At 63.7% G+C, this 57,671-nt stretch carries 47 protein-coding genes and 2 tRNA genes (1 of these 49 running past the window's edge); 36 read left to right on the plus strand and 13 right to left on the minus strand.

Annotation, left to right across the window (positions count from 1 at the left end):
• Positions 1-690, plus strand: the 3' portion of a protein-coding gene (locus J8I29_RS04500; protein WP_209430782.1) for a LysR substrate-binding domain-containing protein. Its footprint begins 180 nt before the window's first position; only the last 690 of its 870 coding nucleotides appear in the window; its start codon lies beyond the left edge, outside the window; the stop codon is at positions 688-690.
• Positions 691-780: 90 nt separating this feature from the next.
• On the opposite strand, the gene J8I29_RS04505 is transcribed toward J8I29_RS04500, so the two are convergent.
• Positions 781-993: a hypothetical protein gene (locus J8I29_RS04505; protein ID WP_209430783.1), complete on the minus strand. Its 213-nt coding sequence runs from the start codon at positions 991-993 to the stop codon at positions 781-783.
• A gap of 364 nt (positions 994-1,357) precedes the next feature.
• Between J8I29_RS04505 and J8I29_RS04510 the strand changes: the two genes are divergently transcribed.
• The 4 genes from J8I29_RS04510 to J8I29_RS04525 all read left to right on the plus strand — a co-directional run bounded on the left by J8I29_RS04510 (position 1,358) and on the right by J8I29_RS04525 (position 6,305).
• Positions 1,358-1,576, plus strand: a complete 219-nt coding sequence (locus J8I29_RS04510; protein WP_209430784.1) for a hypothetical protein — start codon at positions 1,358-1,360, stop codon at positions 1,574-1,576.
• Positions 1,577-1,747: 171 nt separating this feature from the next.
• Positions 1,748-5,053 carry a carbamoyl-phosphate synthase large subunit gene (gene carB / locus J8I29_RS04515; protein ID WP_209430785.1) on the plus strand — a complete coding sequence of 1,102 codons (3,306 nt, stop codon included), beginning with the start codon at positions 1,748-1,750 and terminating at the stop codon, positions 5,051-5,053.
• A 123-nt stretch (positions 5,054-5,176) separates the two neighbouring features.
• Positions 5,177-5,650, plus strand: a complete 474-nt coding sequence (gene greA / locus J8I29_RS04520; RefSeq protein ID WP_105865284.1) for a transcription elongation factor GreA — start codon at positions 5,177-5,179, stop codon at positions 5,648-5,650.
• A gap of 172 nt (positions 5,651-5,822) precedes the next feature.
• Positions 5,823-6,305, plus strand: coding sequence for a hypothetical protein (locus J8I29_RS04525; RefSeq protein WP_209430786.1), 483 nt, complete (start codon positions 5,823-5,825; stop codon positions 6,303-6,305).
• Here J8I29_RS04525 and J8I29_RS04530 read toward each other — a convergent pair.
• Together J8I29_RS04530 and J8I29_RS04535 are read right to left on the minus strand one after the other, a co-directional pair.
• Positions 6,302-6,787, minus strand: coding sequence for an Lrp/AsnC family transcriptional regulator (locus J8I29_RS04530; protein WP_082979703.1), 486 nt, complete (start codon positions 6,785-6,787; stop codon positions 6,302-6,304). The genes J8I29_RS04525 and J8I29_RS04530 overlap by 4 nt on opposite strands.
• Before the next feature lie 193 nt (positions 6,788-6,980).
• Positions 6,981-7,694 carry an SIMPL domain-containing protein gene (locus J8I29_RS04535; protein ID WP_209430787.1) on the minus strand — a complete coding sequence of 238 codons (714 nt, stop codon included), beginning with the start codon at positions 7,692-7,694 and terminating at the stop codon, positions 6,981-6,983.
• 148 nt (positions 7,695-7,842) lie between these two features.
• Here J8I29_RS04535 and J8I29_RS04540 point away from each other — a divergent pair.
• From J8I29_RS04540 to J8I29_RS04550, 3 genes are all read left to right on the plus strand, one after another.
• Positions 7,843-7,918 (plus strand) — tRNA-Ile (locus J8I29_RS04540).
• A 237-nt stretch (positions 7,919-8,155) separates the two neighbouring features.
• A complete protein-coding gene (locus J8I29_RS04545; protein WP_209430788.1) occupies positions 8,156-8,803 on the plus strand; it encodes a cyclic nucleotide-binding domain-containing protein in 648 nt (215 codons plus the stop codon).
• A gap of 251 nt (positions 8,804-9,054) precedes the next feature.
• Positions 9,055-9,948 (plus strand): DMT family transporter, encoded by an 894-nt coding sequence (locus J8I29_RS04550; protein WP_209430789.1) that lies wholly within the window; start codon positions 9,055-9,057, stop codon positions 9,946-9,948.
• On the opposite strand, the gene J8I29_RS04555 is transcribed toward J8I29_RS04550, so the two are convergent.
• Positions 9,949-10,965 (minus strand): substrate-binding domain-containing protein, encoded by a 1,017-nt coding sequence (locus J8I29_RS04555; RefSeq protein WP_348535980.1) that lies wholly within the window; start codon positions 10,963-10,965, stop codon positions 9,949-9,951. It lies immediately after the preceding gene.
• 563 nt (positions 10,966-11,528) lie between these two features.
• Between J8I29_RS04555 and J8I29_RS04560 the strand changes: the two genes are divergently transcribed.
• The 6 genes from J8I29_RS04560 (at position 11,529) to J8I29_RS04585 (ending at position 18,086) form a co-directional block, all read left to right on the plus strand.
• Positions 11,529-12,788 carry an ABC transporter substrate-binding protein gene (locus J8I29_RS04560; RefSeq protein ID WP_209430791.1) on the plus strand — a complete coding sequence of 420 codons (1,260 nt, stop codon included), beginning with the start codon at positions 11,529-11,531 and terminating at the stop codon, positions 12,786-12,788.
• Positions 12,789-13,113: 325 nt separating this feature from the next.
• Positions 13,114-14,040 (plus strand): sugar ABC transporter permease, encoded by a 927-nt coding sequence (locus J8I29_RS04565; RefSeq protein WP_209430792.1) that lies wholly within the window; start codon positions 13,114-13,116, stop codon positions 14,038-14,040.
• Positions 14,037-14,858 (plus strand): carbohydrate ABC transporter permease, encoded by an 822-nt coding sequence (locus J8I29_RS04570; protein WP_105865291.1) that lies wholly within the window; start codon positions 14,037-14,039, stop codon positions 14,856-14,858. The genes J8I29_RS04565 and J8I29_RS04570 overlap by 4 nt, the downstream gene beginning before the upstream one ends.
• Before the next feature lie 4 nt (positions 14,859-14,862).
• Complete coding sequence (gene ugpC, locus J8I29_RS04575) at positions 14,863-15,954, plus strand: sn-glycerol-3-phosphate ABC transporter ATP-binding protein UgpC (RefSeq protein ID WP_105865292.1); 1,092 nt, start codon at positions 14,863-14,865, stop codon at positions 15,952-15,954.
• A gap of 199 nt (positions 15,955-16,153) precedes the next feature.
• Positions 16,154-16,939: a ThuA domain-containing protein gene (locus J8I29_RS04580; RefSeq protein ID WP_105865293.1), complete on the plus strand. Its 786-nt coding sequence runs from the start codon at positions 16,154-16,156 to the stop codon at positions 16,937-16,939.
• A gap of 97 nt (positions 16,940-17,036) precedes the next feature.
• On the plus strand, positions 17,037-18,086 hold the full coding sequence (locus J8I29_RS04585) for a Gfo/Idh/MocA family oxidoreductase (RefSeq protein ID WP_245196656.1): 1,050 nt from the start codon (positions 17,037-17,039) through the stop codon (positions 18,084-18,086).
• Positions 18,087-18,178: 92 nt separating this feature from the next.
• On the opposite strand, the gene J8I29_RS04590 is transcribed toward J8I29_RS04585, so the two are convergent.
• The 4 genes from J8I29_RS04590 to J8I29_RS04605 form a co-directional block, all read right to left on the minus strand.
• Positions 18,179-18,979, minus strand: coding sequence for a 3-methyl-2-oxobutanoate hydroxymethyltransferase (locus J8I29_RS04590; protein ID WP_209430793.1), 801 nt, complete (start codon positions 18,977-18,979; stop codon positions 18,179-18,181).
• A gap of 145 nt (positions 18,980-19,124) precedes the next feature.
• Positions 19,125-20,348 carry an FAD-dependent oxidoreductase gene (locus tag J8I29_RS04595; protein WP_209430794.1) on the minus strand — a complete coding sequence of 408 codons (1,224 nt, stop codon included), beginning with the start codon at positions 20,346-20,348 and terminating at the stop codon, positions 19,125-19,127.
• Positions 20,349-20,364: 16 nt separating this feature from the next.
• Positions 20,365-20,679 (minus strand): MocE family 2Fe-2S type ferredoxin, encoded by a 315-nt coding sequence (locus tag J8I29_RS04600; RefSeq protein WP_105865295.1) that lies wholly within the window; start codon positions 20,677-20,679, stop codon positions 20,365-20,367.
• Between the two features lie 36 nt (positions 20,680-20,715).
• Entirely contained in the window at positions 20,716-21,831 is a 1,116-nt protein-coding gene (locus tag J8I29_RS04605) for a fatty acid desaturase family protein (RefSeq protein WP_209430795.1), read from the minus strand.
• Positions 21,832-22,058: 227 nt separating this feature from the next.
• On the opposite strand from J8I29_RS04605, the gene J8I29_RS04610 reads away from it, so the two are divergent.
• The 6 genes from J8I29_RS04610 (at position 22,059) to J8I29_RS04635 (ending at position 29,193) form a co-directional block, all read left to right on the plus strand.
• Complete coding sequence (locus tag J8I29_RS04610) at positions 22,059-23,090, plus strand: LacI family DNA-binding transcriptional regulator (RefSeq protein ID WP_209430796.1); 1,032 nt, start codon at positions 22,059-22,061, stop codon at positions 23,088-23,090.
• Between the two features lie 290 nt (positions 23,091-23,380).
• Entirely contained in the window at positions 23,381-24,211 is an 831-nt protein-coding gene (locus J8I29_RS04615; protein WP_209430797.1) for a TIM barrel protein, read from the plus strand.
• 170 nt (positions 24,212-24,381) lie between these two features.
• Positions 24,382-25,308: a sugar ABC transporter substrate-binding protein gene (locus J8I29_RS04620; protein ID WP_105865299.1), complete on the plus strand. Its 927-nt coding sequence runs from the start codon at positions 24,382-24,384 to the stop codon at positions 25,306-25,308.
• A 138-nt stretch (positions 25,309-25,446) separates the two neighbouring features.
• The gene (locus J8I29_RS04625) at positions 25,447-26,976 is read left to right on the plus strand and encodes a sugar ABC transporter ATP-binding protein (RefSeq protein ID WP_245196657.1); all 1,530 of its coding nucleotides are present in this window, start codon (positions 25,447-25,449) and stop codon (positions 26,974-26,976) included.
• Positions 26,977-27,051: 75 nt separating this feature from the next.
• Positions 27,052-28,098, plus strand: a complete 1,047-nt coding sequence (locus J8I29_RS04630; RefSeq protein ID WP_105865301.1) for an ABC transporter permease — start codon at positions 27,052-27,054, stop codon at positions 28,096-28,098.
• 336 nt (positions 28,099-28,434) lie between these two features.
• Positions 28,435-29,193, plus strand: coding sequence for a hypothetical protein (locus tag J8I29_RS04635; RefSeq protein WP_209430799.1), 759 nt, complete (start codon positions 28,435-28,437; stop codon positions 29,191-29,193).
• Positions 29,194-29,533: 340 nt separating this feature from the next.
• Here the strand turns inward: J8I29_RS04635 and J8I29_RS04640 are convergent, their stop codons facing one another.
• Both J8I29_RS04640 and J8I29_RS04645 read right to left on the minus strand, forming a co-directional pair.
• The gene (locus J8I29_RS04640; RefSeq protein ID WP_209430800.1) at positions 29,534-30,355 is read right to left on the minus strand and encodes a GIY-YIG nuclease family protein; all 822 of its coding nucleotides are present in this window, start codon (positions 30,353-30,355) and stop codon (positions 29,534-29,536) included.
• A gap of 317 nt (positions 30,356-30,672) precedes the next feature.
• Positions 30,673-30,748 (minus strand) — tRNA-Phe (locus J8I29_RS04645).
• 358 nt (positions 30,749-31,106) lie between these two features.
• Here J8I29_RS04645 and J8I29_RS04650 point away from each other — a divergent pair.
• From J8I29_RS04650 to J8I29_RS04685, 9 genes are all read left to right on the plus strand, one after another.
• On the plus strand, positions 31,107-36,332 hold the full coding sequence (locus J8I29_RS04650; RefSeq protein WP_209430801.1) for an alpha-2-macroglobulin: 5,226 nt from the start codon (positions 31,107-31,109) through the stop codon (positions 36,330-36,332).
• Positions 36,333-36,393: 61 nt separating this feature from the next.
• Complete coding sequence (pbpC, locus tag J8I29_RS04655) at positions 36,394-38,514, plus strand: penicillin-binding protein 1C (protein ID WP_209430802.1); 2,121 nt, start codon at positions 36,394-36,396, stop codon at positions 38,512-38,514.
• Positions 38,515-38,654: 140 nt separating this feature from the next.
• Positions 38,655-39,812 carry a LysM domain-containing protein gene (locus J8I29_RS04660; protein WP_209430803.1) on the plus strand — a complete coding sequence of 386 codons (1,158 nt, stop codon included), beginning with the start codon at positions 38,655-38,657 and terminating at the stop codon, positions 39,810-39,812.
• A 155-nt stretch (positions 39,813-39,967) separates the two neighbouring features.
• Positions 39,968-40,960, plus strand: a complete 993-nt coding sequence (locus J8I29_RS04665; protein WP_245196658.1) for a GntR family transcriptional regulator — start codon at positions 39,968-39,970, stop codon at positions 40,958-40,960.
• 90 nt (positions 40,961-41,050) lie between these two features.
• Entirely contained in the window at positions 41,051-41,734 is a 684-nt protein-coding gene (locus J8I29_RS29920; RefSeq protein WP_245196659.1) for a putative N-acetylmannosamine-6-phosphate 2-epimerase, read from the plus strand.
• An 8-nt stretch (positions 41,735-41,742) separates the two neighbouring features.
• On the plus strand, positions 41,743-42,597 hold the full coding sequence (locus J8I29_RS29925; RefSeq protein ID WP_245196660.1) for an ROK family protein: 855 nt from the start codon (positions 41,743-41,745) through the stop codon (positions 42,595-42,597).
• Between the two features lie 35 nt (positions 42,598-42,632).
• The gene (locus J8I29_RS04675) at positions 42,633-43,967 is read left to right on the plus strand and encodes an extracellular solute-binding protein (protein WP_209430938.1); all 1,335 of its coding nucleotides are present in this window, start codon (positions 42,633-42,635) and stop codon (positions 43,965-43,967) included.
• Positions 43,968-44,183: 216 nt separating this feature from the next.
• Positions 44,184-45,047 carry a sugar ABC transporter permease gene (locus J8I29_RS04680; RefSeq protein WP_209430804.1) on the plus strand — a complete coding sequence of 288 codons (864 nt, stop codon included), beginning with the start codon at positions 44,184-44,186 and terminating at the stop codon, positions 45,045-45,047.
• A complete protein-coding gene (locus J8I29_RS04685) occupies positions 45,044-45,874 on the plus strand; it encodes a carbohydrate ABC transporter permease (RefSeq protein ID WP_209430805.1) in 831 nt (276 codons plus the stop codon). Before J8I29_RS04680 ends, J8I29_RS04685 begins: the two co-directional genes overlap by 4 nt.
• Positions 45,875-45,971: 97 nt before the next feature.
• Here J8I29_RS04685 and J8I29_RS04690 read toward each other — a convergent pair whose 3' ends face one another.
• The 3 genes from J8I29_RS04690 to J8I29_RS04700 form a co-directional block, all read right to left on the minus strand.
• On the minus strand, positions 45,972-46,301 hold the full coding sequence (locus tag J8I29_RS04690) for a hypothetical protein (RefSeq protein WP_105865312.1): 330 nt from the start codon (positions 46,299-46,301) through the stop codon (positions 45,972-45,974).
• A complete protein-coding gene (locus J8I29_RS04695) occupies positions 46,298-47,404 on the minus strand; it encodes an IS5 family transposase (RefSeq protein WP_209430939.1) in 1,107 nt (368 codons plus the stop codon). Before J8I29_RS04695 ends, J8I29_RS04690 begins: the two co-directional genes overlap by 4 nt.
• Positions 47,405-47,479: 75 nt before the next feature.
• Positions 47,480-48,358 (minus strand): MurR/RpiR family transcriptional regulator, encoded by an 879-nt coding sequence (locus tag J8I29_RS04700; protein ID WP_209430806.1) that lies wholly within the window; start codon positions 48,356-48,358, stop codon positions 47,480-47,482.
• 119 nt (positions 48,359-48,477) lie between these two features.
• Between J8I29_RS04700 and J8I29_RS04705 the strand changes: the two genes are divergently transcribed.
• The 7 genes from J8I29_RS04705 (at position 48,478) to J8I29_RS04735 (ending at position 57,387) form a co-directional block, all read left to right on the plus strand.
• A complete protein-coding gene (locus J8I29_RS04705) occupies positions 48,478-49,281 on the plus strand; it encodes an N-formylglutamate amidohydrolase (protein WP_209430807.1) in 804 nt (267 codons plus the stop codon).
• Between the two features lie 114 nt (positions 49,282-49,395).
• Positions 49,396-50,988 carry an amino acid permease gene (locus tag J8I29_RS04710; RefSeq protein WP_105865316.1) on the plus strand — a complete coding sequence of 531 codons (1,593 nt, stop codon included), beginning with the start codon at positions 49,396-49,398 and terminating at the stop codon, positions 50,986-50,988.
• Positions 50,989-51,087: 99 nt separating this feature from the next.
• Positions 51,088-52,461 (plus strand): glutamine synthetase family protein, encoded by a 1,374-nt coding sequence (locus tag J8I29_RS04715; RefSeq protein ID WP_209430808.1) that lies wholly within the window; start codon positions 51,088-51,090, stop codon positions 52,459-52,461.
• A 173-nt stretch (positions 52,462-52,634) separates the two neighbouring features.
• Positions 52,635-54,020, plus strand: coding sequence for an aldehyde dehydrogenase family protein (locus tag J8I29_RS04720; protein WP_209430809.1), 1,386 nt, complete (start codon positions 52,635-52,637; stop codon positions 54,018-54,020).
• 75 nt (positions 54,021-54,095) lie between these two features.
• Positions 54,096-55,262, plus strand: coding sequence for an iron-containing alcohol dehydrogenase (locus J8I29_RS04725; protein WP_105865319.1), 1,167 nt, complete (start codon positions 54,096-54,098; stop codon positions 55,260-55,262).
• Positions 55,263-55,458: 196 nt separating this feature from the next.
• On the plus strand, positions 55,459-56,292 hold the full coding sequence (locus J8I29_RS04730) for a choline/ethanolamine kinase family protein (protein WP_209430810.1): 834 nt from the start codon (positions 55,459-55,461) through the stop codon (positions 56,290-56,292).
• Positions 56,293-56,841: 549 nt separating this feature from the next.
• The gene (locus J8I29_RS04735; RefSeq protein ID WP_146127038.1) at positions 56,842-57,387 is read left to right on the plus strand and encodes a hypothetical protein; all 546 of its coding nucleotides are present in this window, start codon (positions 56,842-56,844) and stop codon (positions 57,385-57,387) included.
• The last annotated feature ends 284 nt before the right edge of the window (positions 57,388-57,671 follow it).

Genomic DNA, 57,671 nt, shown 5'->3' on the forward strand with positions numbered 1-57,671 from the left:
CTCACCGCCGCCGGGCAGCAATTGCTGCCGGCGGCCACCGCGGCCTTCGGGGAACTCGAGCGTGCGGTCGCCGGCATCAGGCGCTCGCAGAGCCTGCTTTCGATCACCACCACGCCCTCCTTCGGGGCCCGCTGGCTGGCGCCGCGCCTGCCGCGCTTTGCCGAGCTCCATCCCGACATCGAGATCTCGGTGCGCCATACCGAGGCACCGCTGGATATCGTGGCCGAAGGCATCGACCTGGCCATTCGCGGTGGGCTCGGCAAGTGGCCCGGCTTGACGGCCGAATTGATCGGGCGATCCGCTATGCTACCGGTGGCCGCGCCCGACTATGTCGAACGCCTGCGCCTCATCGAACCGGCGGACCTTGCCCGCGCGCGATTGCTGCATGACCAGGACCGCAGCGATTGGCGGGAATGGCTGGCCGTCGCCCATCTCGATCCGGCCTTGGCGCAGGCCGGGCCGGCCTTCGACGATGAGAACGTGCTGATCGAGCTGACGCTCGCGGGGCAGGGGGTGGGTCTGGTTGTCGGCAGCGTGGTCGAAGGCCTGATCCGCCAGGGACGCCTGGTGGCGCTGTTCGATCGGCAAGTCACCCTGGGCTATGGCTATTATCTGGCCTATCCGCCGGGCGCACTGGCCCTGCCCAAGGTCGCGGCCTTCCGGCGCTTCGTGCTGGCGCAGGCGCGATGAGGGCAGGACCGCGGGCATCCTGTCCGCTCTTCGCCTCCTGCACGGGCGATTGCACTCGAAGAGCGCCTATTTCCGGAATCGATTTCGGCCTTACCTGCAGTTCAGCGCCTTGACCGGCTGCCCCGGCTTCCACTCGATATCATTACCGCTCCAGAAGCGCTCCTGCCTGTTCGGCGCATAGGTGCCACTGGCGTCGATCTGGCAGGTGAGGGCGGCGGAACCGGCCGGGACCAGCCCGACAGCGTGGTAGTCCTCGCCGCTCGCTTCGATGCGCAACACGTCTGCGCCAGGGGTGGCAGACACGGCGTCGCCTGCGCTGAGTGAGAAGCGTCCCCGCTGGTCCGTGCTGGTAAGCGTCGAGCGGCTTGGTAGGCGCGAGTTGGTCACACGGATCTGTGCTCCGGCGACAGGGCGGCCTTCGTCGAGAAGCACGCCTGTGACGCTGGAGCGGTCCAACGCGGATAATCCGGAGGGGCGGCAGGCCGCCAAGGCAAGGCAGGTGGCGAGCAAGGCAAATCGCGGCCCGATCATGCAAAGTCTCCGCAGCTGAAACACAGCAATAACAGGTGTGAGGGGCGATGATGGCGAAACGTGGCCGTTTCCAGGGTGACGCGGCATCATCATCTCCTATGGTTCCGAGCCAAAACCCTCCTCGAAAGGAAAGCCGATGGCCTGGGTCTTGATTCGCACCCTCGTCGCCGTGGGGCTGGTTGCCACATCTCTGTCGGCGCAGGCGGCCGAATCCTGCCGTGCGCTCCTGCAGCGCGAGGGCGAGGCGATCGACAGCTATGTCATGAACTTCGGCCCTGATGACACGCTCTACATCTACATCCTGCGTATGCCGGGCGGCCTAACGGCGGAATGCACGTCGCAAGAACCGCTCTGAAGGCCGGTCGACCCCTGGATTCCCTCTCGCGATCGTCACTTTCCGCAGCAGTCCGCAAACGGCCCCTTTCGCAAGACGCCAAAATGGTTTAGTCGAACCGCTCGATCCGCCCGGTGCCGTGGAGTCCCCTCCGCGGCTTTTTCATGCCGGCCCTCCCAAATCGGACGAGCGATGCCAAAACGTAGCGACATTTCCTCCATCCTGATCATCGGCGCCGGCCCGATTGTCATCGGCCAAGCCTGCGAATTCGACTATTCGGGAACACAGGCCGTCAAGGCCCTGCGCGAGGAGGGCTATCGCGTCATCCTGGTCAATTCCAATCCGGCCACGATCATGACCGATCCTGACCTGGCGGATGCGACCTATGTCGAGCCGATCACGCCCGAGATCGTCGCCAAGATCATCGAGAAGGAGCGCCCCGACGCGCTCTTGCCGACCATGGGCGGCCAGACCGCGCTCAACACCGCGCTCAAGCTCGCCGAGATGGGCGTCCTGGAGAAGTTCGGCGTCGAGATGATCGGTGCCGATGCCGACGCCATCGACAAGGCCGAGGACCGCGAGCGCTTCCGTGAGGCGATGGCCAAGATCGGCCTGGAGACGCCGCGCTCGCGCTTGGCCCACAGCCTCTCCGAGGCGCTGGAGGCGCTCGATTATATCGGGCTTCCCGCCATCATCCGTCCCTCCTTCACGCTGGGCGGTACCGGCGGCGGCATCGCCTACAACAAGGCCGAGTTCATCGACATCATCGAGCGCGGCCTCGACGCCTCGCCGACCACCCAGGTCCTGGTCGAGGAGAGCGTGCTCGGCTGGAAGGAGTTCGAGATGGAGGTCGTCCGCGACAAGGCGGACAATGCCATCATCGTCTGCTCGATCGAGAATATCGATCCGATGGGCGTGCATACCGGCGATTCCATTACAGTTGCGCCGGCGCTGACGCTGACGGACAAGGAATACCAGATCATGCGCAACGCCTCGATCGCGGTGCTGCGCGAGATCGGGGTTGAGACGGGCGGCTCGAACGTGCAGTTCGCCGTCGATCCGGCTACCGGGCGCCTCGTCGTCATCGAGATGAACCCGCGCGTGTCGCGCTCCTCGGCGCTGGCTTCCAAGGCCACGGGTTTCCCGATCGCGAAGGTCGCCGCCAAGCTTGCGGTCGGCTATACGCTGGACGAGATCGAGAACGACATCACCGGCGGCGCGACGCCGGCCTCCTTCGAGCCGACGATCGACTATGTCGTCACCAAGATCCCGCGCTTCGCTTTCGAGAAGTTCCCGGGCGCCGAGCCGATCCTGTCCACCGCGATGAAGTCGGTCGGCGAGGCGATGGCCATCGGCCGGACCTTCCAGGAGAGCCTGCAGAAGGCGCTGCGCTCGCTCGAGACGGGCCTCAACGGCCTGGACGAGATCGAGATCGAGGGCCTTGGCCAGGGCGACGACAAGAACGCCATCCGGGCCGCGCTCGGCAAGCCGACGCCGGACCGCCTGCTCAACATCGCCCAAGCCATGCGCCTGGGCCTGTCGGACGCCGAGATCCATGGCGTCTGCAAGGTCGATCCCTGGTTCCTCGCCCAGATCCGCGGCATCGTCGAGACCGAGCAGAAGGTGCGCGAGATCGGCCTGCCCAGGACACCGGGTGCCTTGCGTTCCCTCAAGGCGATGGGCTTTGCCGATCGTCGCCTGGATGCTCTGGCCGGCGTTCCGGAAGGAACGGTCAAAAACCTGCGTGCCGAACTCGGGGTGCATCCCGTCTTCAAGCGCATCGACACCTGCGCCGCCGAATTCGCTTCGCCCACCGCCTATATGTATTCGACCTATGCGCCGCCCTTCGCCGGTGCGCCGGCCGACGAGGCCAACCCGTCCGACCGCAAGAAGGTGGTCATCCTCGGCGGCGGTCCCAACCGCATCGGCCAGGGCATCGAGTTCGACTATTGCTGCTGTCATGCCTGCTTCGCGCTCTCGGATGCGGGCTATGAGACCATCATGGTCAACTGCAATCCCGAGACGGTATCGACCGACTACGACACCTCGGACCGCCTCTATTTCGAACCGCTCACGGCCGAGGACGTGCTGGAGATCCTCGAGATCGAGAAATCAAAGGGAAGCCTGCACGGCGTCATCGTGCAGTTCGGCGGGCAGACGCCGCTGAAGCTGGCGGCTGCGCTGGAAGAAGCGGGCATTCCCATCCTCGGCACCACGCCGGACGCGATCGACCTCGCCGAGGACCGCGACCGCTTCAAGCGCCTGCTCGACAAGCTCGGCCTGCGCCAGCCCAAGAACGGCATCGCCTATTCGGTCGAACAGGCGCGCCTGGTCGTCGCCGATCTCGGCCTGCCGCTGGTGGTCCGCCCGTCCTACGTGCTGGGCGGGCGCGCCATGGCGATCATCCGCGACGAGGTCGCCTTCGACGACTATCTGCTCGGCACCCTTCCGCAAATGGTGCCGCCGGAGATCAAGACGCGTTATCCCAACGACAAGACGGGCCAGATCAACACGCTGCTGGGCAAGAACCCGCTGCTGTTCGATCGCTATCTCTCCGACGCGGTCGAGGTCGATGTCGACGTCCTGGCCGATGGCAAGGATGTCTTCGTCGCCGGCATCATGGAGCATATCGAGGAAGCAGGCATCCATTCCGGGGATTCGGCCTGTTCGCTGCCGCCGCGCTCGCTGAGCCCCGAAATCCTGGCCGAATTGGAGCGCCAGTCCAAGGCGATGGCGCTCGCCCTCGACGTCGGCGGCTTGATGAACGTGCAATATGCCATCAAGGACGGCCTGATCTACGTGCTCGAAGTCAACCCGCGCGCCTCGCGCACGGTGCCCTTCGTGGCCAAGGTGATCGGCGAGCCGATCGCCAAGATCGCCGCGCGCGTCATGGCCGGCGAGAACCTGGCCTCCTTCGACCTGAAGGCCAAGAGGCTCGATCACATCGCGGTCAAGGAAGTGGTGCATCCCTTCGCGCGCTTCCCAGGCGTCGACACGGTGCTGGGCCCGGAGATGCGCTCGACGGGCGAGGTCATCGGCCTCGACCGCGACTATGCCGTCGCCTTCGCCAAGAGCCAGCTCGGCGCCGGCGTGACCGTGCCCTCCGGCGGCACGGTGTTCGTGTCGGTGAAGGAGAGCGACAAGCCGCGCATCCTCGATTCGATGCGCCTGCTCGCCGATCTGGGTTTCGCGATCGTCGCCACCGACGGTACGCAGCAGTTCCTTGCCGGCCACGGCGTCGAGGCCACGCGTATCAACAAGGTCCTGGAAGGTCGTCCGCATATCGTGGATGCCATCAAGAACGGCAGTATCCAGCTGGTGTTCAACACCACGGAGGGAGCCCAGGCCCTGGCGGATTCGCGTTCGTTGCGACGTGCCGCCCTCTTGCATAAAGTCCCATATTACACCACTCTCTTCGGAGCGGTGGCGGCTGCACAGGGGATCAAGGCCAATAAGGGCGGTGATCTGGAAGTGCGGGCGCTGCAGTCCTATTTCTGAAGGAGGGCGCCTTCTCCCGCTGGGGCGAGGGTACCGTAGTATTGCAAATCCGATATGTCAGCCGCGCCGGGGAAGTCCGTCCGGCGCGTATCTTTTTTGCGTTTGGAAAGAGAAGACGAAGCAATGGACAAGATCCCGATGACGCCGGCAGGTCATGCCGCGCTCGAGGCAGAATTGAGGGAACGGCAGCAGATCGAGCGGCCGCGCATCATCGCGGCGATTTCCGAGGCACGTTCCCATGGCGACCTTTCCGAGAACGCCGAATACCATGCGGCCAAGGAAGCACAGGGCCACAATGAAGGCCGTGTCGCCGAACTCGAAGACATCTTATCGCGCGCCGAAGTGATCGACGTTTCCAAACTGTCCGGCGATACCGTCAAATTCGGGGCTCACGTCACGCTGATCGACGAGGACACGGAAGAAGAGAAGACCTATCAGATCGTCGGCGAGAGCGAGGCCGATGTACGCTCCGGCAAGATCTCGATCGGCTCGCCGCTCGCCCGCGCGCTGGTTGGCAAGAAGATCGGGGTTTCCGTCGAGGTCAACACGCCCAAGGGCCCCAAGGCCTATGAGATCGCCAACGTCGCCTGGCGTTGAGCCGACGGCGGGTTTCAGACCCTTTCTGACAAGGCGCCGCATCCCACCGGGTGCGGCGTTTTGCTGTCGGATGCACTATCGTCGAAGACATGCGACATGGTCGCGCGAATTTGCTTCGATCGGCGGCGCGGCGCGTTCTATAGAAAGCAAATATCGCGAGCAGGAGGCTATCATGACTTCGGGACGTGTCGGGCGCAGAGGCTTCCTGGCCATTGGCGCAGGTTTGTTGCTCACCGGTTGCGCCACTTCCTACGCCGATAATCCGGCCATTCCGGTCATCCGCAGGGTGCAGGTCAGCGGCAGCGGCAATCTCTGGCTCCAGCGCATGCCGCCTTATCTCCAGCGCAATCTCGTCCGGCAGCTCGGCTCGCGCTACCAGCCCGGCGCGAAGGGCGGCGCGACATTGTCGGTGGCACTCACCGACATCAGTTTTCCCGTGGATTCGGATGGCGGCCTGATCAGCATCGACAGCGTCGACACGCTCGATGGCCGCGTCACGCTCTTGTCGTCATCGGGCGGCGTGATCAAGAGCTTCCCGCTCTTTGCCACCACGAGCTCGGTGGATGCCGCTCCCGAAGTGCCCGACCCGACGCCGCGCCGCTATGACTGGCTGGCATCCAGCTATGCGCATTGGCTGCTGAGCAAGCTCGTTTAGGCCCCTTCGCTCACATCGAGTTCGAGGGGAACGATCGGGTCGTCCTTGATGGAACGCAGGGTGAGCGCGGTCTTGACGTTGCGTACCGCCGGCCCGGCCGTGAGCTCCGCCACGAAGGCCTGGAAGGAGCGCAGGTCCTTCGCCACGCATTTGAGCACGAAGTCCACGTCGCCGGACAGCATCCAGCATTCGCGTACCAGGGGCTGATTCTTCACATAAGTTTCGAAGGATTGCAGATCCGCGCCCGCCTGCGAGGTCAGGTTGACCATGGCGAAGATGGTAATCTCGTAGCCGAGCGAAGCCTCGTCGAGCAGGGTGCGGTAGCCCTTGATCACACCGGCATCTTCGAGGGCGCGCACGCGCCGCAGGCAGGGGGGCGCGGAGATGCCGACGCGCTTGGCCAGTTCCACATTGGTCATGCGGCCATCGGCCTGTAGTTCCTGCAGGATTTTCCAGTCAACAGCATCAAGGCGTGCGCGCACGATAAGCTTTCCGATTAATAGCGGTTACGCCGTCCTAAACCGGCGAGAACAGTCAAGCAAGCATCTTTGTTACCCAATCGGCCTTGCTGCGTGAAACAAACTTGCGTGTGCGGAAAGCCGGCGGGGCCAGCATTGCAGGAATTGCCCTGCTGGCCCCTGGAACCTTGCCCGATACTGGGAGAGGCGCGGAGGATCAGTCTTCCAGCTCGAAACGCGCGGATACGGTGACGTTCAGCGTGCTCTCTCCGGACTCGATCGGCACCGAATCCTGCACGGCCTTGGCGCGATAGAGGCCGCCGCCGATCGGGCCGGTATTCTCGCTCAGATCCACCAGCTTGCCCAGGCGCAGGCCGGAGGCCCTGGCATAGATCTCCGCCTTGCGTCTGGCATCGTCCAGGGCCGTCTTGCGGGCGCCATCCAGCAGGACCGACTGGTTGGAGACGATGAACTGGATGCCTTCGATACTGTTGGCGCCGGCGCTGACCGCCTTGTCGAGGATGTCGCCGAGCTTGGGCAGGTCGCGCAGCGTCACGTTCACGGTGTTGGAAACGGTATAACCCGCGATGGCGGGGCCGTCCTCCGAACTCGATGAGAACTTGCCGTCCTGCTGGCTCGCCGGCTGCACGCTGAAGCCCGAGGTCTGCAGGTCCTTGGCATCGATGCCGGCTGCCTTGAGCGCGGCGAGAACCTCGCCGGTCGTCTTGGAATTGGCGGTCAGCACCTCGCGCGCCACCTTGCCGGCGCTCTGCACGCCGATGCTGACATAGGCCAGGTCCGGCTTGGCACCGACCGTCGCTTCGCCGTTGATGGCGACCACGCGCTTGAAATCCTCGGCTTGGGCGGCACCGAGCGCGCCAGCCAGCAGCAGGGCGGCGAGGGCGGGTCGGGCGAGGAAGGACGGTAGCATCGATGAACTCCAATGAAGAAAATTGCGAGCGGAACCTTGCAATCGAAGGCGGCGGGATGATGACGGGATCTAAGGCAGGCGTCGCAATTGCGGAAGCCGATTGAACCTTGACGAGACTCTGCCTATAGATGCGGCGTCTGGCACAGCCGGGCCTGTAGCTCAATGGTTAGAGCCGGCCGCTCATAACGGTCTGGTTGGGGGTTCAAGTCCCTCCGGGCCCACCAGACAAAACCCCACTGGCTACGACGTTTTTGAAGCATTTGCCCCCGAATCGTTGAGGCGTGGGCAGCCAGATCACGTCGCAGAGCGGAGCATGCCTACCCAAATGCCGTTGGCGCCGGGCTTTGATCTTCTTGGCCGACTCGTGCGAGGGCGCACAGCATTTGGGCGGCGAACACACCATGTCGATGCCGTGGCTGGCGGCGTGATGCCCCAGCCGGCCTTCCCGTCCTGGTGCTGAAATGTTCTTCGAAATCGTCCGGTTCGGCTTGATCCATGCCGCCGCCCTCATTGCTGTCGCGGCGCTGACCTGTCGCGATCAGCTCGTCCTGCGCGCCCTCCTGGTCGTCTCGACCCTGCTCTACATTCTCTATTATCTGGTCGTGCCCGAGATCATGCTGTGGGACGCGCTGTTCTGGACGGTGGTCAATCTGGGCGTGAATCTCCTGATGATGGCCAGGCTGGTCCTGGCCCGCACCCAGTTTCGACTGAGCGCCGAAGAGCGCCGGCTGTTCGCTGCCCTCGGCGGGCTATCGCCGGGCGAGTTTCGCTCCTTGATGAAGATCGGTCATTGGCGGCGCAGCGAAGGCAACGACACCCTGCTGAGGGAGGGAGAGGCAGTCGAGAAGATCTATTACGTGCTCGAGGGGCGATCCCATGTGGAAAAGGCCGGGCGCAGCCTGGTTCTCGGGCCGCAGTCCTTCGTCGGCGAGGCCGGCTTCCTGCGCCGCCAGCCCGCGTCGGCCACCGTGACGGTGGAGCCGGGCACCTGCTATGTCGAATGGCCGGTGACTGCCCTCAACGCCCTGCGGGTGCGCCGCCCGCTGATCAAAGTCGCGCTCGACGGCCTGCTCGCTTCGGACATGGCGGCGAAGATGGCTGCCGCCTGAATCCCTTGCGGGCAGCGAGAGATTGCCTCTTTCCGCTGCCTCTGGATATTGGTATGACAAATGGAAATCCGGCGGGGCGGGGTGATGCCCGGCGGACGGCTGGACCGCTCGGACATCATGCCACGCGCCTGGAAACGCTTTGCGAGTTGACGGACTCGGCCTGACTCGCAAAGACGCTTGGAACCAAGGAGCCGGAACAAGGCGCATCCATTGCTGAATGGTGCCTTGCCCCGGCAGGAAACGAGACCGAAATGACTTCCCTCCGCCAGGCCGGCATCGGGGCCGCAAGCGTCGGCATGGGCATTGCGCTCTATCTCATCGGCGTGTTCCTCTTCGCCCTGAACGATGCGCTCGGCAAATGGCTGGTTGCGGACTATTCGGTCGGCCAGTTGCTGCTGTTGCGCTCCGTCGGTGCAGCCATCGTCCTCGCGCCGATGGTCTGGCACCTGAAGGTCGATCTCTTCGATTTCGGTCAGTGGCGGCTCCAGGTCCTGCGCATCCTGTGCATGGCCGGCGACACCTTCTGCTTCTATTTCTCGACGCGCAGCATGCCCCTCGCGGATGTGATGACGTTCTACATGGCGGCACCGCTGATCATTACCGCCCTGTCGGTTCCCCTGCTCGGCGAAAGGGTGGAGCCGTTCCGCTGGGGCGCGGTGATCGCCGGCTTCATCGGCGTTCTCGTGGCGCTGCAGCCCTCGGCGGAACTGTTTTCCTCCGCCTCGCCCATCGCCCTCATCGGCGCCATCATGTTCGGCTTGGCGGTTACCGTGACGCGGCGCCTGCGGCGTACGCATTGGCTTCCCCTCGTGGTCTGGCAGTTCGCCGGCGCGGGCGTGATCGGCGCGGCAACGATACCGTTTGCCTGGGTCACGCCGGGCTGGTTCGATCTTGCCCTGATGTTCCTCGTCGGCATCGTTGCGATGGTGTGCTTCATATGCATCACGCGCGCCTTGGCCATGGCGCCAGCGGCGATGCTTGCCCCGTTCCAATATTCGGCCATGGTATGGGCGACGCTGATGGGCTGGATCGTCTGGCGCGACGTGCCGACGCTGCCGATCGTCGTCGGCAATTGCATCATCATCGGCAGCGGATTGTTCGTCTTCTATCGCGACCGCACGACCGTGTCGGCGCCGGCCGAGTAATCAGGGCGCGGGCGGTACGGTCGAGCCGCGGAAGACGAGGTCGACCGGCCAGATTTCCGCGGCGGCGGCGGGATCGGCGCCGTTCGACAGGGCCATGGCGATCTCGGCCACGCGGACACCGGCGGCATGGATGGACGAGAAGGTCGTGGTGAGGGCCGGCGTCAGCGTTTCCGGCCGGATGGCGTCGAGGCCGTCGTCATGGGCGATCAGCGACAGGTTCTTGCCGACGATCCGGCCCGTTTCCCGGGCAGCCCGCATGGCCCCGAGCGCCAGGAAGATCGACGAGCAGAGCAGGGCGGTCGGCGGGTCCGGAAGGTCGAACAGGCCTCGCGCCATGCGATAGCCGTTTTCTTCCGTCATGCGGGCGCCGCCCTCGAGTTCGGGAGGGGCGGGGAGGCCCCTGGCGGTCAGCGCCCGGCGCCAGCCTCGCGAGCGATGCGTGGCGAAGGTGAAGTGCAGGTTTTCGTTGAGCAGCCCGATCCGGCGATGGCCCAGATCGATCAGCAATGTGGTGGCCTTGTCGAAGGCTCCCTCATTGTCGATGTCGAGATAGGGATAATCGAGGCCGGTCTGCGTGCGCCCATGCACCACCAGAGGCATGCCCAACCGCTGCAGCATGCCGATGCGCGGATCGTCGACCGTCGGCGAGGACAGCAACATGGCATCCACCGAGCGGACGCGGGCAAGGCGCCGATAAGTGCCGGCCTCGTCGCCATGGGCCGAGGAGACCAGCACGTCATTGTCGGATCGCGAACATTGGCTGGCGACGCCCGCGAGAAAATCGGTGAAGATCGGATCGAGCAGCATGTTGCGATCGGACGAGAATACGATGCCGATCGCTCCCGCGCGGCCGGTGGCGAGTTTGCGCGCGCTGGCGTTGGGGCGGTATTGGAAGGTCTCGGCCGCTTCCAGCACACGCTTGCGGGTCGCTTCGCCAACTTCCGGGAAGCCGTTGAGCGCGCGGCTGACAGTCGTCTGGGACAGGCCCAGATGCTGTGACAGTTCTTTCAAGTTCACCGCAACGTTCCTTCCGGGGCCTTGTCGTTTCTCTCGATGAACAGAAGCAAGCCCGTCATGCCACGGATCGGAGCGAGACGCTTGTCGGGTACGGCGAATAGCTCGCGATACTGCGTACCCGTCCTGGTAGTCTCCCGATCGCAAGCAGCGATCAGACCGCATCTGTTCATTAAAGCGCTTTGGACTGGCGCTTTCTATTATTTTTTCTGAGTCACCTTAATTCTTTCCCGGCAAATAGGTAGCGCAACCGGCATATTTGTTCGGAAATTCACAAGTTTCTCACGCAATCGCTCAAAGCCATCAACGGTTCCGAATTTCAATCAAATTATTTGAATGGAGCATGCTACTTTTGGAGGATCTGCTCAGGCGCCTTAGTTGTTACGCAGTTTTGCCACGGGGTCGCCTTGACAAAGGCAAACTTTTGTCGGAATGAGAATTCAAAGCGCTTTGAAGTAGATTATAGAAGCTCTGCCAAAAGGGACTTCGAACGAGGAAATGTCGGTTGCCTATGCTGACCTGCCATAGAGGAGGCAGCTACGGCACATAAAAGGGAGGACGACCGCATGTTCATGCGTTGGGCTTTGGCCGCGACTGCCTCTATCGCTCTTACGAGTTTCGCCAGCGCTGCCGAGGTCGCGATTTCCTGCGGCGCGGTCGGCCAGGAATTGGCGCTGTGCAAGAGTGGTGCGGAAGCCTGGGCCAAGAAGACCGGCAACACCGTCAAGATCGTCTCGACACCCAACGATACCAATGAAAGGCTGGCGCTCTATCAGCAGCTGCTGTCGGCCGGCGCGAGCGACATCGACGTCTTCCAGATCGACGTGATTTGGCCCGGCATCCTCGCCAATCACTTCATCGATCTGGCGCCCTACACCAAGGGCGCGGAGAAGGAGCATTTTCCCGCGATCATCGACAACAACACCGTAGGCGGCAAGCTCGTGGCGATGCCCTGGTTCACCGATGCCGGCGTGCTCTACTACCGCAAGGATCTCCTGGAGAAGAACGGGCTGAAGCCGCCGACCACCTGGCAGGAAATGACCGAAGCCGCGGCCAAGGTCCAGGAGGGCGAGCGCAAGGGCGGCAACGACAAGTTCTGGGGTTTCGTGTTCCAGGGCAAGGCCTATGAGGGCCTGACCTGCGATGCGCTGGAGTGGATCGACTCCTTCGGCGGCGGCACTATCGTCGACGCTGAAGGCAAGATCACCATCAACAATCCCAAGGCGGCCGAGGCGGTGACCCTGGCTTCCTCCTGGATCGGCAAGATCTCGCCGGACGGCGTGCTCAACTATGGCGAGGAGGAAGCGCGCGGCGTCTTCCAGTCCGGCAACGCGGCCTTCATGCGCAATTGGCCCTATGCCTGGTCGCTGGGCAACGGCGCCGACAGTCCGGTCAAGGGCAAGATCGGTGTCGTGGCCCTGCCCAAGGGTGGCGCTGACGGCAAGAACACCGGCACGCTTGGTGGCTGGCAGCTCGCCGTCTCCAAATATTCCAAGAAGGCCGATCTTGCTGCAGACCTCGTCGTCTACCTGACCTCGAAGGATGAACAGAAGCGCCGTGCCATCGAGGGGAGCTACAACCCGACCATTGCCGGCCTCTACGAGGATGCCGATGTCCTCAAGGCCGTGCCGTTCTTCGGCGATTTGAAGGCGACCTTCACCAGTGCGGTCGCCCGTCCCTCCAAGATCACCGGCGCCAACTACAACGAAGTTTCGAACGCCTTCTGGAACGCGATTGCCAGCGTGTTGTCCGGCAAGGCCAAGGCAGAGACGGCTCTCGAGGACCTTGACGGCGAACTCGCCAACATCAAGGGCTCGGGCTGGTAGGATCCTCCCCGACTGCGCCGCGAACCCTCAGGTTCGCGGCGCTCTTTCCTCCCTTCTATCATCCCTCGCGATCTGGCCGACCCGGCCTGGTTCCTGATGTCAGGAGCAGCGTGCGCCATGAGGGAGCACCTGTCTGCTCCGGCTCGGTGTTTCCAAGCCGATCCGGCGGATTGGCCAGGGCGTCCTTGCGGTTCGAGCTGACTGCTCAGAGCGCAAAACGCCCCGGGCCTTCGCCGGCCGCCGGGCACGTATGGATTTCCCGCGTTTCGACTGGAGTGGCGGCTGACATGCCGGCCAACTCTTCCTGCCCTTCTGGGAGTCCCCGATGGCAAGTCAATCAGAACTGACACGGACAAGGGTTCGGTCGGCATGGCTGTTCCTGCTGCCCATGCTGGTCGTGCTGGCGATCGTCGCCGGATGGCCGCTTCTTCGCACCATCTGGTTCGGCTTCACCGATGCCAAGCTCAGCAATCCCGGCAATTACAAGCTCGTCGGCTTCTCGAACTATCTCGCCAACGTCGACGGACGCTGGATCGGCCTGCTCGCCAACAAGGTGTGGTGGCTTTCGGTCTGGAATACGGTGTGGTTCTCGCTGGTTTCCGTGGCGCTGGAGACGGTGCTCGGAACCATCGTCGCGCTGGTGCTGAATGCCAATTTCAAGGGGCGCGCCATCGTGCGCGCCGCCGTGCTGATCCCCTGGGCCATTCCCACCATCGTCTCGGCCAAGATGTGGCTGTGGATGCTCAACGATCAGTTCGGCATCCTCAATCACATCCTGCTCAGCCTGCACATCATCTCGGCTCCGATCGCCTGGACCGCCAATTCGGAGACGGCGATGTGGGCCGTTATCATGGTGGACGTCTGGAAGACGACGCCTTTCATGGCCCTGCTCATTCTGGCGGCGCTGCAGATGATGCCCTCCGATTGCTACGAGGCGGCCAAGGTCGACGGCATTCACCCCGTGAAGGTGTTCTTCAAGGTGACGTTGCCGCTGATCCGCCCGGCCTTGATGGTCGCCGTGGTGTTCCGCGCCCTCGACGCGCTACGCATCTTCGACCTGATCTATGTGCTGACCTCGGGTAGCCGGGACACCATTTCGATGTCGGGCTTTGCCCGGCTGCAACTGGTGGACTTCGCCAAGACGGGCCTCGGCTCGGCGGCGGCGACGCTGCTGTTCCTGGTGATCGGCCTCATCACCGTGTTCGCCATGACGGTGGGCAAGGTGCGTGTTTCGGAGGATGGAACGAGATGAGCAAGGTCCTCAAGCCGATCGGATTCTGGGCGCTGGTCGCCGTCATCGTCCTCTATGCCGTCTTCCCGTTCTACTATGCCATCCTCACCTCGATGCGGACCGGTCAGGCGCTGTTCTCGACCTCGCTGCTGCCCGATAGCCTGGATTTCTCCAATTATGTCGGTGTGTTCGAGCAGCAGCCCTTCGCCTGGAACATCTGGAACTCGATCGTCGTCGCCGTCACGGTGGTGCTGATCTCGCTTTTCCTCGGGGTAACGGCTGCCTATGCGCTCGGGCGAGTTCATTTCAAGGGCAGGGGCCTCCTGCTCATGACCATCCTCGCCGTATCGATGTTCCCGCAGGTCGCGGTGCTCTCGGGCATGTATGAGGTGGTGCGTGCCTTCGGCCTCTACAACACCATGCCGGCCCTGATGCTTTCCAACCTGATCCTGACCTTGCCCTTCACGGTGTGGGTGCTCACCACCTTCATGAAGGAACTGCCGCGGGAGCTGGAGGAGGCCGCTTTCGTCGACGGCGCCAGCCCCTGGACGGTGGTACGCCGCGTCTTCATGCCGCTGATGTGGCCGGCCATGGTCACGACCGGCCTGCTCGCCTTCATCGCGGCGTGGAACGAGTTCCTGTTCGCGCTGACTTTCTCGCCGGACAACCGCACCGTGCCGGTGGCGATCGCCTCGATGAGCGGCGCCAGCCAGCAGGAGCTGCCCTGGGGCAACATCATGGCCGGCTCGGTCATCGTGACGCTGCCCCTCATCGTCCTCGTCCTCATCTTCCAACGCAAGATCGTCGCGGGTCTGACCGCTGGCGCCGTCAAGGGTTAAGCAAATGGCGAGTGTGACACTCAAGAATATCCGCAAGGCCTTCGGCCGGATCGAAACCGTACACGGCGTCAACCTGGACATCGAGGACAGGGATTTCGTGGTTTTCGTCGGCCCGTCCGGCTGCGGCAAGTCCACCCTGCTGCGCCTGATCGCGGGCCTGGAAGACATCACCTCGGGCGATCTCATGATCGACGGCCAGCGCGTGAACGAGAAGACGCCGAAGGATCGCGGCATCTCGATGGTGTTCCAGTCCTATGCGCTCTACCCGCACATGAATGTCTATCAGAACATGGCGTTCGGCCTGGAACTGGCGAAGACCGACACCCAGACCATCGACCAGAAGGTGCGCGAGGCCGCCAAGATCCTGGAATTGACCCCGCTGCTCGAGCGCCTGCCCAAGCAGCTGTCCGGCGGCCAGCGCCAGCGCGTCGCCATCGGCCGCGCCATCGTGCGCAATCCCAAGGTCTTCCTGTTCGACGAACCGCTCTCCAACCTCGACGCGGCGTTGCGCGTTCAGATGCGAATTTCCATCGCCAAGCTGCACAAGCAGATGGGCGCCACCATGATCTACGTCACCCACGACCAGGTGGAGGCGATGACCCTGGCCGACAAGATCGTGGTGCTCAACGCCGGCAATGTCGAACAGGTCGGAGCGCCGCTGGAGCTCTATCACAATCCGCGCAATCTGTTCGTGGCCGGCTTCATCGGCTCACCCCAGATGAATTTCATCGATACCGAAGTGCAGGGCGCCGACGCGTCCGGCGTCAAGGTCGCGTTGCCGGGCGGCGGCAGCGTGATCGCCAAGGTCGACGGCACCGGCGTGAGCGCCGGCGACAAGGTGAAGCTCGGCATCCGGCCCGAGCATCTGCAGGAGACCGGTGGAGAGGCCTCCTTCGCCGGCGATGTCGAGGTCGTCGAGGAACTGGGCGAAAGCCACTTCCTTTATGTGCGTACGGCGGATGGCCGGCTGGTGACGCTGCGCCACGCCGGGGACGCGCCCGTGGTCGCCGCGACCAAGGTGAATATCGGAGTGCCTGGAGATCTTTCCCACGTCTTCAAGGCAGACGGCACGGCCCTGCGGCGGCTGCCGGCCTGAACAGGGCGTTGCCGAGCCGTTCTGAAGGACCGGTTGGAGCCTTGTCAGAGAGCGCCAAGGGCGCCGCGAGGATTGGTCCCGGCGGTTCTCGCCGGGCCAAAAAATAGATCCACAACCCGCTTCAATCACCAAGCCGGATGTGGCAGAGCTTTTTGTTAAAGCGCTTTGAATCGCCGTCGTCGGCAAAGGAAATTTCGATATGACCATCCGCGCACTCGTCTGGAACGAGAACCGGCATGAGCAGACCAACGCCCTGGTGCGCCAGCTCTATCCCAAGGGCATCCATGGCGAGGTCGCGGCGGCGCTCGAAGAGGCTGGCGGCATCAGCGTCGGCACCGCGACGCTGGATGAACCCGAGCACGGCCTGACCGCCGAGAAGCTTGCCAATACCGATGTGTTGCTGTGGTGGGGCCACACCGCGCATGGCGAGGTCAAGGACGAGATCGTCCAGCGCGTGCAGGAGCGCGTCTGGGAGGGGATGGGCCTTATCGTTCTGCATTCGGGCCATTTTTCAAAGATCTTCAAGCGGCTCATGGGCACGCCCTGCGCCCTGTCCTGGCGCGAGGCCGGAGAAGTCGAGCGGCTGTGGGTGCTCAACAGGAACCATCCGATCGCCGAGGGCCTGCCCGAATATTTCGAAATCGAGCACGAGGAGATGTATGGCGAGCCCTTCACCGTGCCGGAGCCGATGGAGACGCTGTTCATTTCTTGGTTCGAAGGCGGCGAAGTCTTCCGTTCGGGACTGACCTATCAGCGTGGCGCCGGCAAGATCTTCTATTTCCGCCCGGGCCATGAAGCCTATCCGACCTACCACAATGCGACCGTGCGCAAGGTGCTCGGCAACGCGGTGAAGTGGGCCTACAATCCGGCGACGGCCTGGAAGCGGGTCAACGAGGCCCCCAACACGCCGCATGACAAGGCCCCGGTGCCCCTGGAGGTCAAGGGTCCGCGGCTTCACCAGGATGGGGAAGAAGGCTTCCGGTAACCCTGGGATCGCGGACGTCCTCGTCCGCTCTTCCTTCCAAACAAGCATCGCGTTTCCGAGAGCGGACGAGGACGTCCGCGCTCCCAGGATCTCTTCCATGTCCAAGATCCGCATTCTCGTGCTCGGCACCGGCAATATGGCGGCCAACCACGCGCGGCATTTCCAGGCTTCTCCCGACGCCGAAGTGGTGGCGGGCGTCGACATCGACGAGGCGAGAGCCCGTCAGTTCAGCGACGAGCATGGCATCCCTCATTCCTTCGGCGACCTCGACGAGGCGATCGCCTGGGGCGGCTTCGACGCCGTGGCCAACGTCACGCCCGACAGGTTTCACCATCCCACCACGATGAAGCTGATCCTCGCCGGCAAGCATGTTCTATGCGAGAAGCCGCTGGCCGAAACCTTCCCGCAGGCCGACGAGATGGCCACCGCCGCCGAGGCCGCCGGCCTGATCGCCATGGTCAACCTGTCCTACCGCGACGTGCCCGCCCTTCAGGCCGCCCATGGCATCATTGCGCGCGGCGAGATCGGCGAGGTCCGCCATGTCGAGGCCTCCTATCGCCAGAGCTGGCTGGTGGGCAATCACTGGGGCGACTGGTCGACGGAACCGCGCTGGCTCTGGCGCCTGTCCGAGGAACATGGCTCGAAGGGCGTGCTGGGCGATGTCGGCATCCACATCCTTGATTTCGCCAGCTATGCCGTGAGCATGACGCCGGTCGCCCTGCAGGCTCAGCTGGCGACCTTCCACAAGGCGCCCGGCGACCGCATCGGCGACTATCCGCTCGACGCCAACGACAGCGCGGTAATGTCGGTGCGCTTCGAGAATGGGGCGCTGGGCGTGATCCACACCAGCCGTTTCATGACCGGCTATGCCAACACCCTGAAACTCAGCGTCTTCGGCACCAAGGGCGCGATCGAGATCAACCACGGCCCTTATACGAGCCTGCGCATCTGCACCGGCGACGGGATCCACAGCCAGGCCTGGCGCGACCTCCACGCCGATCCGGTGAAGACCAACTACCAGCGCTTCATCGCGGCCGTACAGAGCGGCGAGAATGCCGAACCCAGCTTCCGCCACGCCGCCAATCTCCAGCGCGTGATCGATCGCTGCTTCGACAAGGATATCGCTTCGGCCCCGCCGATCGCCTGATCATCGCGGGTGCGCGGGCGTCTCACCCGCTTTTGGAAACATAGCTCGAGTGGTAAGAGGCGGGCGAGACGCCCGCGCACCCGGGATGACGATCAGATGGCATCGAGCGCTTTCAGGAAGCGCCCGAGTTCGTCGCCGGCGATGGTGACCAGCTGATTCGGTGCCGGGAAGGCGCCGTTGACGACGTCGGCATTGTATTCGGAGAAGGCGGCGACGCGTTCCTTCTGCAGGCGCTCATGCTCGCCCCGGAAATTGCGATAGACCTTGGCATGGCGGGGATAGTGTCCGTCATGGGCGCCGAGAACGTCATCGGCGAACAGATATTGCGCATCGCATCCCCCGCCCGCGCCCATGGAGATCATGAACAGGCTGGTCCGCCGGCTGATTGCGGTGGCGACCTCTTCGGGAACCACTTCGATCTCTGCGGCGAAGGCTCCAGCTTCTTCGAGAGCCTTCACCTGCTGCCAGACCTGCCAGGCTGTCTCGAAGGTCTTGCCGACCGCCTTGAAGCCGCCGGTCCACGTTCGGTGCGAGGGGATGAGGCCGACATGGCTCACCACGGGAATACCCTCGTCGCGAAGCCGCCGGATGGTGGCCAGGCTGGCGGCGCAATAAACGGCGTCCGAACTTTGCTGCCGGACGAGAAAGGCGGCCCGCAGATAATCCTCGGCCGTGACGTAATGGCCATACTCCAAGCCGGTGACCACGAAGGCCGTCGGCGCGGCGTCACGGAAAGCAGGCTCGGCGATCAGTGCGGGCGGAACCGAAAGCATGCCGATGCCGGCGCGTTCGGCCGCCTCGGCTTCCTCGAGCGTGGTGACTCTCAATTTGGCGACCTGCCTCTTGCCGCGAAGGGCAAGCAGGTCGGCAACGGTCGGGCGAAGGCGGGCCATGACGATCTCCATGCTGTCCCGGGGCTCATCGCATCGTCAGACCACCGGGCGCGTTAAGGCGTTTTGCGATTTGACGGCATTGCCGGAAAGCGCAAAGCAGCGTTGAAACAAAAGGCAGAGCAAAGACGCTGATAGGCGCTTGGATTCAGGCAGCGAGAAGGGATTTGAGGCGGGTATTGGGATCGCCAAGCCTGTCCCTGTTAGGATGGGCGCGCTTGGCGATCAGCATTTCACAAAGCCGGATATCCTTGGCGATCGCATTGCCGGGGCCGATGCCGCTGGCGGCGACCAGGCGTCCGTCATCGGCGAGATGGCAGAGGATGAAGGAGCCGTCGGCACCGTCCCGGCGAATGGTGTGGCGTCCTTCGTCGACCAGTCCGGCGACCTGCAGGGACAGGTCATACTGATCCGACCAGAACCAGGGAATGGCGTCGAAGGCCATGTTCTCGCCCAGCATGGCACGGGCGGCATGGGCACCCTGTTCCTGGGCGTTGCGCCAGGATTCCAGACGCACCCGCCGTCCTCCATAGACAGGCAGGGGGAAGGAGCAGCAGTCGCCGGCGGCGAAGACGGCTTCGTCGCTGGTGCGCAGCCTGGAATCGACGGCGATGCCGTTGTCGATCGCAAGGCCTGCAGCCTCCGCCAGCGCCGTGCTGGGCGAGGCGCCGACGCCGAGAACGACGAGATCGGCGAGGACCAGTTTGCCGCTGGTAAGGCGGACGGCGAGGCCGTCGGGCTCCTCCTCGATGGCGGCGATGCCTTCACCGCACAGCAAGGTGCAGCCCGCGGCGCGATGACGCTCCTGCACGACCTCGGCGATATCGGCCGGCACCCCCCGGCTGAGCAGGCGCGGAAGAGCCTCGATGATGGTGACCGCCGCGCCGCGCTGGCGAGCGCTTGCCGCGAGTTCCAGGCCGATGAACCCGCCGCCGATGATGGCGATCTCCGCGCCAGGACGAAAGCGTTCCCTCAGATGCAGGGCGTCCTCGAAGCGCCGCAGCGTCACGCATCCGGGCCGGTTTGCGCCGGCCAGCGGCAGCCGGCGCGGCGCGGCGCCGGTGGCAAGAAGCAGCTTCTCATAGGCGAGGGTATTGCCGTCATCGAGCCGGACCAGCCGACGGTCCGGCTCGATCGCCACCACGCTGCGCTTGGCCAGATGGAGGATGGCTTCGGCCTCGAAACGCGCCTCGGCGACGATATAGCGCGGGGAGGGGCCGGCCTCGTCCAGCAGCGCCGCCTTCGACAGGGGCGGGCGCTCATAGGGGGCGTGGGCTTCGTCCCCGATCAGGGTGATGGAGCCGGCCCAGCCATTCTCGCGAAGGGCGAAGGCTGCCCTGGCGCCCGCCTCGCCGGCGCCGACGATGACCATGCCCGGCTGCATCGCATCACCCCAGCTGGATCTGGACCTTGCCGCCGGCGAGCCGGACGGCATAGGTCTTCAAGTTGATGCAGACCGGCGCGCCCTTGGCTTCGCCGGTCTTGTAATTGAACCGGCCATTATGCTTGGGGCATTCGATGATGTCGTCCATCACCAGGCCATCGGCCAGATGGATCTGCTCGTGGGTGCACAGCCCGTCGGTCGCGAAATATTCGTCGTCCGGACTGCGATAGAGCGCATAGGTGCGGCCGGCGTGGTCGAAGCGCAGGACGTCTTCCTGCTCGATATCGTCGGCATCGCAGGCATCGATCCAGTTGCTCATAATCTCCTCCCGATGTGGTTTTCAGTCTTGTGTCCGTCAGTGGTGCTGGCCGGCAAAGCGGGCACGCGGATCGTCGGGCATGACCACCTCGCCATGAAGGTCGGGGCGATAGGGGCGGGCGCTCGAGGGCAGCACCCGGCGCACGAAATATTCCGGATCCTTCATCTGGCGCCGCAGGGCCGGGATGATCTCGCGATAGGCCTCGATCGTGCTGCGATAGGGCGTCGGCGTGTCGGCGAGCATGGCCTTATGCAGTTCCGGGAGCGCGTGATAGGGCACCATCGGGAACATATGGTGCTCGACGTGATAGTTCATGTTCCAATAAACGAAACGGAAGAACGGATTCATGTAGACGGTGCGGGAGTTCAGCCGATGGTCGAGCACGTTCTCGGCCAGGCCCGCATGCTGCGTCAGCCCGAAATAGAGGGTCAGCCAGCCGCCATACATGGTGGGCAGGACCCCCACGAACATCATCGGCAGCCAGGATTGCAGCGCCAGCGAAAGTGCAAGGGTAGCGACATGGATGGCGAGCCAGATGCGCGCGACCAGATAGACCTTGCCGCGTTCCATCTCCGGCACGAAGGTCTCTTCCTCTTCGCTGAGCCGCCCGGTGGCGTGCAGCATGAGGCCCTTGAGGGCAGCCCAGGTCGAGGCGATCGCGAAGATATTCGATATTAGGCGCAGGATTGCCGGGGGGCGCATCGCCGCGATCTCGGGGTCGCGGCCGACGATGATGGTATCGGTGTGATGGCGCGTATGGCTCCAGCGCCAGATCGTCGGCTCGCGCATGATCATGAAGCAGGCGATGTGATAAACGATGTCGTTCATCCATCGGGTGCGGAAAGCCGTGCCGTGCCCACATTCGTGCCAGCGCGAATCCGAGGCCGAGCCGTAGAGAATGCCGTAGAGCGCGAAGAACGGCACGCACCACCAAGTCCCCCACAGCAGCCCGGCGGCGACGCCGCTTGCCAGCAGGCCGGCCAGCCACAGCGCGGTGTCGCGGATCGCCGGAGCGTCCTTGCGCTGCATCAGTTCCTTCATGCGCTTGCGGGGAATGTCGCAGCGATACCATTCGGCTGCGGCAAGGCCGCTCTCGACGGCGGCCTGGGCATCGCGCCCGATCAGACTGTAGTCGCGCCGGGTCGGCCTCATTGCAAGCTCCCCTAGGCAAAACGCGTTCAAGCGAGAACGCTTATTTGCTCACATTCTTTATTTCCGAACCGATCCGACGGATTGGCTCGAGCGTCCAGCCTGGTTGCGGCCGGGCTTCATCCTTGGCGCCGATGCTATGTCGCACCGGTTCCGGGCTCAATGGGGCGTTGACAATTTCTATCAAAATGCATCAGAACGACTATCATCATGATGTAATTCCATCAGGAATGACCATGGGCAGGCCGACGATCCAGGATGTCGCCAGGGAGGCGGGTGTCAGCCCCGCAACGGTCGACCGCGTGCTGAACGGCCGGCTCCCGGTCCGGCCGGAAACGGCCCGGCGGGTGGCCGAGGCAGCCAAGGCGCTCGGCTACTATGCCGCTGGCCTGATCCAGCAGCGCCTCGATCGCGATGTGCCGCATTTGCGCCTGGGTTTCCTGCTGCTCAAATCCGCCTCGCCCTTCTACAGCCTGCTGGCGCAATCCATTGCGGAGGCGGCTGCCTCGGCGCACGGCTTTCGCATCTCCGCCCTCATCGAGCACCACGGGGATACCTCGCCGGCGGCCGTGGCCGAGCGGATGCACAGCCTCGGCGAGCGTTGCCAGGCCCTGGCGGTCGTATCGGTGGACCACCCCCTGATTACTGGGGCGGTCGCCGAGTTGAAGGCCCGCAACGTGCCCGTCTTCGCGCTGCTGTCCGATTTCGCAGCCGAACATCGCGCCGGTTATGTCGGCCTCGACAACCGCAAGGCCGGGCGCACGGCGGGCTGGCTCATTGCGCGCACCGCACGCCAAGCCGGCAAGATCGGCATCATTCTCGGCAGTCACCGTTTCCACGGCCATGAACTGCGCGAGATCGGGCTGCGCAGCTACTTCCGCGAACATGCCCCGGAGTTCGAAGTGCTGGACAGCCGCGTCAACCTGGAGGAGTCGAGCATAGCCTATGAGGCGACGTTCGGGCTCATCAGGCGCTATCCGGACTTGGCCGGCCTCTATGTGGCCGGAGGCGGCATGGAAGGGGTTATTGCCGCCCTGCGGGAAGAGAAGGCGAAGGGACTGGTGGCCGTTTGCCCGGAACTGACGCCAGACTCGCGGCTTGCCTTGAGCGAAGAGGTGATCTCCTTCGTCATCGCGACGCCGCTGCCGCAACTGCCGGTGGAACTCATCCGCGTCATGGCTCAGGCATGCCTCGCCGGTACCGTGGAAGGAACCGGACAGATCTTCCTGCCTTTCAACCTCTATCTTCCGGAAAATATCTGAACCGTTCGACGGTCGCTCCTGACCCGTGTCCTTGTTCACGAGTTTTCCTGCCTCCCACGCTTTCCCAGATCGAGGGGAGGATGTCTCGGCGCCGGCAGCGACTTCGCGCGAGCCAGCAGGACCGAAATGCGTACTTGACAGGGCAGTGCAAAAATAGAATATTAATTCCAATTAAGGTAAAAAACGGTCCAATCATTCCATTTTGATGACTGGTACCGGAGAGCATATGGCGTCGGAAAAAGCGCCTCCGAGGTTGGAAATAGGGCGCTCACGCCTGCAAGGAGTGTTTCATGACAAGCGGAGCCGAACCCTTCGCTCTCAACCATATGACCGCGCCGAAGCTGCGGCCTGCCGAGTTCTTTGCGCTCGCCCGCAATCTGGGGCTCGCCAGGGTCGAGATCCGCAACGACCTCGCCGGCAACGCCATCCTCGACGGGACGCCTGCGGCCTCGGTGAAAGAAGAGGCGCAGCGCGCCGGCATCGACATCCTTTCAATCAACGCCCTCCAGCGCTTCAATGACTGGACCGCGGCACGCGCGTCGGAAGCTGAAGAACTGGCCGACTATGCGGCCGCTGCCGGCGCCAAGGCTCTGGTGCTCGTGCCCCGCAATGACGGTGAGGGGCGTGGCGACCATGAGCGCCTTCCCCGTCTGATCGAAGCCTTGCAGGCGCTCGAACCGATCCTGTCGGCACGCGGGCTGATCGGCCTCGTCGAACCTCTCGGTTTCGAGATCTGCTCCCTGCGCCTGAAGTCGGAGGCCGTCGCCGCCATCGATGCCGTCGATGGTGCGCGGACCTTCAAACTGGTGCATGATACGTTCCATCATCATCTTGCGGGCGAGGCTGCGTTGTTCCCGGACCGCACAGGGCTGGTTCATATCTCCGGCGTGGACGATGCGTCCGTCGCGGTGGGGGAGATGCGGGACAGCCATCGCGGCCTTGTCGGGGCGGATGATCGTCTTGGCAATATCGATCAGATCAGAGCGCTGCGCGCCGGCGGCTATGGCGGTGCGCTCTCCTTCGAACCCTTCGCCGAAAGCATACAGCAAATGGACGCCAGCCAGATCCGGGACCGCCTTGCCGCGAGTATGGCGCTGGTAGCGGCAGGCCTGGCGTCCTAGGGCAAAGCGCGTTCGGGCGTGAACGCTTTTTGCTCCAACTCTTTGTTTCCAGGCCAATCCAGCGGATTGGCTGAAGCGTCAAACGCTCCAACGATCCACCAATTCCCCGCAAGGGGATTATCCGGAAAATGACGGGTGCTGCCGGACATCCGACCCAGGGAGGAGACACGATGAAACGGACCCTTTTCGCGCTCGCCGCAACGGCTTTGCTGTGTGGCACGGCCTATGCCGAGAATATCGGCGTCAGCATGGCCAAGTTCGATGACAACTTCCTCACCGTGTTGCGCAACGGCATGACCGACTATGCCAAGACCAAGTCCGGTGTGAATCTCCAGATCGAGGATGGCCAGAACGACGTCAACAAGCAGCTCAGCCAGATTCAGAACTTCATCGCCCAGAAGGTCGATGCCATCATCGTCAACCCGGTCGACACCGACGCAACCCCGCAGATGACCAAGCTCGCCACCGATGCCGGCATCCCCCTCGTCTATGTCAACCGCATGCCCTCCGAAGAGAAGCTGCCGGAGAAGGTCGCCTTCGTCGGCTCGAACGAGGTCGATTCCGGTACGCTCGAAACCAAGGAGATCTGCAAGCTCCTCGGCGGCAAGGGCGATATCGTGGTGATCATGGGCGAATTGTCGAACCAGGCCGCCCGCCAGCGCACGCAGGATGTCGAGGACGTAATCGCCAAGGAGCCCTGCACGGGCATGAAGATCCTGCAGAAGCAGACGGCCAACTGGGACCGCACCCAGGCGATCGACCTGATGACCAATTGGCTGACCTCCGGCATCAAGCCGGCTGCCGTGATCTCCAACAATGACGAAATGGCCATCGGCGCCATCCAGGCCCTCAAGCAGGCCGGCCTTGCCGGCGGCAAGGTCCTCGTCGGCGGCGTGGACGCCACGCAGGATGGCCTGGGCGCCATGAAGGATGGCGATCTGCAGGTCACCGTGTTCCAGAACGCCGCCGGCCAGGGCCAGGGTGCCGTCGATACGGCGCTGAAGCTTGCCAAGGGCGAGAAGGTCGACCCCATGGTTTGGGTGCCCTTCGAGCTGGTGACCCCGGCCAATATCGACAACTACCTCAAGAAGAACTGATCGAACGGCGCGGAGCCCCTCCGGCTCAGGAAGCCGGAGGGGCGCGATTTTCTCGTCAGACGCGGCAATGTCCGGACCCCTGTTCCGGGCCGATGAAACACGTCGGCAGCTCCGGCGCAAGCATGAGGGAGAATGACGATGGCTGTAGTGCAATCGGCGGCGCCGAGCCGCGGTACCACGGATTCTGCTTATCTCATCGAGGTGGAAGGCGTGCGCAAGGGCTTTCCCGGCGTGCTGGCGCTCGACAATGTCTCCTTCAAGCTGCGCCCCGGCACGGTGCATGCCCTGATGGGCGAGAACGGCGCCGGCAAGTCGACGCTGATGAAGATCATCGCCGGCGTCTATCAGCGCGACAGCGGCGTGATGAAGCTGCGCGGGCAGGAGGTGCAGTTCTCCGGCCCCCTCGATGCGCTCCAGCAGGGCGTCGCCATGATCCATCAGGAACTCAACCTGATGCAATATATGACGGTGGCGGAGAATGTCTGGATCCGACGCGAGCCATTGACTCGGCTCGGCTTCGTCGATCATGGCGAGCTCAACCGGCGCACCGCCAAATTGTTCGAGCAGCTCAAGATCAAGATCGACCCCGCCGTGCCCGTCGGATCGCTATCGGTGGCTAACCGCCAGATGGTCGAGATCGCCAAGGCGATTTCCTACAATTCCGACGTACTGATCATGGACGAGCCGACCTCGGCCCTGACCGAGACTGAAGTCGCGCATCTGTTCGAGATCATCCACGACCTCAAGGCGCAGGGTAAGGGCATCGTCTACATCACGCACAAGATGAACGAGCTGTTCGAGATCGCCGACGAGGTCTCGATTTTCCGCGACGGCAAATATATCGGCACGGACCTGGCCGCCAACCTCACGCGCGACGAGATCATCCGCCGCATGGTCGGCCGCGAGATCACCCAGATGTTCCCCAAGGAGACGGTGCCTATCGGCGACGTCGTCCTGTCGGTGAGGAACCTGACGCTCGACGGCGTCTTCCGCGATGTCTCCTTCGACTTGCGTGCCGGCGAGATCCTCGGTTTCGCCGGGCTGGTCGGGGCAGGTCGCTCCAATGTGGCGGAAACCCTGTTCGGTGTCACGCCGGCCTCCTCCGGCACGATCGAGGTCTTCGGCAAGCCCGTCTCCATCTCCTCTCCTGCCGTCGCCATGCGCCAGGGCATGGCGTTCCTCACCGAGGACCGCAAGGACACCGGCTGCTTCCTCATTCTCGACATCCTCGAGAACATGCAGATGGCGGTGCTGACGCAGCGCTACGTCAGGGCCGGCTTCGTCGCCTCGGGCGAGGCAACGCCGGCCTGCGCCGAGATGAGCGCGGCGCTGCGCGTCAAGACACCCAACCTGCATGAGCGCATCGAGAACCTGTCCGGCGGTAACCAGCAGAAGGTCCTGATCGGCCGCTGGCTCCTGACCAAGCCGAAGATACTCATCCTCGACGAGCCGACGCGCGGCATCGATGTCGGCGCCAAGGCTGAAATCCATCGCCTGATCAGCAAGCTGGCGGGCGAGGGCGTGGCGGTGATCATGATTTCCTCGGAACTGCCGGAGGTGCTGGGCATGAGCGACCGCATCCTCGTCATGCATGCCGGCCACGCTACCGGCATCCTCGACCGGGCGGAAGCGGACCAGGTCAAGATCATGGAACTGGCCGCGCGCTGAGGCGCGGTCCCTGGAATTGGAAGAACCCCGATACGGCGCGCCGTGAGGCGCTTAGCGATAGAATTGGAGGATCCCATGTCCGCGAACGAGGCTGCCGGCAAATCGCCGCAGATATCCAGCGTCAAACCGCATCGCAGGCTGCCGCAGGAACTGAGCATCCTGGCGGTTCTCGCCGTCATCGTGGCGATATTCGAGCTCATCGGCTGGCCGCTGAAGAGCCAGAGCTTCTTCTTCAATGCGGGTCGCCTGAGCATCATCTTCCTGCAGGTGGCGGTGATCGGCATCATCGCGGTGGGCGTGGCGCAGACCATCATCACCAGCGGCGTCGACCTGTCCTCCGGCTCCGTGGTGGGCGCCACCGCCATGATCGCCGCCTCGCTCGCGCAGGTGAGCACGGCCCGCTCCGTGGTCTATCCGCATCTCACCGATCTGCCTTTCATCATTCCCGTGCTGGCCGGGCTGGCGACGGGACTGCTGGCCGGCGTCATCAACGGCGCGCTCATCGCTTACGCCAATGTGCCGCCCTTCATCGCCACGCTCGGCATGATGGTCTCGGCGCGCGGCTTCGCCACCTGGTACACCAATGGCCAGCCCGTCAGCACCTTCACGCCCTCCTTCCGCGTCATCGGTTCGCCCGTGGAACTCTTCGGCTTTTCCATCGACGTGCCGACGGTGATCTTCCTGGTGGTGGCGCTGATCTTCCACATCGCCATGTGCTACACGCGCTATGGCAAGTTCACCTATGCCATCGGCTCGAACATGCAGGCCGCGCGCGTTTCGGGCATCGACGTGAAGTGGCACCTGGTCAAGGTCTACGGCTTCGCCGGCCTGCTTTCGGGCCTGGCCGGGGTGGTGCAGATCGCCCGTGCGGGCTCGGGCCAGGCCGGCGCAGGCCTCGGCTATGAGCTGCAGGCCATCGCGGCGGTGGTGATCGGCGGCACCTCGCTCTCCGGCGGCGTGGGACGCATCACTTCCACGGTGATCGGCCTCCTCATCCTCTCGGTGGTGACCTCAGGTTTCACCTTCCTCGGCGTTCCCGCCTCCCTGCAGCAGATCGTGCTCGGCGCCATCATCGTGGGTGCCGTGGTGATCGACCAGTATCGCCGGCGCCGGAAGGTCTGAGGCGAGCAGCACTACGATCGAACGGCCCGTCCGCCAGGGCGGGCCGTTGTCATTTGTCCGCATCTGTCGCTGCCCTGGAAGGCCTACACGATTGGTTGCAATCATGTGTGCCCTCGCGAACAGGCCCGTTGCCTCGCTGCCGGCTTGCTATATGTAGTCTATCCCAGTGCCTGTTGACGGCCCGTCGGCCTGGTGCTTGTCGGGTTGGGGCGGCACGGAAGATCGAATGACACCATGGTCCATGCGGCACGAATGTTCCCCTGGCCAGGAAATGAGGGGTGAGAGGCTCAACGCGTCCGGCCGGTGCCGGCAGGGCGTTGAACCTGGCGAGACTTGATGAGCAGCAACACCACGGTCTATCTTTTTCCGCATATCCTGAAATGCGCCGGCCTGAGCGTCAGGGATTATCTCCTGCACGACGTCCCGCCGCGCGGCTCCGCCGTGATTTATTCCAAGCCCGAGCAACGGCCCTGGCTCGATCCGAAGGTCCGCGTGCCCCAGGCCGATCGCGACGAGATCCGCATCCTGTTCGGCCACAGATTGCCGCGCACCGCCGCCAAGGGCTTCGAAGGACGCGTCATCCGGGAGGTCGGGCTGCTCCGGGAGCCGGTGTCCTTCTACGTCTCGCTCTACAATTTCCTGCAGAAGACGCCGGAGAGACATCGGGTCGTGGGCATGTCCTTCGAGCAGTGGTATCCGACCAACAAACACAACCGCATCAGCCGCTTCTATTTCCGCCACTATTTCGGCCTGTCCTCCCTGGGCATCCGCAAGATGAGCCAGCGCCAGAGATTCGAATTTCTCTCCAGGCAGTTCGAGACATTCTGGTTCGTCGGCGACTATCGCAACTGCGATGCGGTGATGGAGCGGATTACCCAGGATATCGGCTGGAAATTCGAGAAACTGCCGCATGAGAATGCCGCGCCTACCAATGCGCTGCGCAGCCAGGATATCGGCGAGGACCTGCGCCGGAAAATCCGGGAGGACAACGCCCTCGACCTGGCGCTCTACGAAACCTGGAGTGAGCGCAAATGGGGGGACAATCCGACCCTCGAGCGCGGCCAGGGCCTGAACAATCGCTGGACCTGGCAGTAGCGGCGGCAGGGCGGGCCAGCGCCCGGTCGGGGCATCATCCCGAGAGGATGACTGACAATCGGTGCGGCGTTTCAAACTCTTGCCCCGATCCCATGCTATGCAGGCGTCAGGTCGGCGTTCGCGAGGCTTGCGAAGAGCAATCCTCGGCTTCGATCGGACTGCCGGCCGGGCTCGAGCGCATGGATCTGCCCATGGCCCACGCGCCCGGGCCGATGACCCCAACCAAACTTCGCTCCCCGATCAGAAGGGCAAGGTTCTTTCTGACCGGGGATTTGTCGAGCGCTCCGCGACGGAAATGCGTAAGGGGGTGGCGTGTCGGTCCGCTGGCGGACGTTGTCCGTCAGTTCAGGTTCAGCCCAAATTGGCGGCTCATCAGCTTGTCCTTCCATCGGTTTTCGAGCGCGATGATCTCGTCTACCGTCGTCGACAAAGACGCCAGTTCCAAGATGGTGACCTGAAAATCGCTGCTCCTATGGGCTTTCATGCCGACGTTGCCGCCGTGACCAGTCGCAAGATATTGTTCCCATCGAGCCCAAAAGCCACCCGCACCGTAGGCTGATCCGACGTAACGCTGTCCAGTCGAACGGCAGACCATCAGGTAGACACCTGATACCGCCGACAGTGCCTGGCGCCACGCCACCGGCACAGCCGCCAGATCGCGGATCCGCCAAGTGAAAACGCCGAAGCCTGGAAAGGGTGGGTCGACGACAGTACGGCGGATCTCGATGATGGGCTTGTCCTGGCTGCTGGCGTTCTGAACCCATGCCAAGAAGCCCCGTCCCCAATCGATTATGACTCGCCCGCGAAAGTCGGCCAGCAACGGCGAAAGCTGCAGCTCGTACAGGTGCTCATTTTCATCGACCAGCTTGCCGTCGAGCGGATAATGCGTCCCTGGGGGCACTGCCGCGGCGGCGCCGACCTCATAGATGCCGGCGAATAATGTCTCGCCGAGCGGTGTAGCCACGAAGGATGCGATCCATTTGGCACCATCGAATCGCCGCCGGCTTTGAATGCGCTGGAAAAGCTCAAACCGTCCATCTGCTGCCCGCCAAAGATCGTATGGAGATCGGCCCTTCTCGGCACGATTGTCTTGGTGCCGGACAATCTTCGTACTTGCAAGGTCGATGCCGGTGGCGGTGAGGAGAGAATTGAAGGTGAGCATCTCGGGGCACCATTTTAGAGAAAATGGACAATATTTGGCGGCGCCTCAACGCAAAATGCACGCCAAAGGGCGCGTGCTGCGGGTAATCGCGGGTCTCATCAGATGGAGTACCGTCGCAGCTTAGTCGTTTCGATGCGGTTGCTGGTAGGTAGCCATAATGGATGTGAAGGCATTCCAAGAAGGCCAAGCATTACTATGACAGTGGATATTACTGCGAGCACTTCATTTTGCTCATCCCACGCGCAATAACGCGCAATACGATCCAGCCGCATGGACCCGCGGTGTCGTCAGTCAAAATGTACGAAGGGAAGAGGAGATGGTGCCTAGGGGCGGAATCGAACCACCGACACTGCGATTTTCAGTCGCATGCTCTACCAACTGAGCTACCTAGGCATCCGGCGAGTCAGCCGAGGCCGCCGCGAGACCGCGGGTGTATAGCCAGCGCCTCCCTGGTTGTCCAGCCCTCTTGCGCGGAAAAAATAAGCCGGCTGCAAAAACACCGGTACGCACGCTGTTCCCACTGGTACAGATGGTGAAATCTCTCTGAATCATGATTGCCGCCGAACCGGGGCGCCCTTAGTCTTGCAGGCTCGGTGGTCCGTTCCCTGTGCATATCGCGTGACCTGGGCGTGCCGTCAGTTATCGACTGGGTTCTCCCGCATAACTGACGACACGCCCAGGTCACGCCGGCGCGCTAGCGTGGAAGGGGACCGCCGCATAGGCCCAGGGGCGGGTAAGAGGGACAGGGAACATGGTCAGGCAGGCAGCGCGCCAAGGCGTCTTCGTGCGGTTCTTCTCGGCATTCGTGCTCATGCTCGCCGTGCTGAGCTGGGTGGCTGCCAGCCCCGCGCAGGCGGCCCCGCGGTTTCAGGTGGATAGCTATTCCTACGCAGCCGACAGCTACAAGGACAGCATCGCCAAGCTGGCCAAGACCATGAAGAAGAGCGCGCCGCAGCTCCAGGAGGAGCTGAAAGCGGCCATCGGCTCCGACAACGCGCGCAACACCGCCGTGGTGGTGGAGCAATTCATCGCCCTGTCCCCCAATGACGGTGCGATGTGGAAGCGCCTCGCCGATTTGCTGCTGGTGGCGGAGCCCTTCAACAGCCAGGACGGCTATGAACTGCCCTACAAGGCGCTCGGCGCCTCCATCAGGGCCTATCAGCTGGCCAAGACGCCGCAGGAGCAGGCCGACGCGCTCAACGACGTCGCCCAAGCCTTGGTCAAGCGCGAGGACTGGCGCCCGGCCCTCAACGCCTATCGCGCCAGCCTCGATCTGGTCGACAATGCCGAGATCCGTGAAGCCTATGAGGAAGTACGCAAGGATCACGGCTTCCGCATCACCGACTATACGGTGGAGAGCGACGCGCCGCAGCCGCGCCTGTGCTTCCAGTTCTCCGATCCCCTGAGCAACGCGGTCGCCGACTACGCGCCCTATTTCAGCCAGGAGCCGGGTCCCGTCTCGGCCGTTACCGTCGACGGCACCAAGCTGTGCGTCGAGGGACTGAAGCATGGCGGGCGCTACAAGGTCACCGTGCGCCAGGGCCTGCCTTCGGCTGTGGATGAGAGCCTCCTCAAGAACGCCGACTATGAGATCTATGTGCGCGACCGCCTGCCGTCCGTGCAGTTCGTCGGCAAGAGCTATGTCCTGCCGCGCACCGGCCAGAACGGCATCCCTCTGGTCTCGGTCAACACCACCCAGGCCAAGCTCGCGCTCTACCGGGTCGGCGACCGCAGCCTGATCTCGGCGGTGATCGATTCCAATTTCCTCGACCAGATCTACGGTTCCCAGGCCAGCGAGATTGCCCGCACCAAGGGCAAAAAGGTCTGGGAAGGCACGATGGACCTCACCAGCACGCCGAATCAGGACGTCACCACCGCCTTTCCGGTCGACGAAGCGCTCGGCAAGATCGAGCCTGGCCTCTATGTGATGACGGCCCAGGCCGGCGAAGTGGCGGAGGACGAGGACAGCCAGCTCGCCACGCAGTGGTTCGTGGTCTCCGATCTCGGCCTGTCGACGCTGAAGGGCAAGGACGGCCTGCACGTCTTCCTGCGTTCGATCGCTTCCGCCGAGCCGCTCGCCGATGTCACGGTGCGCCTGCTCGCCCGCAACAATGAGATTCTGGGTTCGGTGAAGACCGGGGTCGATGGCGCCGCCTTCTTCGATGCCGGCCTCACCAAGGGCAATGAGGGCCAGGAGCCAGCCCTCGTGGTGGCCTCAGACGAGAAGAACGATTACGCCTTCATCGACCTCACCCAGCAGGCCTTCGACCTCACCGATCGCGGCGTCACCGGGCGCGACCCGCCGGGACCGGCCGATGCCTTCGTCTATGTCGAACGCGGCGTCTATAGGCGCGGCGAAACGGTGCATGCCGCCATCCTGCTGCGCGACGGCAATGCCAATGCCCTGGCCGACGTGCCCGTCACCATGGTGGTGCAGCGCCCCGACGGCGTCGAATATTCCCGTACCGTGCTGAAGGACCAGGGCGCGGGCGGCCGTACCGCCGATATCGCCATCATTCCCTCTGCCGCCAGCGGCACCTGGCGCGTCGTCGCCTATACCGATCCCAAGGCGGCGCCGGTCGGCGAGACCACCTTTCTGGTCGAGGACTATGTGCCCGATCGCATCGAGTTCGACCTCGCCACCTCCGGCACGCGTATCGACCGCACCAGCGGCGCCAATCTGAAGGTGGACGGCCGCTATCTCTTCGGCGCCCCCGCCGCCGGCCTCGATATCGAGGGCGACGTCTCGGTCTCCATCGACAGCCAGCCCTTCCCGCAATGGAAGAACTATGCGTTCGGCCTGTCGGACGAAAGCGTCGACACGGTGCAGAACACCGTCGATGATCTCGCCCAGACCGACGACAAGGGGCACGCCGAATTCACCGTGCCGCTGCCGCAGCTGCCGACGACCACCCGTCCGCTCAAGGCCAATTTCGTCATCCGCATGAAGGAAGGCGGCGGCCGCGGCGTGGTGCGCAGCGCCTCCCTGCCTATCGCCGCCACCGGCCCGATGCTCGCCTTGAAGCCCGGCTTCGCCGAAGGCACGGTGCCCGAGGGCCAGCAGGCCCTGTTCGACGCCGTTGCCGTCGATCCCCAGGGCAACCAGGTGGCGGCCAAGGGCGCGACCTGGACCCTCAAGCGCCTGACCACGACCTATCAGTGGTACAAGAGCAATAATCGCTGGAACTATGAGGCCGTCACCACCGCCCGCAAGGTCGGCGGCGGCACGGTCGACCTCGCGGCCGACAAGCCCGCCCAGATCTCCGCGCAGGTGCAGTGGGGCCAGTACCGTCTCGAAATCTCAGCGGATGGATTGGCTTCCTCCTCCAGCTCCTTCTATGCGGGCTATTACACCAGCGAGAAGGCGGACACGCCCGACATGCTGCCGGTCGCCCTCGACCAGACCAGCGTCAAGACCGGCGATACGCTGCAGGTGAAGATCGATGCCCGTTTTGCCGGCAAGGCCTCGGTGCAGGTGGTCGGCGAGAAGCTCTTGTCTTCCACCCTGGTCGACGTGCCGGAGAAGGGGACGACCGTTCCCGTGACCGTGGGCAAGGACTGGGGCACGGGCGCCTATGTCGTGGTCACCCACTTCCGGCCGATGGACGTTGCGGCCAAGCGCATGCCGACCCGCGCGATCGGCCTCGCCTGGTTCGGCATCGACCGCAACGAACGCACGCTCAAGGTCACGCTCACGCCGACCGAGCTGATGAAGCCGCGCCAGCCTCTCAAGGTGCCGGTGAAGATCGAGGGCCTCGCCGGCGAGAAAGCCTATGTCACCCTGGCGGCCGTCGATGTCGGCATCCTCAACCTGACGGGCTACAAGCCGCCGGAACCGGAGACGTTCTATTACAGCCAGAAGCGCCTTTCGGCCGAGCTGCATGATCTCTACGGCCAGTTGATCGACGGCATGGAAGGAGCGAAGGGGCGGATCCGCACCGGCGGCGACGGCGGAGCCAATTTCAACAGCCCCCCGCCGACCCAGGCGCCCCTGGCGCTGTTCTCCGGCATGGTCGAGGTCGGTGCCGACGGCACGGCCGAGATCAGCTTCGACATTCCCGCCTTCAATGGTTTGGTGCGGGTGATGGCGGTGGCCTGGACCCCGACCAAGGTCGGCCATGGGTCGGCGGACGTCAAAGTGCGCGATCCGGTGGTGATTGCCGGCACCTTGCCGCGCTTCCTTGCGGTGGGTGACCAGTCGCGCTTCCGCCTCGACCTCGTCAACGCCGAGGCCGCGCCCGGCGACTATACGCTCGCCGTCGACGTGGCGGGGCCGATCGGCGCCCAGCCCTCGGCCCTCTACCAGACCGTGAAGATCGGGCCCGTAGGCTCGCGCACGCCGGTGAACATTCCCATTACCGCGAACGGCATCGGCACCGGCAAGCTGGTCGCCACCCTGGCGGGGCCGGGTAATGTCGCCATCGACCAGAGCTTCACCCTCGGCGTTCTGCCGGCCAATCCGCCGGTGACGCGCCGCACGATCCAGACCATCGCCGCCAATGGCGGCGGCATCACCGTCAATGCCGACCTCGTCTCCGACATGGTTCCCGGCACCGGCGCGGTCTCGCTTTCGGTGGGGCCGTTCAGCGCCCTCGACGTGCCCGGCCTGCTGCGCGATCTCGATCGCTATCCCTATGGCTGCTCGGAACAGCTCGTCAGCCGCGCGCTGCCCTTGCTCTATCTCAGCGAGCTCGGCGGCAATGCCATCGATCTCGACGGCACGGTGAAGGAGCGCCTGGGCGATACGGTGCAGCGCCTGCTCGCACGCCAGGATTCGAACGGCGCCTTCGGTCTGTGGAATGCCGATAGCGGCGAGTTGTGGCTGTCGGCCTATGTCACCGACTTCCTGCTGCGCGCCCGCGAGAAGGGCTTCGCGGTGCCGGAGCTGGCGCTCAACCAGGCGGTCGACTATCTGCGCAACCGTGTCGGCAACGCGCCCGACGTGGAAGAGGGCAAGGGCGAGGACGTCGCCTATGCCCTCTACACGCTGGCCCGGGCGGGCAGGGCGCCGGCGGGCGATCTGAAATATCTCGCCGACACCAAGATCGGCCAGTTCGGCAGCGCCATGGCGCGGGCCCAGATCGCTGCTGCCCTCGGCATGCTCGGCGACAAGCCGCGGGCCGGCGAGGCGTTCGGCTCGGCTGCCGAGGCGCTCCAGAAGGAGACCAGCGATACCAGCCTGGCCTATCGCAATTACGGCTCGCCGCTGCGCGATGCCGCGGCGGTGGTGGCGCTTGCCGGTGACGGCAATGCCGGCCTGCCGGTGATCAAGGCGGCGCTCAAAGTCATCACCGATGCGCGATCGAAATCCCGCTATGCCTCGACCCAGGAGATGACCTGGATGGTGCTCGCGGCTCGCAGCATCGCTGACCAGGCCCGTTCCCTCAAGCTGACCGTCGATGGCTCGGAACAGCAGGGCGCGTTCTACAAGGTCTATCGCGGAGAGGCCCTCAAGACCCCGCATTCCGTCTCCAACCCCGGCGCTTCGGCCCTGCAGGCCGTGGTTGCGGTTTCCGGCTCGCCCGTCGTGCCCGAGCCCGCCGCCAATAACGGCATGAACCTGACGAGGAGCTATTTCTCGCTCGACGGCAAGGCCGTGGATCCCACGCAGGTGAAGCAGAACACCAGGCTGGTTGTGGTGTTGAGCGCCAGCCGCAGCGGCGACAACCAGACCGGCAACTTCCTGCTCGTCGACCGGCTGCCCGCCGGCTTCGAGATCGAGAATCCGAATCTGGTCGTCACCGGCGAGACCGGCAGCATGTCCTGGCTCAAGGATCTCACCGAGGTGACCCATTCGGAGTTCCGCGACGACCGCTTCGTCGCCGCGTTCACCGACCAGGCCGCCAAGGTTGCCTATGTCGTCCGCGCGGTAGCGCCCGGCCGCTACATCCTGCCCGGCACGACGGTGGAGGATATGTATCAGCCTGAGCGCAATGCCACGCTGGCCACCGGCATGCTGACGGTGACGGAGAAATGAGGAGAGGGCCGTGCTATACCCTTCCCCTCGAGGGGAGGGTGAAGTCGGAGACTACCCCGCCATGACCGCCCGGCGCGTCCATATTCTCTGCGCGTTTCTGTTCACGGCTGTCATTGCCGTGAACGCCGGCGGCTTTGCGCTGTCGGAGGCGCTCCGGCGCCTTGGCCCGGTGCCGCTGGGCGAAAGCGTGACCTATTCGCCCCTGGTGGTGGACCGCGACGGCAAGCTGCTGCGCCCCTTCACCACGGCGGACGGCTATTGGCGCCTGCCGGCCAGGCCGGAGGAGATCGACCGGCGCTTCCTGTCTATGCTGGTCGCTTACGAAGACAAGCGCTTCTATTCCCATCACGGCATCGATCCGGTGGCGATGGTGCGCGCCGCCTGGCAGATGCTGAGCCGGGGGCGCATCGTCTCCGGCGGATCGACCCTGACCATGCAGGTTGCCCGCCTACTCGAGCCGCGTCCCGATCGCACTTTCGCCGACAAGGCGGCGGAAATGATCCGCGCCGTCCAGATCGAGAACCGGCTGAGCAAGGAGCAGATCCTCGGCCTTTATCTGGCGCTGGCGCCCTATGGCGGCAATCTGGAAGGAACGCGGGCGGCGTCGCTGGCCTATTTCGCCAAGGAACCCAAGCGCCTGTCGACGGCGGAGGCGGCGATGCTCGTAGCCTTGCCGCAGGCCCCTGAATCGCGCCGCCCGGACCGGGCTCCCGCTGCGGCCAAGGCAGCCCGAAACCGGGTGCTGCGGCTTCTCGCCGGCAAGGGCGTGCTGCATCCCGACCAGGCCGAGGCCGCCACGCTTGAGGCAGCGCCGCTGGGGCGCAAGCCCTTCCCGATCCTGGCCGCCCATGTCGCCGAACGGCTGGTGCGCCAGGACCTGCTGCTTCAGGCCCAGGCCGGCAAAAGCGAGCCCAATCCGGTGGTGACCACCACGATTGCACGCTTCCTGCAGGAGCAGCTCGAGAACCTGGCGCGCGAGCGAGCGACCGCCTTGGGCGGCGGCGTCTCGGTTGCCATCGTCGCCGTCGACAATGCCAGCGGGGAGGTGAGGGCACATGTCGGCGGCGTCGGCTATTTCGACAAGGCGAGGGCCGGGCAGATGGATCTGGCCGAATCCTCGCGCTCGCCGGGCTCCACCCTCAAGCCGTTCATCTACGGCCTCGCCTTCGAGGATGGCCTCGCCCATCCCGAGACGCTGGTGGATGATCGTCCCGCCCGTTTCGGGGTCTACAAGCCCGAGAATTTCGACGATGCCTTCCAGGGCACCGTCACCATGCGCCGCGCCCTGCAGCAATCCCTCAACGTGCCGGCGGTGATGCTGCTCAATTCGATCGGGCCGAACCGGCTGATCGCACGCATGAAGAATGCCGGCGCCGAGCCATCCCTGCCGCCCGACGCGGTGCCGGGGCTTGCCGTCGGCCTCGGCGGCGCCGGCGTCAAGCTCACCGATCTCGCCACTCTTTACCTCGCGCTGGCCCGTGAGGGAGAGGCGCTGCCGCTGATCTGGCGGCCGCAGGACCGGTCGATCGGCGCGCAGCCCCATCGCCTGTTCGAGAAGGCAGCGGCCTGGCAGGTCGGCAATGTCCTGATCGGCGCGCCGCCGCCGGAGAACGCGGTGGGCGGCAAGATCGCCTACAAGACCGGCACGTCCTATGGCTATCGCGATGCCTGGGCGGTCGGGTTCGACGGCGCCAACACGGTCGCCGTCTGGGTCGGGCGGCCCGATGGGGCGCCCGTCTCGGATCTCGTCGGCCGCAAGGCTGCCGCTCCCATCCTGTTCGATGCCTTCCAGCGCATCGGCGAGAAGCGCGTGCCGCTCAAGCCTCCGCCATCCGGCGTGGTGTTCGCGCGGACCTCCGAACTGCCGCCGGCCTTGCAGCGCTTCCGTCCCGGCGCGTTGCCCGAAATTGCCGCCGCTGGTTCGGGCGATGCCCCGCTGGTGATTTCCTTTCCGCCCGATGGCGCCCGGGTCGAGGTTTCCGGGGGAGAGCCGGATGCCGCTTTGGCTCTCAAGGCGATGGGGGGCGCGCCGCCCTTCACCTGGCTCGCCGACGGCCTGCCGATCGTGATCGGCGAAGAACGGCGCGAGGCTGTCTGGGACAAGCCCGGCAAGGGCTTTGCCCGCCTCTCGGTGATCGATGCCAGAGGGCATACGGCCAGTGTGCAGATCAGGCTGGATTGATACCCGGCTCTCGTAAGGGATCAATGACCTAGGACCAGGTTTTTTACCCGGAACCATAATATTCCTGTCAAGATGCGGGCCTAGTCTTGGACGCAGCACATTCCAACGATTGGCAGAAATACATTTCCGGGAGAAGCGTGGTGAAGGCAGGGCGTTATGTGATCAAGCAAGGAGACACCTTGTGGGGGATCGCCGGCCGTTACTATGGAAATCCGGTGCGCTGGCCGGAGATCTATGCCTATAACAACGAGCCGGCTGTCGTCGCCAAGACCGGACACGGCATCGTCAATCCCGATCTCATCAAGGCCGGGCAGGTGATCTACCTGCCGAAGCAGCATCGCCGCGTGGTTTTGCGCGGTACGTCGACGACAGGCCCGGCTCTGGCGGCGAAGCCCCAGCCGGCCAACCCGCCCGCACCCGGCTCGCCCACGCCTGCTCCTGCCCCGACAAGGGCCGGCACGAGCCCGTCCCATCCTATGCGCACACCGCCCGATGCTGGAAGCAACCCGGCGGCCAGGACGCTCGCGAACAATTTCGGTTTCGGCTACCAGCTTGACGACCTGCCGATCATCGAGATCAAGGGCAATGGCTTCTCGGCCAAGGTCAAGCTGAAGGGGGCGATCTTCCTGCAGCCGACCGACAAGGTGCCGCTTCTCGTCTACAGCAATAAAGGGCTGGAGTCGCAGGCGCGCCAGCAGACCTCGACGGTGCTTGGCGAATTGGTGTCCGGCGGCAAGTTGAGCTGGGACCGCAAATCCAACAGTGTTACCTATGAATGCCAGCTGACCCTGCGAGCCAACGCGCATTCGCCGGGCGCCCAGTTTTCGGCCGGGATTTCGAGCACGGGCGAGCCGGTGCTCAAGGCGACGCTCGCCTATCCGCGCCTGACCGGGCGTATCCGCGACTATGTCTATGTCGCCGGCGAGTTCAAGGTCGAGATCGAGCTGAAGCCGGATCAGCATCTGCGCCCACCGCTGCCCGAGCCGGTGCTGGCGCCGAGCTATCGTCCGGTTCCCGATGCGACGCGGGTGTGGCGACCCCAGCCCGTGCACAGCGATCGCAGGTCGCCCCCGTCCCCGGAGCCGTCTTCGGGCATTCATTGGGGCAAGGCAACGGTGGCCATCGTCGGTGCCGTGGTGATTGTCGGCTTGACCCTGCTCGAGGACGCGGCGACCGCTGGGGGCGGCGTGGCCGATGATCCCGCGAGCTTCGCAGCAGCCGGCGCCCTGCTGCGCTGGGGGTTGCGTCGGGCGACCGTGCAGGCGCCGGCACGATTGGCGCCGGCGCTGGCCTATTGAGAACGATCGAACTTACCGATTTTCGAGCACGAAATGCGTTCTTCGATGCGGTTTCAGGACCTACGGGCCGGGCAGCAACGCTGACCGGCCCTTTTCTTGTTGTCGGTGCGTCAATCGAGATTGCGTGTTAGACAGGGGCGAGTCAGGCAAGAACGATGTTCGGCCATCGAATGATGGAGTTGCGGACGCGCCTTTGCGATCCCGCCCAATCAAGCAAAGCGGGTACAGTCGGAAAGACTGCTTTGCCTGGTGTTTGTAATGCCGTGTCCTTGCGGCTCTTGGTCAGTCCACTGAGCCGCAAAGCGCCTTTGCCTGAAAATATCTGGTGCCGCATGTCTTCTTCCTTCTCTCCCGACCAGAGTGCCGATCGCCCCGAACCAGCGGAAAACGCCGAGGTCGAGCGGCTGATCGATCATCTGCTGCGCAAGGGACGCCTGGAAACCGAAAGCCCGACGGCGCTGTATCGGCGCTTGCAGGATGCCCTGCGGAGCGCGATTTCCGAAGGCGTCGTTTCGGCGGGCGCGATGATTCCGGGTGAACGCGAGCTGGCTCAGCGCCTCGATCTGTCGCGCGTGACCGTGCGCAATGCCATTAAGGGGCTGGTCGAGGAACGGCTGCTGGTGCAGCGCCACGGTGCGCGAACCAGCGTCGCGCTGCGCCTGGAAAAGCCGATGACGGTGTTCACCAGCTTCTCGGAGGACATGGTGGCGCGCGGCCGTGTTCCCGGCACCACCTGGCTGCGCCGGGAGGTTGGCATGGCAGACGGCGCCGAAGCCATGGCCCTGGGCCTGTCGCCGGGGGCCGAGGTCTGCCGTCTGCACCGGCTGCGTTTGGCCGATCGGGTGCCCATGGCAATCGAATATTCGGTGCTGCCGGCCGAATTCCTGCCGAGCCCCGATCTCATCAAAGGCTCCCTCTATGCCGCCCTCGATCGCCGGGGCTGCCAGCCTGTGCGGGCGTTGCAGCGGGTGAGGGCCGATGTGGCGACCGCCCACGAGGCGCGCCTGCTCGAGATCGAAACAGGCGCTCCCATCCTCGAAATGGAGCGCCGCTGCTCGCTCGAAAACGGCCGGGTGGTCGAGCTGACCCGCAGCCGCTACCGTGGTGACGCCTATGATTTCATGGTCGAACTGGCCCGGCGTGGTTAAAGCACGGAGGATTGCGCCACTGGTATTAAACAGGTTGCATTCTGGTCCCATTGATGTCAGGCTTCCTCAGCAGCAAACGAGGAGCATGGGTTGGCAACCGCAGTTGAACGATCGCTCGACGGATTGATCGTGTCCTGCCAGCCGGTGATCGGCGGCGCCATGGACCGGACCGAGATTGTCGTCGGCTTCGCATTGGCTGCCGCGGCAGGCGGCGCGGCAGCGTTGCGCATCGAGGGGCTGGCCAATGTCAGGGCTGTGCGCGCGGCAACGTCGCTGCCGGTCATCGGGCTGGTCAAACGCGCCGAAGCGAACACGCCCGTATTCATCACTCCCTTGCTGCAGGATGTCGCCGATCTGGCGGACGCCGGTGCCGACATCATCGCATTCGATGCCACGCAGCGCGTGCGCCCGGTCTCCGTGCCTGCCCTGATCGCCGCCATTCATGCCGCCGGGCGGCAGTCCATGGCCGATTGCGCCGACCTGGCGGATGCTGTCGCCGCCGCCGAGGCGGGCGCATCCGTGATCGGCACCACCCTGTCCGGCTATGTCGGCGGGCCGGTGCCGGAGGAGCCGGATATCGGCCTCGTGCGCCAGGTCGCGGTTCTCGGCAGGCCAGTTTTCGCCGAGGGGCGCTATCGTACGCTGGCACAGGTGCAGGCGGCACGTCAGGCCGGCGCAGATGCTGTGGTGGTGGGCTCCGCCATCACTCGCCCCGAGCACATCACGAGCTGGTTCGTCGAGGCGGTGAAGTCGCCCTCTGCTCCATCCTCCTAGGAACGCCCATGCAACGACGGCCTGTCCTTGCAATCGATATCGGCGGCACCAAGACCCTCTCGGCCTTGGTCGACGGCGACAGGGTGGTGGCGCAGCGCCGTGTCGAGACCGCACGCGAGGGCGGCCCGCAGGCCTGGCTGGATGCCGTCGCCGCGAGCATAGCCGATTGGAGCGGACGCTATGCTGCCGCCGGCATCGCCGTCACCGGCCGGATCGCAGGAGGCCGCTGGTCGGCACTGAATCCGGCCATCCTGCCGGTGCCGGATGGTTATCCTCTCGTTGAGGTCCTGACCGAGCGCCTCAAGGTGCCCGTGACGGCCGTCAACGACGCCCAGGCCGCGGCTTGGGGCGAATATCGCTTCGGCGCGGGGCAGGGCACCGACATGGTGTTCCTGACGGTATCGACAGGCGTCGGCGGCGGTCTCGTGCTGGGCGGGCGTCTGTTGACCGGCCGTAGCGGGCTGGCAGGGCATGTCGGCCGGATCCTTACCGATCTCTCGGCAGGCGAGCAGCGATTGGAAGACATTGCGGCCGGTTCTGCCCTGGCGCGGTCGGCCGCCGGCAGCGGACGATGGTCCGGCCCGCCGGCCTTGCTGGCAGCCGCCCGCGGCGGCGATCCGGAAGCGGAAGCCCTCGTCGACGGGGCCGTGCGCCCCTTGGTCCGTGCCGCCCGCACCCTGCAGATGCTGATCGATCCGGATTGCTTCGTCATTGGCGGCGGCCTCGGTCTGGCCGAGGGCTTCCTCGACCGGCTGCGCCGACAAGCCGCTGGGCTTCCTCCCCATTACCGTCCCGAATTCCGTGCTGCCGCGCTCGGCGCCGAAGCGGGACTGATCGGCGTGGCCGATCTCGTCGACCTATAACCAGAAAGCGCACCGGAGGTGGATCCATGTCTGAGATGAAGCGAGGCCGAAGGAACAGATGCAGAGCGCTGCTGGCCGGTCTGGCCCTGGCGTTGGCGGGCAGCACCGGCGCCATGGCCGACGTTACCGTTCTCGGCTGGCCCGGCGGGCCGGAGGAAACGGCTCTCCGGGCGACCGCCAAGGCCTACAATGAGCGCTCCGGTCTCGCGGAGGTCGACAAGGTCAGGCTGATCTTCTTCAACCGCGAAGGGTTCTGGGACAAGCTGCAGGCCGATCTTGCGGCGGGGTCGACCGAGTTCGATCTCAACCTGATCGCCACCTATTCACTCGGCAAATATGCGCCCTTCATGCAGCCGGTGGACCTACCGGCCGACAGCGCCAAGGTCTTCGGCGAAAAGGTGCTGAAGACCATGCAGTTCGACGGCAAGCAATATGGCGTGCCGACGGACCTGTCCTTGCATTTCATGTATGTGCGCAAGGACCTGATGGAAAAGCTGCTGGCCGATGACGGCTGGAAGAAGACCTATGGCGAGATCGCCCAGAAATATCTCGGCAAGCCGCTGCAGCCGGTAAAGCCGGACGAATGGACCTGGGACGACTATGCCGCCACGGCCCTGTTCTTCACCAAGAGCATCAATCGCGCCAGCCCGACCCGCTACGGCACGGTGCTGCAGATGAAGAACCTCCTGTTCAACATGATGGTGTTCCAGACCATGGCGCGCTCCTATGGCGCCGATTGGCAGGACGCCACCGGCAAGATCACTGTGGATTCGCCCGCCTACCGTACCAGCCTGGAGCTCTATAAGAAGCTCTACGATGCCGGCGCCAGCCCCAAGGATTCGCTCTCCTACGAATATGCCGAGGCCAACGCCGCCTTTGGTGCCGGGCAGGTCGCCACCATGTTGCAATGGAACGCTGCGGCGGCCGATCTCGACAATCCGGCCAAGAACGCCGCGGTGGCGGGCAAGATCGATGCGCTGGCTCCCCCGAAGGGGCCTGAGGGGCGCACGACGCATATTCACGGACTTGGCTTCGGCCTCAACAAGGCCTCGACCCATAAGGAGGGCGCGGTCAAGTTCCTGCACTGGCTCGCCGGCGCGGAGGCGATGAAGATCTATGCGGAGGCGGGTGGTTCGCCGGCGCTCGATGCCAGCCTGACGTCCTCCCTGCCGAAGCGGCCGGACCTCGCCAAGATCGGTGACTTCGCCGGCCAGTACGGTTTCGTGATGACGGGAGGGACCTCAGCCGGCGCCTTGCAGGTCTACGAGGCCCAGGCCAAGGCCTTCACCGGCTATTGGGCGGGACAGGCCGACCTTGATGCGACGCTGAAGGAAACGACCGCCAAGATGCAGGAATTGTTGAAGAAATAGCGTTTGCATCGAGTGCCCGTCATAGGGCGCAATCCCGGGAGCGCAGGTGACGCGTCCGCAGGTGCTAACTTAAGCGGCGGGCTTACGCTGCCCCTGGTTCTTGCGTTCTCCCCGTACAAACGGAGCGAAAGAGCGTTTGGCGTCACGCCTCTCGCCTTAGGTTCGCGTCTTCGGACGGGGACGTCCGCACTCCCAGCAACGCCCGGAGACAGCCTGATGGCGCTCGCCAAGAGCAAGACATCCTATCTGCTCATCGCTCCGATGACCGGATTCCTGATCTTTCTGGTGGCGCTGCCGCTTTGCATCGACATCGTCTACGCGCTCTCGAACGTGACCTTCGAAACCCTGCGCAGCCCGAGCCTGCAGGGTTTTGGCAATTTCCTAGGCGTGCTCCAGGATGGCGCGTTCTGGAAGGCCATGGGCTTCTCCCTTAAATTTGCCGTTGCTGCGTCGATCGCCCAGATCCTGCTTGGCCTGTTCCTCGCCATCTTTCTCAGCCCCTTATTGGCCAAGCGTCCCTGGCTGATGGCCGTCCTGATGCTGCCGATGATGCTGGCCCCGGCCCTGGTCGGCCTGATGTATCGCCTGGTGCTGCAGGAATTCGTCGGCGTGATCCCCTATTATTTCCTGCTCTTCACCGGTGACAGCCCCGCTTTCCTCAGCCCGGACAATGCCTTCGCCACGCTCGTCACCATCGAGGTCCTGCAATGGACGCCCTTTGCCCTGCTGATCCTCTATTCGGCCTACCAGGCGATCCCCATCGAGATCAGGGAAGCTGCCGCCATCGATGGCGCCGGTTATTTCCGACGGCTGCGCTGGATCGACCTGCCCTATATGGCGCCGACCATCGCCATCACCTTCTTCTTCCGCTTCATCGACAGCTTCCGGGTGTTCGACAATGTCTATGTGCTGACCGGCAGCGGCTCCGGCGGCAGCACGACCACAATTAGCATTTATATCTACGAGGCGTTCTTCCGCGGCAGCAATATCGGGATGGCCGTCGCCGCGTCCCTCATCCTGCTGGTGATGTCCTATGTCGCGGTGGCTGGGCTGATGAAGCTGGCGGAGCGCCGCGCATGACACGGCTTCTCACCCTCCTGCGCTGGATCGTCTTTCTCCTCGCGGCTTTCGCGCTGAACTTTCCGTTGATCGCGACCCTGATCGCGGCCTTCAAGAGCGAATCCGAAATAGCCGAGAACCCGTCCTTGCTGATCGAGGCGCCGACGCTGGAGAATTTCGCCAGGGTCTTCGAAATCTCCGACCGTTTCGACATCGCGCATTATCTCGTCAACAGCCTGGTTGCCGCCTCATTGGGCTCGCTGTTCGCAATCCTGCTCAGTTTTCCGGCAGCCTACGCCATCGTGCGCCATGGCATCGGCCAGCGCTGGCTGCTGCCCGGCGTGACCAATCTGCGCGCCGTCCCGCTGATCATCTTCTCCATCCCGATCTATTTGATCTACCAGCGCCTGGCCTTGCTCGACACCCGGTTCGGGCTCGCCTTGATCCTGTGCCTCGTCAACCTGCCGCTGGTGCTGGTGCTGATCGCCAACGCGGTCAGGGACCTGCCGATCGAGATCGAGGAGGCGGCGCTGGTCGATGGCGCCGGCACCTTCTTCGTGCTGTGGCGGGTGGTGCTGCCGTTGACCGCGCCCGCCATCGCCTCCTCGCTGATCCTGGCCTTCATCTATGCCTGGAACGAATTCCTGTTCGGCCTGATGCTGACCACGCAGAGCGCCGTGCCGATCACCGTCGGCGCCTCGTTCTTCTTCGCCGCCAGCGGTGGCGGGGTGCAGTGGGGCACAGCGGCGGCGGTGATGGTCCTCTCCGTGCTGCCGCCTCTGCTGCTCAGCCTGCTGGCCTATCGCTATATCGGGCGCTCACTGACCGCCGGTGCCGTGAAGGGCTAGAGTGTTTTCCAGAGAAGTTGACAGACATTTTGATTAAGAAAACATGTCAAAACAAAAGGTTAGAGCAAAGTGCAATTCGGAGAAATCGCACTTTGCTCTAACAGGCTGTTGAAGAAGTCGCCCAGGGAGCGGCTTTGAAGCTGGTTTCGTCGCCGTTGCGCCAAGATATTTCGCCGAGGAGCGAGCCGTCATCCTGGAGCTCCGCCCAACCGTCGCCGCTGACCTGGTCGCCTTCGTCGGAGCCATCCCAGTTGAAATCAAAACCGCTCTGCGTGTAGGCACAGTCGAGCGCGGCAGTCAGGGCGCCGAAGGCCATTTCGCCCAGGCCGCGCTCGTCGATCTGGATGTATGCCGGCTCGACCAGATCGAGATAGTCTTCGTCGAAAGCCTCCAGTTGAATGATCCGCCACTTGCCTTTCAGCGTCATGGCTGCGCTCCAACCAGCTTGGGCAGGCGAACCAGATTGTAGGCCGCCGCGGCGAAGGCGAATGCCCATCCGACCCTGTCTCGTCCTTTGAACCTTGTCTTGCGCTGGCCGGCCACGGTCTTGATCCAGCCGAACGCTTCCTCGATCCGCTTGCGGATCTTCTGGCTCATCGCGTAGCTGGCGTGGCGGGTCGTGCGCCGATCGATGGCCGAACGCCGGCCGTTGTCGTTTTGGGTCACGTGTGGGCGCACGTTCATCGACCGCAGTTCATTGACGAAGTCCTCGGCGTCATAAGCCTTGTCGGCGCCCAGACTGATCGCGTGCGGCCGGTCCGCGCGCGGCTCGATCATCGAAAGGGCCGCATGGCGCTCGCCATGGCCGTCAGCCTGTGTCAGTCGGGTGTCGACGACCAAGCCAGATCGGTTCTCCATCAGAGCGTGGCCGATAAAACACAGCTTGGCTTCCATACCAGAACCCTTGCGATAGAGCCGGGCGTGGGGATCGGTCGTGCTCTGATGGGTCTCATTGGAGCGCTTGTGACCTTTGAAATCGACCTCGCCATTACGGCCACCCGATGCGGGTGGATCTGCTGGCGGTCCTCCCTCACCATTGCCCGCCTTGGGCCTGAAGCTCTTCATCGACGCCCAGGCCTCGATCAACGTGCCGTCGACACTGAAATGATCGCTGGACAGCAGCCGCTTCACCTTCGGCTGGGCCAACACTGCCGCCAAGAACTTCGCCGCGATCTCCCCTTCCAGCAACCGATCACGGTTCTTGGAAAAGCTCGAGTGATCCCAGGCCGTCTCGTCAATGCCCAGGCCGACGAACCAGCGGAACAACAGGTCGAACTCCAGCCGCTCCATCAACTGTCGTTCCGAGCGTATCGAATAAAAGGCCTGCAATAGCATCGCCCGCAACAGCATCTCCGGCGGGATCGACGGGCGGCCCATTCCCGAATAGAGCCGTGAGAAATCTTTGCTCAGTCCCTCCAGCGCATCATCGGCAAACACCTTGATCCGTCGAAGCGGATGATCGCTGCGCACCCGCGCCTCCAGATCAACATAGGAAAACAGCGATCCCGAGCGGTTGTCCGAACCTCGCATCCACCACCTCGCCGCATCAACGAGTGAATGAATCATACTCGGTTCGGCCGCGCCACAGACTTCTTCAACAGCCTGCTAACCCGGGCGCTGGCTGTTCTTGCGCAGGATCTCCAAGGCTTCCATGCGGGCCTTGGAAAGATCCCACAGCGTCTTGGTGGCCGCAGCCATCAAGGCCTCGATGATCGCCAGGATCGCCGCGTTCGAATCCCAGTTCGACGGCACGCCTGTGCGCGCTGAAATGACATGGCGGGCAAAGCGGGCGATCGGCGATAGCCATTGGTCGGTGAACAGCACGATGGTGGCGCCGCGCTCGGTTGCCTCCTGCGCGAGCAGGATGACATCGTCCTGGTAGCGCCGGATGTCGAAGACGATCAGGACGTCACGCTTGCCGAAATCGATGACCTGGTCGCGCCAGGTTGCCGCCTGTCCCTCAACCAGCGTGACATCGGGGCGGATGACCCTGAGATGGCGCACGGTATAGAGCGCCACGGCCTCGGTAAGGCGACCACCGACGACATGCAGCCGGCGCTTGGTGTCGGTGATAATGGCGAGAATCGCATCGAACTCGGCCGGCGCCATCGCCTCGAAGCTGTGCGTAATGTTTGCGACCACAGCCGCCGCGAACGCGGAGAGGGGGGTCGGGTTCGCCTGTTCCGGCGCCTGCTTCATCAGCGGCGACTGCAATTGTGCTTCGAGTTCGTCCTTGAGATGACGTTGGAAATCGGCGTAGGCCCCGAAGCCGAGGCGGGCAATGAAGCGCAGGATCGAAGGTGCCGAAATGCCGGCGCGCGAGGCAAATTGCGCAACGGTTTCAAGGCCTGCGAACGGATAGTTCGACAAGAGGACATGGGCGGCGCGGCGCTCGGTGGGGGTCAGCGAACCGAGCCTGCTGCGGATGGTCGTCGCCAAGGTCTGATCGCTTGCAGTGGCCGCCGCGTCTGGGCTTTTGGTCATCAGGCGACTCCCTCCGGAAAAGCGAGAGTGGAAGGTGGACACAATTTTCACAATTGACAAGTCGGCTACGGCTGTACTCAGAATAACACTCAATACAAAAACAAGCCCGGACGTAATGAATGTTAGAATCGCTCGCCGAGAGAGCTGCCGGAGGAACTTCGGGCGGGGAAATCCAGCCGGATTCTGCCATTGTCGATAACGGCCGAGGCAGGGGTGAATATGTCCTCGTCTGCGAGCATGCATCCAATTTCGTTCCTCCGCGTTTTGGCAAGCTCGGCCTGTCGGATGCCGACCTGCAACGCCATATCGCCTGGGATCCGGGAGCGCTCGGCGTGGCACGCGTGATGGCGCGCGAGCTCGACGCGCCCTTGGTGTCCTGCGCGGTGAGCCGGCTGGTGATCGATTGCAATCGCGATCCGTCGGTTTTCGACGCGATCACCCTCAAGAGCGAGGGCACCGTCATTCCCGGCAATGCGGATCTCAGCGATGCCGAACGCGCACGGCGGATCCAGGAGGTCTATGAACCGTTCCATGCGGGGGTTGCCGCGGCGGTGGCCGCCAAGCGGCACGCTGGACCGGCAGCGATCATCGGCATTCACAGCTTCAATCCGGTCTATAACGGCGTCCAGCGTCCCTGGCATGTCGGTATTCTCTTCGATCGCGACGAGAGCCTGTCGGGCCCGATGATCGCGGCTCTGCGCGAGGATGCGAGCCTAGTGGTCGGGGTCAACGAGCCCTACAGCCCGGGAGACCGCGTCTATCATACGCTCGATCGCCATGGCCAAAGCCAGGGTCTTCCCAGCGTGATGATCGAAATCCGCAACGATCTTCTGGCAACGCCGAATCAGCAGGAAGAATGGGGCATGAAACTTGCTACCATCCTGCAGCGGATCGGCCTGCCCGGAGACGATTCGCCAAAATGAGAGAGCCGGAACGAACGGCCGGAAACGATAGCTGAGTGAAAGGTAATATCCATCGGTCCACGGTCTATCGGTCCACTGTCGACCGATCCTGGACCACAAGTCGGGGGACTTTCTATGAGCGGATCGACTGACGAGGACGTCAAAGTCCTCCACTCCATGGGCTACGCGCAGGAGTTGGCGCGCCGCATGGGCGGCTTTTCGAATTTTGCGATCTCCTTTTCCATCATCTGTATCCTGGCGGGCGGCATCACCTCATTTCCGCTGGCGATGGCAACCGGTTCGGGCTTCGAAGCGACGATCGGCTGGGTCATCGGCGGCGTGTTCGCTCTCGTGGTCGCGGCCTGTCTCGGACAGATCGGTTCGGCCTATCCCACGGCGGGCGGGCTCTATCACTGGTCCTCGATTCTCGGCGGTCGCGGCTGGGGCTGGGCAACCGCCTGGATCAACCTGCTCGGCCTGATCTTCGTGGTCGCATCGGTCAATGTCGGCGTCTGGCTGCTGTTCCGGGATCTCGTGCTTTCGGGCGTCTTCCATGTCGACGTGACGGCATGGACTTCCGTCACGACCGACCCCTTGCCGTCAGGCATGACGGCCGAACAGGCCAAAGCGATCAATAGTTCTGCCTACACCGCGCAGGTGGTGGCCGTCTGCCTGATCACGCTGGTCCAGGCGCTGATCAACCATTTCGGCATCAAACTCACCACGCTGCTGACCGACTTCTCCGGCTATCTCATTCTGGTGGTTGCCGTGGTGCTGACCCTGACCTTCCTGGGGTGGGGAGCCAGCTGGGACTTCTCGCGTCTCACCACTTTCGTGAACAATACCGGTGATCCGGGCGGCAATTACGTGCCGGAAGCACGGCCTGCCTTCATCGCCTTCCTGGTCGGCTTGCTCTACCCGCTCTACACCATCACCGGCTTCGATGCTTCGGCGCACACCTCCGAGGAAACCCAGAATGCCCGTGTCGCCGTGCCCAGGGGGATGATTCATTCGGTGTTCTGGTCGCTGGTGTTCGGCTTTGCCATGGCGGTGTCCTTCGTGCTAGCCAGCCCGGACCTGGCCCAGACCGCCAAGGATGGCGGCGCCGGCTGGTTCAACCTGTTCAACAACCTGCCCGCGCCGGGCCTGCTCAAGGACGTGCTGGCCATCGGCATCGTGCTGGCCAATTTCATCTGCGCCCTGGCCGGCCTGACCTCGACTTCGCGCATGATCTATGCCTTCGCCCGTGACGGCGGCCTGCCGGCCTCCGGCGTCTGGAAGGGTGTGAGCCCGACCTGGCGCACACCCGTGGCGGCGATCTGGCTGGGAGCGGTGCTCTCGGTTGCGGCCACCCTCTATTCGCCCGCCTTCGCCGCGCTGGCGGCGGGCTGCGCGCTGTTCCTCTATGTCTCCTATGCCATGCCGATCGCCGCAGGACTGCTGGCGGAGGGCAAGACCTGGACCGAGTTCGGACCTTTCCGCCTCGGTATCTGGTCCAAGCCTCTCGGCGCGATCGCCGTACTCGGTGTGCTCGTCCTGATGTATGCCGGTATCCAGCCGCCCTTCGACATCCTGATCAACTACGCCATTGGCCTGCTGGTGCTGCTCCTGGTGTTGTGGTTCGGCATCGAGGCTCGTCGGTTCAAGGGCCCGCCGATCGGCGGTGACATCGCCAAACGGGCCAGCGAGATCGCCGAAGCCGAAAAGGCAGTCGGCCAGAGCACCTGATCGTGGCGTCGGCCGGCCCGGGTCGCTGCCCGGGCCGGTCACCGGCACGCGAAGAACTATCCACGAAGAACAAACCTAGAGAGACGGAACCAGCGGATCATGGCGAACCCAGCGAGACCGACCAATGCAGCCGAGGCGATAGCCTATGTCCGAGAACACGGCTTTTCCGATGTGAAGGTCGGTGTCTTCGACATAGACGGCGTCTTCCGCGGCAAATACATGGCTCGCGAGAAGTTCGAGAGTGCGCTCGAGAAGGGTTTTGGTTTCTGCAACGTCGTGCTGGGCTGGGATTCGAACGACCAGCTCTATGACAACACCAGCTTTGCGGGCTGGCACAACGGCTATCGCGATGCCGAGGCCCGTTTTCTGCCTGAGACCATGCGTATCATCCCGCTCGAAGACGGCATGCCGCTCTTCATCGGTGAGTTCGCCGGCGATGCCGAGGCCTATTGCCCCCGCGGCACATTGCGCCGGGTGATCAGGCGTGCAGCCGACATGGGCTATAAGGTTTCGGCGGCGGCTGAGTTCGAATTCTTCGTCTTCGACGAAACACCCCATAGCGTACGCGAAAAACGCTTCCGTAATCTGAAGAACATCACGCCAGGCTTCTTCGGCTATTCCATGCTGCGCGCCGGCGTGCATGCCGACTTCTACCAGGATCTCCTGCAGATGTGCCGGGAGATGGACATGGAGATCGAGGGCCTGCACACCGAAACCGGCCCCGGCGTGCTCGAGGCGGCGATCAAGGTCGATGAGGCCCTGGCCATGGCCGACAAGGCCGCCTTGTTCAAGACCTACACCAAGATCCTGGCGCAGAAGCGCGGCTGGATGGCGACTTTCATGGCCAAGTGGTCGCATGATTGGCCGGGGCAATCCGGACATCTGCACGCCTCGCTCTCGGATCTGAAGACCGGCAAGGGCGTGTTCCACGATCCGTCCAAGCCCCATGCGATGTCGGACGAGATGCGCTGGTTCGTCGGCGGCCAGCAGGCGCTGATGCCTGAATTGCTGGCGATGATCGCCTGCACTGTGAATTCCTACACCCGCCTCATTCCCGGCTTCTGGGCGCCGACCGATGCGAGCTGGGGCGTGGAGAACCGCACCTGCGCCCTGCGCGTCATTCCAGGTTCCGAGAAGTCCCAGCGCGTCGAGTATCGCGTGGCGGCTGCCGACATCAATCCCTACATAGCCCTGGCGGCGGCGATCGGTTCGGGCCTGTGGGGTATCGAAAACCGCATCGAGCCCGACGCGCCGGTCGAGGGCTCGGCCTATGACAAGAAATTTCCCAAGGCGCGTCAGTTGCCGCGCTCGCTCTGGGATGCGGCCCAGCGCCTCAAGGCTTCCAAGGCGGCCCGCTCGCTCTTCGGCGACGCCTTCGTCGAGCATTATGCCGCCACCCGCGAATGGGAGGAACGCGAGTTCCGCCGCACGATTTCGGATTGGCAGCTGGAACGCTACTTCGAAATCATCTAGATGTGATCACAAAGAGGGTGACCCCGGACACTCCGGGATCACACTTTCATTCTCCAATGGAGGCTTCGTCATTGCGAGCGCAGCGAAGCAATCCAGTCTTTCAAGCGGGGCGAAGCTGGATTGCTTCGCTGCGCTCGCAATGACGGTGCGCCAGGCCGTCCGGGGTTTCAATCATGTCCGATATCGTCTGTATCTCTCCCATCGACGGCAAGGAGCTGGTGCGCCGCCCGGCGGCCAGTGCCGCCGAGATCGAGGCGGCGTTGGCCGCAGCCCGCAAGGCCCAGAAGGAATGGCGCCGGCTCTCCATCGAGGAACGCAGCGCCTATGTCCTGAAGTTCCTCGACGCCATGCTGGCGATGAACCAGGAGGTCGTGCCGGAGCTTGCCCAGCAGATGGGCCGGCCGGTGCGCTATGGCGGCGAATTCCGCGGCTTCGAGGAGCGCGTTCGCTATATGGTGCGCATCGCCAAGGACAGCCTGGCGCCGACCATTCCCGATGACGACCGCCCCGGCTTCAAGCGCATGATCAAGCGCGAGCCGCTCGGTCTGGTCTTCGTGGTGGCGCCCTGGAACTATCCGTTCATGACGGCCGTCAATACCATCGCTCCCGCCCTGATCGCCGGCAACGCCGTGATCCTCAAGCATGCGGCGCAGACCATCTTGGTCGGTGAGCGTTTCCAGAAGGCGATGGATGCGGCCGGCCTGCCCAAGGGCGTGTTCCAGAACCTCGTGCTCACGCACGAGCAGACCAGCGACATTCTGGCCAAGGGACTGGTCGACCACACCAATTTCACCGGTTCCGTCGCGGGCGGCCGCGCCATCGAGAAGGCCGCTGCCGGCACCTTCATGACCCTTGCGCTCGAACTCGGCGGCAAGGACCCGGCCTATGTGCGGGCCGACGCCAATGTCGAGCACGCCATCGAGAACCTGGTGGATGGCGCCTTCTACAATTCGGGGCAGTGCTGCTGCGGCATCGAGCGCATCTACGTGCATGAAACCCATTACGACCGCTTCGTCGACGGCTTTGCCAATCTCACCAGCCAGTATGTGCTCGGCAATCCGCTCGACGAGGCCACGACGCTCGGCCCGATGGCCAATCTGCGTTTCGCCGACTGGGTGCGCAAGCAGACCGCGGAGGCCCTGGCCAAGGGCGCCAAGGCTCATATCGACACGGCGAAATTTGCAGCCGACGCCGCCGGCACGGCCTATCTCGCCCCGCAAGTCCTCACCAATGTCGATCATTCGATGTCGGTGATGATGGAAGAGAGCTTCGGCCCGGTCGTCGGTATCATGAAGGTGAAGTCCGACGAAGAGGCCGTCGCGCTGATGAACGACTCGCCCTACGGCCTGACGGCGGCGATCTGGACCCAGGACCTCGGCGCAGCCGAGCGCATCGGCGCCGAGATCGAGACAGGCACGATCTTCATGAACCGCTGCGACTATCTCGATCCCGGCCTGACCTGGACCGGCGTGAAGGATACCGGCCGCGGCACGGGGCTTTCGCGCCTCGGCTATGACTCGCTCACCCAGCCCAAAAGCTATCACCTCAGGACGATCTGACCGGCATTGTTCCCGACCCATGCCGGTCTGAAGACCGGCACACCGAATCCCGCATCCATTTCTCGGACACCGCCCATGACCACGACGTCTCCACGCGCCAACTGGAGCTATCCCACCGCCATCCGCTTCGGCGCCGGCCGCATCTCGGAACTGGCGGAAGCCTGCAAGAGTGCCGGCATCAGCGCGCCGCTGCTGGTGACGGATCCCTTCCTCGCCACCCAGAAGATGACCAAGGATGCGCTGGAGAGCCTCAGGGCCGCCGGGCTGCATGCGGCCATCTTTTCGGATGTGAAGCCCAACCCGGTGGAATCCAACGTCTATGCGGGCCTGGAAGTGCTGCGCAAGGGCGGGCATGACGGCGTCGTTGCCTTCGGCGGCGGCTCCGGCCTCGATGCCGGCAAGGTCATCGCCTTCATGGCCGGGCAGAAGCGGCCGATGTGGGATTTCGAGGACATCGGCGACTGGTGGACCCGGGCCGATCCCAAAGGCATCGTGCCGATCGTCGCCGTGCCGACCACCGCCGGCACCGGCTCGGAAGTCGGCCGGGCAGGGGTGATCACCCAGGAAAAGACCCACACCAAGAAGGTGATCTTCCATCCCCTGATGATGCCCAAGGTGGTGATCTGCGATCCCGAGTTGACCGTCGGCATGCCCAAGCACATCACGGCGGGCACAGGTCTCGATGCGCTGGCCCATTGCCTGGAGGCCTATTGTTCGCCCTTCTACCATCCTATGGCCGAGGGCATGGCGGTGGAGGGCGTTCGCCTGGTCAAGGAGTTCCTGCCGCGCGCCTATAAGGACGGCACGGATCTCGAAGCCCGCGCCCATATGATGTCGGCCGCGGCGATCGGCGCCACCGCCTTCCAGAAGGGCCTTGGTGCCATCCATGCGCTCTCCCATCCGGTTGGCGCGCTCTACGATACCCATCACGGCCTGACCAATGCGGTGTTCATGCCCTATGTCATCGCCTTCAACAAAAAGGCTGTGAAGGAGAAGATCGAGCGTCTCGCCGCCTATATCGGTTTGAAGCCGCGCTATTCGGCTTTCCTCGACTGGACTTTGGCGCTGCGCGAGGAACTCGGCGTGCCGCACACGCTGGCGGGCCTCAAGGTCGACGATCAGAAGTTCGACCTGATGTCCAAGATGGCTCCGAAGGATCCGACTGCAGGCGGCAATCCCGTTACCCTGACGAAGGCCGGCGCTCTCAAACTCTATCGCAAGACGTTGGAAGGGGCTATCTAGCCGGATCTGACGGTGTTCGGCCGGGGGCGGCGATAACCTTCCGCCTCCGCGACGAAGCGTCGGCAATCGTGCAGCAAGGCGCGTCACTCGCACGCGCTTTGCTTTCGGTGTCCGGGAGGGCCGATCCTGCAGCGCCTCGTTTGAAACAGTCATGCCGAGAAAGCCTGATCTTCACGACCGTCTCGCAGCTCTGCCCTTGTGGGACGGTCCCATCGCTGTCGAGCCTGTGGCTGGTGGGCTGACCAACCGTAATCTTCTGATTACAGCGCGGCATGGTCGCTTCGTGGCTCGCATCGCCGGCGACAATGCGGCGCACGACATCGACCGCGCGACCGAGCAGGCTGCCACCCGTGCCGCTGCCGCATGCGGGCTTGGGCCCGAGCTGGTCTGGGCGGAACCCGGGCTGATGATCCTGCGGCATATCGAGGGACGCACACTCGCCAGCGCTGATTTTCGCGACCAGACGAGGTTTCGACACGTGCTGGCGTTGCTGAACAGCATCCGGCGAACGGTGCCGGAACACTATCGGGGATCATCGCGCGACAGGACCCCGCTCACCATCCTCGGCCGTTACCTTCAGAAATTGACCGCGGAGCCCAATCGTTGGCAGCGAGCCGCCGATCGTTACCGGCCGCTGCTTGGCATCCTGGAACCACGGCTCGCCACCGTACCCGCGGGCTTTGCTCATAACGATATCCATGGCGACAACATCATCGATGATGGCCAACGCCTTTGGCTGCTCGATTGGGAGTATGCCGGGCAGGGCCAGCCTTTGGTCGATCTCGCCAGCTTTTTCAACAATGCCGGTTTGGATGACGGAATGGCCCGCATCTGCCTTGCCGACTGGCTGGGGCATCTACCGACAGGGGAAGAGAAGCAGGGTTTCGCGGCCATGCGTCTGGCGGCGGCGATGCGCGATCTGTTCTGGGGCTATGCCCAGGACGGCCTGGTGGCAAGCCAGCCGGGCAAACTCGACGACTATATCGCCATCAACGAACACCGGGTGAGCATGGCTGCCGCGGTCCTTTGACCTGTGATCCCGGGGCACTGGCAAGATGGCACTCGGTGTCTTCCAAAAAATCGATGGGTCTGTTTTTCGTATTTGGTTTTCTCACAAGAAGGTGACGAAAGCGGTGCCAGTTTACCGCTTCAATATTAAGTGATGCCTATGTGAATAGGGTTCTTTCACATTGTGTGAGGCGATTAATTTCGTTATTCGTGGCAGAAATATATTGATTCATAGCCATGTAACTATCGAAAATCGAAAACTCTTGAAAATTCAACTTTTAGTTGAGTTTTCTAATTTTTCAGAATTACGAATTCATTTTATAATTCTATTGTGAGCAGTGTCGTGATGAAAAGGCCTAGTATTCTTATCGCCTGCGTATGTGGAAACCGCTTTGTCGACATCGATGCCGTACGCTCTTTCCTCAGCATCGCCTTGGATTTGAAAGAGCGGAAAGTCGAAGTCGACTTTCTCGGGCAATCGGGCATTCCACATCTGGAACATGCGCGCAACGCAGTCGTCAGCTATTTCCTCGAAGGTCGCAGCGACTATCTTCTTTGCTTGGACTCGGACATGGAGATATCGCCCAAGACGATAGGGCGATTGCTTCAGTTCAGCCAGCTCCATGACAAGCCTTTCACGGCCGCGCCCTATGTGTCGAAGGGCTACGACAATGAGAAGACCAGCAAGGTTTTCGCTCGCGATCTCGAGGATTTTCACGCCGCCGTGTCGCGCTGGAATGTCGTGTTCGAAGACCCGAAGGCGCTGACGGGGCAGGGGCGGCTGGACCTGCGCAACGGCTTTGCGCGCGCCCTGCGGGTCGGAGCGGGCGCCATGCTTTGCCGTCGCGACATGCTGGAGACGATGGTCGCCCGCTACAGGGACCAAGGCTATTCCTATCACAACGTGCCGTTCCGCCTGTTCCCGCTGTTCAACATTCCGGTGGTGGACGGCGAGGCGGTTGGCGAGGACTATGCTTTTTGCGATCGTTGGCGTGCGTGTGGTGGCGAGCTATGGGTCGATACCATGGCAACGATCCGACACAATGGCCATCATTCCTATCGGGGCAATCTTGCCGAAACCCTCGATCTGCGCCGGCGTGCCTTGCCCCAGCTTTAGTCGTTCAATCTCCAAGCTCGAGCGGAGCCTGGGGCATTCGCCTTGTTCACCCACAGGTGGGTGAACAGCGGCGCTTGGGCCTGTTCGCCGGAATTCACGCCGAGGCAAGGCCTGTGCTCCCGCGAAAATTCACCCCGATGAATGTCATGTGGTGGATCGGGCGCGACATCGGCGGGACCGCGACGCAATCCCGCCATTTCGGCCTTTCCCTGTTCGATGCTCGCTAAACGTGCGAATGGAATTTCTTGTAACTTTAAGTATAGGATCCTTCAATTATAGCAACC

The organism is Labrys sp. LIt4, assembly GCF_017813775.1.
Lineage (GTDB): Bacteria > Pseudomonadota > Alphaproteobacteria > Rhizobiales > Labraceae > Labrys > Labrys okinawensis_A.

Coding starts and splice junctions, on each gene's coding strand:
- J8I29_RS04510 (WP_209430784.1), top strand. CDS start 1,358: ATGGCCTGGGTCTTGATTCGCACCCTCGTCGCCGTGGGGCTGGTTGCC.
- carB (WP_209430785.1), top strand. CDS start 1,748: ATGCCAAAACGTAGCGACATTTCCTCCATCCTGATCATCGGCGCCGGC.
- greA (WP_105865284.1), top strand. CDS start 5,177: ATGGACAAGATCCCGATGACGCCGGCAGGTCATGCCGCGCTCGAGGCA.
- J8I29_RS04525 (WP_209430786.1), top strand. CDS start 5,823: ATGACTTCGGGACGTGTCGGGCGCAGAGGCTTCCTGGCCATTGGCGCA.
- J8I29_RS04535 (WP_209430787.1), bottom strand. CDS start 7,694: ATGCTACCGTCCTTCCTCGCCCGACCCGCCCTCGCCGCCCTGCTGCTG.
- J8I29_RS04545 (WP_209430788.1), top strand. CDS start 8,156: ATGTTCTTCGAAATCGTCCGGTTCGGCTTGATCCATGCCGCCGCCCTC.
- J8I29_RS04550 (WP_209430789.1), top strand. CDS start 9,055: ATGACTTCCCTCCGCCAGGCCGGCATCGGGGCCGCAAGCGTCGGCATG.
- J8I29_RS04560 (WP_209430791.1), top strand. CDS start 11,529: ATGTTCATGCGTTGGGCTTTGGCCGCGACTGCCTCTATCGCTCTTACG.
- J8I29_RS04565 (WP_209430792.1), top strand. CDS start 13,114: ATGGCAAGTCAATCAGAACTGACACGGACAAGGGTTCGGTCGGCATGG.
- J8I29_RS04570 (WP_105865291.1), top strand. CDS start 14,037: ATGAGCAAGGTCCTCAAGCCGATCGGATTCTGGGCGCTGGTCGCCGTC.
- ugpC (WP_105865292.1), top strand. CDS start 14,863: ATGGCGAGTGTGACACTCAAGAATATCCGCAAGGCCTTCGGCCGGATC.
- J8I29_RS04580 (WP_105865293.1), top strand. CDS start 16,154: ATGACCATCCGCGCACTCGTCTGGAACGAGAACCGGCATGAGCAGACC.
- J8I29_RS04585 (WP_245196656.1), top strand. CDS start 17,037: ATGTCCAAGATCCGCATTCTCGTGCTCGGCACCGGCAATATGGCGGCC.
- J8I29_RS04590 (WP_209430793.1), bottom strand. CDS start 18,979: ATGGCCCGCCTTCGCCCGACCGTTGCCGACCTGCTTGCCCTTCGCGGC.
- J8I29_RS04595 (WP_209430794.1), bottom strand. CDS start 20,348: ATGGTCATCGTCGGCGCCGGCGAGGCGGGCGCCAGGGCAGCCTTCGCC.
- J8I29_RS04600 (WP_105865295.1), bottom strand. CDS start 20,679: ATGAGCAACTGGATCGATGCCTGCGATGCCGACGATATCGAGCAGGAA.
- J8I29_RS04605 (WP_209430795.1), bottom strand. CDS start 21,831: ATGAGGCCGACCCGGCGCGACTACAGTCTGATCGGGCGCGATGCCCAG.
- J8I29_RS04610 (WP_209430796.1), top strand. CDS start 22,059: ATGACCATGGGCAGGCCGACGATCCAGGATGTCGCCAGGGAGGCGGGT.
- J8I29_RS04615 (WP_209430797.1), top strand. CDS start 23,381: ATGACAAGCGGAGCCGAACCCTTCGCTCTCAACCATATGACCGCGCCG.
- J8I29_RS04620 (WP_105865299.1), top strand. CDS start 24,382: ATGAAACGGACCCTTTTCGCGCTCGCCGCAACGGCTTTGCTGTGTGGC.
- J8I29_RS04625 (WP_245196657.1), top strand. CDS start 25,447: ATGGCTGTAGTGCAATCGGCGGCGCCGAGCCGCGGTACCACGGATTCT.
- J8I29_RS04630 (WP_105865301.1), top strand. CDS start 27,052: ATGTCCGCGAACGAGGCTGCCGGCAAATCGCCGCAGATATCCAGCGTC.
- J8I29_RS04635 (WP_209430799.1), top strand. CDS start 28,435: ATGAGCAGCAACACCACGGTCTATCTTTTTCCGCATATCCTGAAATGC.
- J8I29_RS04640 (WP_209430800.1), bottom strand. CDS start 30,355: ATGCTCACCTTCAATTCTCTCCTCACCGCCACCGGCATCGACCTTGCA.
- J8I29_RS04650 (WP_209430801.1), top strand. CDS start 31,107: ATGGTCAGGCAGGCAGCGCGCCAAGGCGTCTTCGTGCGGTTCTTCTCG.
- pbpC (WP_209430802.1), top strand. CDS start 36,394: ATGACCGCCCGGCGCGTCCATATTCTCTGCGCGTTTCTGTTCACGGCT.
- J8I29_RS04665 (WP_245196658.1), top strand. CDS start 39,968: ATGTTCGGCCATCGAATGATGGAGTTGCGGACGCGCCTTTGCGATCCC.
- J8I29_RS29925 (WP_245196660.1), top strand. CDS start 41,743: ATGCAACGACGGCCTGTCCTTGCAATCGATATCGGCGGCACCAAGACC.
- J8I29_RS04675 (WP_209430938.1), top strand. CDS start 42,633: ATGAAGCGAGGCCGAAGGAACAGATGCAGAGCGCTGCTGGCCGGTCTG.
- J8I29_RS04680 (WP_209430804.1), top strand. CDS start 44,184: ATGGCGCTCGCCAAGAGCAAGACATCCTATCTGCTCATCGCTCCGATG.
- J8I29_RS04685 (WP_209430805.1), top strand. CDS start 45,044: ATGACACGGCTTCTCACCCTCCTGCGCTGGATCGTCTTTCTCCTCGCG.
- J8I29_RS04690 (WP_105865312.1), bottom strand. CDS start 46,301: ATGACGCTGAAAGGCAAGTGGCGGATCATTCAACTGGAGGCTTTCGAC.
- J8I29_RS04695 (WP_209430939.1), bottom strand. CDS start 47,404: ATGCGAGGTTCGGACAACCGCTCGGGATCGCTGTTTTCCTATGTTGAT.
- J8I29_RS04700 (WP_209430806.1), bottom strand. CDS start 48,358: ATGACCAAAAGCCCAGACGCGGCGGCCACTGCAAGCGATCAGACCTTG.
- J8I29_RS04705 (WP_209430807.1), top strand. CDS start 48,478: ATGTTAGAATCGCTCGCCGAGAGAGCTGCCGGAGGAACTTCGGGCGGG.
- J8I29_RS04710 (WP_105865316.1), top strand. CDS start 49,396: ATGAGCGGATCGACTGACGAGGACGTCAAAGTCCTCCACTCCATGGGC.
- J8I29_RS04715 (WP_209430808.1), top strand. CDS start 51,088: ATGGCGAACCCAGCGAGACCGACCAATGCAGCCGAGGCGATAGCCTAT.
- J8I29_RS04720 (WP_209430809.1), top strand. CDS start 52,635: ATGTCCGATATCGTCTGTATCTCTCCCATCGACGGCAAGGAGCTGGTG.
- J8I29_RS04725 (WP_105865319.1), top strand. CDS start 54,096: ATGACCACGACGTCTCCACGCGCCAACTGGAGCTATCCCACCGCCATC.
- J8I29_RS04735 (WP_146127038.1), top strand. CDS start 56,842: ATGGAGATATCGCCCAAGACGATAGGGCGATTGCTTCAGTTCAGCCAG.